This is a genomic window from Nocardia vermiculata NBRC 100427 (assembly GCF_001613265.1).
Lineage (GTDB): Bacteria > Actinomycetota > Actinomycetes > Mycobacteriales > Mycobacteriaceae > Nocardia > Nocardia vermiculata.
This window is the reverse complement of the sequence record NZ_BDCA01000028.1, coordinates 57,672-98,994: the sequence shown is the minus strand read 5'-3', so window position 1 is coordinate 98,994 and position 41,323 is coordinate 57,672. Positions and strand designations below refer to the sequence as shown.

General features: G+C 67.4%; 35 protein-coding genes (1 of these 35 running past the window's edge). 13 read left to right on the top strand and 22 right to left on the bottom strand.

The features are described 5' to 3' along the window. Positions 1-876: Rv0361 family membrane protein (locus NV2_RS31530; RefSeq protein WP_218019020.1), on the top strand; the 876-nt coding region annotated here is incomplete at its 5' end. A gap of 90 nt (positions 877-966) precedes the next feature. Further along, positions 967-2,010 carry a fused (3R)-hydroxyacyl-ACP dehydratase subunits HadA/HadB gene (locus NV2_RS24310; protein WP_067878918.1) on the top strand — a complete coding sequence of 348 codons (1,044 nt, stop codon included), beginning with the start codon at positions 967-969 and terminating at the stop codon, positions 2,008-2,010. An 18-nt stretch (positions 2,011-2,028) separates the two neighbouring features. On the opposite strand, the gene NV2_RS24305 is transcribed toward NV2_RS24310, so the two are convergent. The 3 genes from NV2_RS24305 to fbaA all read right to left on the bottom strand — a co-directional run bounded on the left by NV2_RS24305 (position 2,029) and on the right by fbaA (position 6,038). Continuing rightward, positions 2,029-3,519, bottom strand: coding sequence for a glycoside hydrolase family 183 protein (locus tag NV2_RS24305; RefSeq protein WP_067878915.1), 1,491 nt, complete (start codon positions 3,517-3,519; stop codon positions 2,029-2,031). 97 nt (positions 3,520-3,616) lie between these two features. After that, positions 3,617-4,777, bottom strand: a complete 1,161-nt coding sequence (locus NV2_RS24300) for a BTAD domain-containing putative transcriptional regulator (protein ID WP_067878912.1) — start codon at positions 4,775-4,777, stop codon at positions 3,617-3,619. A 223-nt stretch (positions 4,778-5,000) separates the two neighbouring features. Next, positions 5,001-6,038 carry a class II fructose-bisphosphate aldolase gene (gene fbaA, locus NV2_RS24295; RefSeq protein ID WP_067878909.1) on the bottom strand — a complete coding sequence of 346 codons (1,038 nt, stop codon included), beginning with the start codon at positions 6,036-6,038 and terminating at the stop codon, positions 5,001-5,003. A gap of 289 nt (positions 6,039-6,327) precedes the next feature. On the opposite strand from fbaA, the gene NV2_RS24290 reads away from it, so the two are divergent. Both NV2_RS24290 and NV2_RS24285 read left to right on the top strand, forming a co-directional pair. Beyond that, a complete protein-coding gene (locus tag NV2_RS24290) occupies positions 6,328-6,981 on the top strand; it encodes a DedA family protein (RefSeq protein WP_084475381.1) in 654 nt (217 codons plus the stop codon). A gap of 11 nt (positions 6,982-6,992) precedes the next feature. Continuing rightward, a complete protein-coding gene (locus NV2_RS24285; RefSeq protein WP_245662759.1) occupies positions 6,993-7,751 on the top strand; it encodes a DedA family protein in 759 nt (252 codons plus the stop codon). Between the two features lie 21 nt (positions 7,752-7,772). On the opposite strand, the gene NV2_RS24280 is transcribed toward NV2_RS24285, so the two are convergent. The 3 genes from NV2_RS24280 to NV2_RS24270 are packed head-to-tail and all read right to left on the bottom strand — an operon-like array spanning position 7,773 to position 10,009. Next, positions 7,773-8,969, bottom strand: coding sequence for a glycoside hydrolase family 76 protein (locus tag NV2_RS24280; protein ID WP_084475375.1), 1,197 nt, complete (start codon positions 8,967-8,969; stop codon positions 7,773-7,775). A 51-nt stretch (positions 8,970-9,020) separates the two neighbouring features. Beyond that, the gene (locus NV2_RS24275) at positions 9,021-9,686 is read right to left on the bottom strand and encodes a TrmH family RNA methyltransferase (protein ID WP_067878904.1); all 666 of its coding nucleotides are present in this window, start codon (positions 9,684-9,686) and stop codon (positions 9,021-9,023) included. Next, positions 9,683-10,009: a DUF4190 domain-containing protein gene (locus NV2_RS24270; protein WP_067878943.1), complete on the bottom strand. Its 327-nt coding sequence runs from the start codon at positions 10,007-10,009 to the stop codon at positions 9,683-9,685. Before NV2_RS24270 ends, NV2_RS24275 begins: the two co-directional genes overlap by 4 nt. A gap of 233 nt (positions 10,010-10,242) precedes the next feature. Here NV2_RS24270 and NV2_RS24265 point away from each other — a divergent pair, with 233 nt between their 5' ends. Next, positions 10,243-11,655, top strand: a complete 1,413-nt coding sequence (locus NV2_RS24265; RefSeq protein WP_084475374.1) for a sensor histidine kinase — start codon at positions 10,243-10,245, stop codon at positions 11,653-11,655. Beyond that, the gene (locus tag NV2_RS24260; RefSeq protein ID WP_067878898.1) at positions 11,652-12,323 is read left to right on the top strand and encodes a response regulator transcription factor; all 672 of its coding nucleotides are present in this window, start codon (positions 11,652-11,654) and stop codon (positions 12,321-12,323) included. The genes NV2_RS24265 and NV2_RS24260 overlap by 4 nt, the downstream gene beginning before the upstream one ends. A 40-nt stretch (positions 12,324-12,363) precedes the next feature. Here NV2_RS24260 and NV2_RS24255 read toward each other — a convergent pair whose 3' ends face one another. The 7 genes from NV2_RS24255 to clpB form a co-directional block, all read right to left on the bottom strand. Beyond that, entirely contained in the window at positions 12,364-13,158 is a 795-nt protein-coding gene (locus tag NV2_RS24255) for a lysoplasmalogenase family protein (RefSeq protein ID WP_067878895.1), read from the bottom strand. A 59-nt stretch (positions 13,159-13,217) separates the two neighbouring features. Beyond that, complete coding sequence (locus NV2_RS24250) at positions 13,218-14,276, bottom strand: beta-ketoacyl-ACP synthase III (RefSeq protein WP_067878893.1); 1,059 nt, start codon at positions 14,274-14,276, stop codon at positions 13,218-13,220. Between the two features lie 66 nt (positions 14,277-14,342). Further along, positions 14,343-14,888: an orotate phosphoribosyltransferase gene (gene pyrE / locus NV2_RS24245; protein ID WP_067878891.1), complete on the bottom strand. Its 546-nt coding sequence runs from the start codon at positions 14,886-14,888 to the stop codon at positions 14,343-14,345. A 6-nt stretch (positions 14,889-14,894) separates the two neighbouring features. Further along, positions 14,895-15,722, bottom strand: coding sequence for an SDR family NAD(P)-dependent oxidoreductase (locus NV2_RS24240; RefSeq protein ID WP_067878888.1), 828 nt, complete (start codon positions 15,720-15,722; stop codon positions 14,895-14,897). A 69-nt stretch (positions 15,723-15,791) separates the two neighbouring features. Then, positions 15,792-17,192, bottom strand: a complete 1,401-nt coding sequence (locus NV2_RS32400; RefSeq protein WP_067878885.1) for a TtfA family protein — start codon at positions 17,190-17,192, stop codon at positions 15,792-15,794. A 212-nt stretch (positions 17,193-17,404) separates the two neighbouring features. Then, complete coding sequence (locus NV2_RS24230) at positions 17,405-18,277, bottom strand: DUF5666 domain-containing protein (RefSeq protein ID WP_067878883.1); 873 nt, start codon at positions 18,275-18,277, stop codon at positions 17,405-17,407. Positions 18,278-18,418: 141 nt separating this feature from the next. After that, on the bottom strand, positions 18,419-20,986 hold the full coding sequence (clpB, locus tag NV2_RS24225; RefSeq protein WP_067878877.1) for an ATP-dependent chaperone ClpB: 2,568 nt from the start codon (positions 20,984-20,986) through the stop codon (positions 18,419-18,421). A 326-nt stretch (positions 20,987-21,312) separates the two neighbouring features. On the opposite strand from clpB, the gene NV2_RS24220 reads away from it, so the two are divergent. Both NV2_RS24220 and NV2_RS24215 read left to right on the top strand, forming a co-directional pair. Then, on the top strand, positions 21,313-22,470 hold the full coding sequence (locus tag NV2_RS24220) for an FAD-binding oxidoreductase (RefSeq protein ID WP_067878875.1): 1,158 nt from the start codon (positions 21,313-21,315) through the stop codon (positions 22,468-22,470). A 128-nt stretch (positions 22,471-22,598) separates the two neighbouring features. Next, a complete protein-coding gene (locus tag NV2_RS24215; protein ID WP_084475372.1) occupies positions 22,599-23,384 on the top strand; it encodes an FAD-binding oxidoreductase in 786 nt (261 codons plus the stop codon). Positions 23,385-23,467: 83 nt separating this feature from the next. On the opposite strand, the gene NV2_RS24210 is transcribed toward NV2_RS24215, so the two are convergent. The 6 genes from NV2_RS24210 to NV2_RS24185 form a co-directional block, all read right to left on the bottom strand. After that, positions 23,468-23,860: a heat shock protein transcriptional repressor HspR gene (locus NV2_RS24210; RefSeq protein WP_067878873.1), complete on the bottom strand. Its 393-nt coding sequence runs from the start codon at positions 23,858-23,860 to the stop codon at positions 23,468-23,470. Continuing rightward, on the bottom strand, positions 23,860-25,038 hold the full coding sequence (dnaJ, locus tag NV2_RS24205) for a molecular chaperone DnaJ (protein ID WP_067878871.1): 1,179 nt from the start codon (positions 25,036-25,038) through the stop codon (positions 23,860-23,862). Before dnaJ ends, NV2_RS24210 begins: the two co-directional genes overlap by 1 nt. 51 nt (positions 25,039-25,089) lie before the next feature. Beyond that, positions 25,090-25,725, bottom strand: a complete 636-nt coding sequence (grpE, locus tag NV2_RS24200) for a nucleotide exchange factor GrpE (RefSeq protein ID WP_067878869.1) — start codon at positions 25,723-25,725, stop codon at positions 25,090-25,092. Next, entirely contained in the window at positions 25,722-27,566 is a 1,845-nt protein-coding gene (dnaK, locus tag NV2_RS24195; RefSeq protein WP_067878867.1) for a molecular chaperone DnaK, read from the bottom strand. The genes grpE and dnaK overlap by 4 nt, the downstream gene beginning before the upstream one ends. Positions 27,567-27,865: 299 nt before the next feature. Beyond that, positions 27,866-28,516, bottom strand: coding sequence for an HhH-GDP family DNA glycosylase (locus NV2_RS24190; RefSeq protein ID WP_067878865.1), 651 nt, complete (start codon positions 28,514-28,516; stop codon positions 27,866-27,868). 131 nt (positions 28,517-28,647) lie between these two features. Further along, positions 28,648-29,718 (bottom strand): DUF1707 SHOCT-like domain-containing protein, encoded by a 1,071-nt coding sequence (locus NV2_RS24185; protein WP_067878863.1) that lies wholly within the window; start codon positions 29,716-29,718, stop codon positions 28,648-28,650. 285 nt (positions 29,719-30,003) lie between these two features. Between NV2_RS24185 and NV2_RS24180 the strand changes: the two genes are divergently transcribed. The 4 genes from NV2_RS24180 to NV2_RS24165 all read left to right on the top strand — a co-directional run bounded on the left by NV2_RS24180 (position 30,004) and on the right by NV2_RS24165 (position 35,130). After that, entirely contained in the window at positions 30,004-31,146 is a 1,143-nt protein-coding gene (locus NV2_RS24180; RefSeq protein ID WP_084475370.1) for a hypothetical protein, read from the top strand. 172 nt (positions 31,147-31,318) lie between these two features. Further along, positions 31,319-32,710 (top strand): S1 family peptidase, encoded by a 1,392-nt coding sequence (locus NV2_RS24175; RefSeq protein ID WP_084475368.1) that lies wholly within the window; start codon positions 31,319-31,321, stop codon positions 32,708-32,710. 79 nt (positions 32,711-32,789) lie between these two features. Next, a complete protein-coding gene (locus NV2_RS24170; RefSeq protein WP_067878860.1) occupies positions 32,790-34,127 on the top strand; it encodes a S1 family peptidase in 1,338 nt (445 codons plus the stop codon). A gap of 109 nt (positions 34,128-34,236) precedes the next feature. After that, positions 34,237-35,130, top strand: a complete 894-nt coding sequence (locus NV2_RS24165; RefSeq protein ID WP_067878857.1) for an NRDE family protein — start codon at positions 34,237-34,239, stop codon at positions 35,128-35,130. Between the two features lie 62 nt (positions 35,131-35,192). Here NV2_RS24165 and NV2_RS24160 read toward each other — a convergent pair whose 3' ends face one another. After that, positions 35,193-36,014 (bottom strand): DUF8020 domain-containing protein, encoded by an 822-nt coding sequence (locus tag NV2_RS24160; protein WP_067878937.1) that lies wholly within the window; start codon positions 36,012-36,014, stop codon positions 35,193-35,195. Between the two features lie 502 nt (positions 36,015-36,516). Between NV2_RS24160 and NV2_RS24155 the strand changes: the two genes are divergently transcribed. Next, positions 36,517-39,798 (top strand): (Fe-S)-binding protein, encoded by a 3,282-nt coding sequence (locus NV2_RS24155; RefSeq protein ID WP_067878934.1) that lies wholly within the window; start codon positions 36,517-36,519, stop codon positions 39,796-39,798. A gap of 162 nt (positions 39,799-39,960) precedes the next feature. On the opposite strand, the gene NV2_RS24150 is transcribed toward NV2_RS24155, so the two are convergent. Both NV2_RS24150 and fahA read right to left on the bottom strand, forming a co-directional pair. Further along, positions 39,961-40,677, bottom strand: a complete 717-nt coding sequence (locus NV2_RS24150; protein ID WP_067878854.1) for a DUF8020 domain-containing protein — start codon at positions 40,675-40,677, stop codon at positions 39,961-39,963. 63 nt (positions 40,678-40,740) lie between these two features. Further along, positions 40,741-41,323, bottom strand: partial view of a fumarylacetoacetase gene (gene fahA / locus NV2_RS24145; RefSeq protein ID WP_067878851.1) — the final stretch only. It continues 605 nt past the right edge of the window; only the last 583 of its 1,188 coding nucleotides appear in the window; its start codon lies beyond the right edge, outside the window; it ends in the stop codon at positions 40,741-40,743.

Here is a 41,323-nt window from a genome sequence, read left to right as displayed (position 1 = left end):
CCCGGCGGGCCCGGACAGGGAATGCGACAGCCCGGGTCGGGCAGCGGGCAGGGCCGGCAGGGGCCGGATGCCGCAGGAGCTAGAGGCCCGCAGCAGGCAGCCGGCCCCGGACAGGCCGGACCTGCCCAGCAGGGCCCGGGGGGTCCCGGACCGCAGGGCCCAGGTGGTCCCGGACAGGGCCAGGGTGGTCCCGGACAGAATCGGCAAGGCCCGATCGGCCCCGGTGGCCCGTCGGGCGGACCGGCGCCGCAGGGGCCCGGTCAGGGCACTCCCGCAGACGGCCCGCGTCCGGGCAGCGCACCGTCGCCCGCCGACACCAAGATGACTACCCCGGCGCCGCTGGCACCGGCGGGTGCGGACGACGCGACGCGCAAACTCGCGCAACCACAGCGTGTTCCGGCGGCCGAGGAGGCGGGCGCCGACGGCGGGCCCGCCCGCGACAAGCGCAAGCCGATACTGATCGGTGGTGCCATCGTGGTGGTCGTGGCCGTGATCGTGGCCGTGATCGCCCTGGTCTCCGGTGGTGGGGACGACTCACCGGAGGGCCAGGTCAAGCAGGCCGTCAACAGCTACGCCGATGCCTTGAAGACCGGAGATCTGTCCTCGCTGCAGGCCACCACCTGCGGTAAGTTGCACGATTTCTACCAGAACATCGCGCCCGATCAGTACGCCGGCGTGCACAAGCTGGCGGTGGACCAGAAGAAGGTCCTGAAGGTCGACAAGGTGGACGCGGTGGAGATCACCGGGGACAAGGCCGTCGCACAGGCCTACACCTACACCGATTCCGATCCCGGGCGTGCGTCCGCCCGGACCTTCGACCTGCAGCAGACCGACGGCAGTTGGAAGGTGTGTGATCCCGCGGGAGCAGCACAGTAACTTCCGAGACCTCCAGATCCGATCTCCGAGATCTTCGAGACGTCCGACACTGTCATTTACACGGTAAAACAACGAGCAGGGAGCAGGGACATGCCGGAGCTGGCACCCGATGGGGCGGCAGCAGCAGCACTGACCGGTCGCCACTATCGCGTTCGCGACCGCTACGAGGTGGGACGCGAGAAGGTCCGCGAATTCGCGCGAGCGGTGCAGAACCACCATCCTGCCCATCACTGTGAGGCCGATGCCGCCAAGCTGGGTTGGGATGCCATCGTGGCGCCGCCGACGTTCGCTTCCGTCATCGGTATGGCCACCACACAGGCACTGCTGGACAGCGTGCTCAGTGAATACGATCTGTCGCAGATCCTGCAGACCGATCAAACCTTCCGGATCCACCGCCCGATTCTGGCCGGAGACGTCCTGCACAGTGAGGCCGAGATCGAGTCGATCCGTCATCTGCGCGGCAACGATTTCATCTCGGTCAAGGCCACCGTCCTCGACGCCGAAGGCACTGTCGTCCAGGTAGGTTCGACCACTCTGGTGGCCCGGCTGGGCGCCGAGGTGGATGCCGATATCGTGCGCCTGGTCGAGGGGGTGGTGATGCGTCGCCGCGAGGTCGGCTCCGCCGCACCGGAGGTGCTCGTCCCGATTCCCGCGGAGCAGGCGACGCCCGAACCCGAGCGGGCACAGTCGCGTCGGGACCTCACCGTCGACACCGGTCCGCACTTCGAGGAACTCACCGTCGGCGACCAGCTCCCCGCGGCGACGATGCAACTGTCTCGCGGTGATCTGACCAACTACGCCGGTGTCGCGGGAGATCCCAATCCCATCCACTTCAGCGACCGGGCGGCCGAACTGGCCGGCCTACCCACCGTGGTCGCACACGGCATGCTGACTATGGGCTTGGGCGCCCGGTATCTCACCGAGTGGCTCGGCGATCCGGCCGCGGTCGAAACCTACAGCGTGCGGTTCTCCGGATTCGTTCCGGTGCAGGCTTTCTCGCCGGCCCAGATCGAGTTCACCGCCAAGGTCAAGGCCCTGCACCCGGAGCGGAAGGTCGCGACGATCCTGCTCACCGCGACCTCGGAGGGCAAGAAGCTGTTCGGTCGCGCCCTGGCCGAGGTCCAGCTGTCCTGACGCCGGTTGCCGCCGGATTCATTTCAGTTGTGCGTGCATCAGGTAGACGTTGTAGTCACTCCAGGTGCTGACGGTGAAGTAGAGATCGGATCCGGTGGACCACGGGTGCATGAAACCGCCGTAGAGCTCCGGATACTGCGCGGACACGTGCACGGTCGGGGTACTCGGCGACCAGTTCCCCTGTGGGGAATCCGATTCGCGCAGCACGATGGCGGCCTTGGCGGTGTCTAGGTAACTCATCTGCCAGACCTCGCGTTCGCTGTCGTAGCGCACCGACAGCTCACCGGCCGGTGCGTCCACGATGGGCGTAGCGGCAGCGGCCCCGCCCACCGGAGTCCAGTTGCCGTCCCGCCAGTACTGGTAGGCCGTGGTGTTGAGTACCTGATCCTGCGGCACCCGGGCGACACCGACCGATCCGAGCCTGGTGTTGGGAGTCCCGAACAGATACACGTAGCCGCCCTGCGGAACCATCGCCGACACCTGGAAGTTGGCGAGTCCGAAGATGTTGTCCCAGTGCGCGTGCGGGTCCTTGGTCCAGGTGCGGCCGTGGTCGTCGGAGTAGGCGATGCCGCCGTAGTTGGTGTAGAAGGTGCCAGGAATGCTGTTCCAGGTACGAATCGACATGTAGCTCAGGTACTGCCGCATACCGTCGGCCGAACCACGGTGGGGCAGCGCGAAACCCGAGGTGGGGATCGTGGTGATCTCGATATTGTCCTTCTTGCGGCTGGACAGTACCTCCGCGGCATGGCACCGGCTGTCGGTGACCATGCGATCGATGATCATGCCGCGATCCAGATCCCGATTCGTGCTGAACGCCAGCAGATTACTGCGCCAGTCCTCCCCCATCCCGCCCGGCGGATGGAAACCGTGGCCGACGGTGTCACCGAACGCCGTCGCGATCTCCCCCGGCGCGCTCTCCCACATGATGCCCAGATCGGTGCCGTCGACCTGCCAGCGCTTATCGGTGCGGTTCACCGAATTCGCGCCGGTCTCCTTGGCGACCTCGCGTACCGCACCGATCTTCGGCGCGGGCCGCACGTCGGCCTGCGGCGCCGGTTGGGTCGGTGGCTGCATCCGCGGCGGCGGGGGCGTGCCCGGATCGGGCGAGGGGCCCGGCGGCAGCGCGAAATAGAACGGCTTCGGCTTCACCTGCACCTCCGGCACACCCAGCTGCTGCAGCGGTCCGGGCGGGGGTGTGGGGCCGTCGGTGAGATCGGGGCACGGGTTCGTGCACGGGTCCGCCGGAAGTTCCATATCGGTGCGCACCGGGGCCTGCGGGGGCGGCGGCTGGTCCACGGTGACCACCGGATACGGGACCGGCACCTCCAGGGTGTCCGGGACCACCGATTCGTGCACCGGTACCGGGTCGGTCGCGCACGGTCCGGTACCGGGTACCGTTGCCGCGGAACCTCTTCCGGGGTCGGCAACGGCCGACGTACCCGGCAGGCCGACCAGCAGCCCGGCACCCAGCACCACCACACCGACGGAAGCCGGCACACGCACACCCATACACAACCCCTCGCGGACCGATCGGATCTGGTCTACCCGCGCGCCCTGCGGGCAGCATCGGCGCAGACCATACCTGCCGCGAGCCCGGAGTCGGTGTCTATTCGGCGCCGGCCTCGAAACTCATCAGTGTCGAACCGATCCGAATCCGTTCGCCGCCGACAAGTACGGTGCCGCCGTCGACGAATTGGTCGTCGACATAGATGCCGTTGGCCGAGGCGAGATCCTTGACGAGCATCCCGGCGCGGCTGGGCATGAGGTGTGCGTGATAGCGGCTGACCTTGGGATCGTCGAGAATCAGATCGTTATCGGTCATGCGGCCGATCTTCAACCCACTCGAGGCGATCGGGATCATCCGGCCGTCGGCCATGCGCAATCTGCCCGACCGTGCACTCCGCGGTGTCTCGGTGACGGTTTCGGTCATCGCCTTCGCCATTCGCTCCACCTGAGCGATGGCCATGGTGTTGAGCGGTTCCTGCCGCAGTACCCGTTTCTCCAGTTCGGCCAGGGCCGGTCCGGGATCGATGCCGAGTTCCTCGGCCAACACCGCGCGCACCCGGCGGCATGCGTCCAGAGCGTCGGCCTGACGCCCCGACAGGTACAGCGCGGTGATCAACTGCACCCACAGCGGTTCCCGCATCGGATGGGCGTCGGTCATCGACACCAGTTCGCCCACTACCGAAGAAGCGCGCCCACAGGCGATTTCGGCGTCGATCCGAGCCGAGGCGACGAGCAGTCGTTCTTCGCCCATCGCAGTGGCGAAGGTGTCGGCGAACCGGGCCCCGGACAGATCGTCGAGTGCCGGGCCGCTCCACTGTTCGAGCGCCGCGGCGAACAGGCGCGACGCGGTCTCGTGATCACCCGCGGCGGTAGCCTCCGCCGCGGACTTGCGGATGGATTCGAATCGGCCCAGATCGCATTCGTCGTCGGTCGCTTCCAGCCGATAGCCGGACGACTCGGTGCGCAGCACCGCTACCGGATCCACACCCGAATTTCGCAGCGCCTTACGGATATTGGAGACGAACACCTGCAAACTGGCCTGGTAGGAATCCGGCGGATCCTCGTCCCAGACGATATCGGCGAGAGCCTGTGAGGACACCGCGCGCCGCCGGTTGACCGCCAGCGCGGCGAGCAGGGCCCGCGGCTTGGGCCCGCCGACCGCGACCGATTCACCGCCGACCAGCAGTCGCACCGGGCCCAGCACGCGGACGTCGAGGCCGGGCGAACCTGGAAGGAGTTGGGGGCCGGTCGGATTGCTCACCGAATCCGCGCCTCACGCCGGCCGGAGTGCCGGTGGTTCCGATCGGTTGCCCTGGTGTTCACGGCAACGATCATCTCGCGCCCCACCGCCCGGGACAACCGGAGACGAGCATCCGGGCCGGTGATCTTCGCGATGCGGGACATCCGCGCTCACTTTCCCCGGATACACCGAGGGTGCACCGACCGGCGGCCGATGCACCCTGCTCGCGTATCCGATTCGCGGACTACTTCGCGCTGACCGACTTACCGGCCGAACGCAGGTCGTTGCACGCCTCGACGACACGCTCGGACATCGAGGTCTCGGCCTTCTTCAGGTAGCTGCGCGGATCGTAGGTCTTCTTGTTGCCGACCTCGCCGTCGATCTTCAGCACACCGTCGTAGTTGGCGAACATGTGTCCGGCGATCGGACGGGTGAACGCGTACTGGGTGTCGGTGTCGACGTTCATCTTCACCACGCCGTACTTCAGCGAGTCGTCGATCTCGGACTTCAGCGAGCCCGAACCGCCGTGGAAGACGAAATCGAACGGCTTGGCGCCGTCGCCCAGGCCCAGCTTGGCCGCGGCCACCCGCTGCCCGTCGGCCAGCACCTCGGGACGCAGCTTCACATTGCCCGGCTTGTACACACCGTGCACATTGCCGAAGGTGGCGGCGAGCAGGTACTTGCCGTTCTCGCCCGCACCCAGCGCGTCGATGGTCTTCTCGAAGTCCGCCGACGAGGTGTAGAGCTTCTCGTTGATGGCGTTCTCGACGCCGTCCTCTTCACCGCCGACGACACCGATCTCGACCTCGAGAATGATGTTCGCCGCAGCCGACTGCTTCAGCAGTTCCTTCGCGATCTCGAGATTCTCGTCGATGGGTACCGCCGAACCGTCCCACATGTGCGACTGGAACAGCGGGTTCTGCCCGGCCTTGACCCGCTCGGCGGAGATGGCCAGCAGCGGGCGGACGAAGCCGTCCAGCTTGTCCTTGGGGCAGTGGTCGGTGTGCAGTGCGACGGTCACGTCGTACTTGGCGGCCACCACATGGGCGAACTCCGCCAGCGCCACCGCACCGGTGACCATATCCTTCACACCCAGACCGGAACCGAACTCGGCACCACCGGTGGAGAACTGGATGATGCCGTCGCTACCGGCCTCGGCGAACCCGCGGATGGCCGCGTTGATGGTCTCCGAGGAGGTGCAGTTGATGGCAGGAAAGGCGAAGGAGTTCTCTTTGGCCCGACCGAGCATCTCGGCGTAGACCTCCGGAGTCGCGATGGGCACTGAGTGACCTCCGTAGTGTGCTGCGAACAACAATCTGTCGGCACCAGCCTAGTTCCGGGACTGTTGTCGCAAAAGCCGGGATCTGCTCGGCGGGATTCGACCCGTTGTTTCCGGTCGGCCGGCGCCTGGCGGAAACCCGAAACCGGGCCCCGAAAAACACCGGCACCTGAGAGGTTGCCGTGAGGTTCGGTGTGATCGCCTCGTGACCGGTACTGTGGGGCCCGTGACCTTGCTGGCCATCACCGACACTCTCGCCGACGGATTCTCTGTCAAACACCTGCTCGACCCCATGTACCTGCTGCAGGAGACATGGCTGCGCAATGCGGTGTTGCCGGCGATCCTGGTCATCGTCTTCATCGAGACCGGTCTGCTGTTCCCGATCCTGCCCGGCGATTCCCTGCTGTTCACCGGCGGTCTGCTGGCCGCCACCGAGCATCCGCCGGTATCGATCTGGGTGCTGTTGCCCGCAGTGGCGCTCACCGCGATCGCCGGTGATCAGTGCGCCTACTGGATCGGGCGGGCCATCGGGCCGGCCCTGTTCCACAAGGAAGACGGGCGCTTTTTCAAACAGCGATACATCACCGAGACGCACGCGTTCTTCGAGAAGCACGGCCCCAAGACCATCATCCTGGCGCGGTTCGTGCCGATCGTGCGTACCTTCATGCCGGTGCTCGCGGGTGTGTCGAAGATGGACTACCGCAAATTCCTGACCTTCGACATCCTCGGCGGCATCCTGTGGGGTGGCGGGGTGACGATCCTCGGCTACTTCCTCGGCAACGTGGCCTTCATCCGCGACCACATCGAAGCCATCTTCCTGCTGATCGTGTTCGTCTCGATCCTGCCGGCGATCATCTCGGTGGCGAAGAAGCTCCGTAATCACGAGCCGGTGCTCGAGGTCGACGAGGCGGAGATGGCCGTGCCGACGAACGAGCCCACCCGCTGACGCCGTTGCCTGTGTCACCGTTACCCCTCGCGTTGGGCGGATTCGATCCGCTGCATTCCGCCGGCCCGGCACTCGTGTGGACCGTGGTCCTGGTCTTCGTCTTTCTCGAGTGCGCGGTGATCATCGGCCTGTTCCTGCCCGGCGATTCGATGCTGCTCACCGCGGGCATCATCTTCGCCTCGCATCAGACCGGTCATGTCCAGATCTGGGGGCTGGTGATCGGCACCATGGTCGCCGCTATCGCGGGCAACCAGGTGGGTTATGTCATCGGCTCCCGAACCGGTCACAACCTGGTCGCTCGGAAGAACGGCAGATATATCAACACCGAGAATCTGGACCGTGTCTCGGATCTGCTCCAGCGCCACGGATTCGTGGCGGTGCTCATCGCCCGCTGGATCCCGTGGGTACGCACGCTGTGCCCGATGGTCGCCGGAGCCGCGGGAATGGACCATCGCCGCTACACCATCGCCAGTTCGATCGGCGCGGTGATCTGGGCGCCGATTCTGCTGCTGCTCGGCTTCTACACCGGTGGATACCTGAAGAAGGTGTCGTGGCTGATGCCGATGGTCACCGGTTCGCTCGTCGTCGTGCTCCTCGTCGGGACCGTGATCGGGATCCGGCAGTACCGCGCCGAGATGTCGAAACCGGCCGAGGAGTTCGACATCGATGACTTCCCGACCGAGGACTACGCGGATACGGTGCCGTTGCGCACCGTCCGCCGGCCCGCACGGGTGAGCACCCGCATCGTGTGGACCGACCCACGGCACTGACCACCGCAGCACGGGTATCCACTAGAGTCCGGCGGCCGCCACCACCTGCGCTGCTTCCATCAGCATCCACCCCGACAGCTGCACCGAGAGGTCCCGCTCGGGGGTGCGCGACGCGCTGACCGATCCGCCCCCGGTGGGACGGCCGGCGCCGGCGGTTCCGCTGGGCAACCGTGCCGGTTGCGACCAGTCGGGTCCGAACAACGGTTCGCCCTCCACCTGGAGCCGATGGTGCCAGGCGGCGCGCGCCGAGGCCGTCACGAGCGAGGCGGCGCGGGTGCGGGTCCGCTGCCGCGCTGTCTCCTCCCCCGGCAACATGACCGCGACCAGCGCCAGATAGCGGGCCAGAATGCCGTTGAACAGGCCACCGTCTCCGCCACCACCGCCGGCGATCACACCGCCGACGGTCATCTGCTCCTCGACGGCCGCCAGCAGCTTCACCACCCGGTCGGCATGACGAGCGTCCCCGCTGTGCACGGCCAACTCGGTCTCCAGCCCGAGTACCACCCCCTGGCAATAGGTGAACGTCGGCCGCTCGATCCGGCGCGAGGGCAGATGGATGCCGTCGAGGATCAGTCCGGTCTCCGGATCACGCAGGGTGGCATCGATCCAATCCGCGATCCCCGCCGCACGGTCGACATGCCCCAACCGCGCGAGCGCGACAGCGGTGGGGCCGTTGGCGGGGGCGTTGAAGTAGTCGTCGTCTTTACGCCAGGGCACCGCACCGATCTCCGGCTGCCACCCCGACATGAGCTGCTGCTCCAGCGCGATCAGGCCACCACGGACATCGGTGAGCCCCTGGGTACGCTCCGCCCGCTCGAGCGCGAGCGCCAGCCAGGCCATGTCGTCGTAATAGTTGTTGGTCCAGCCGGTGAGGTTGCGGAGCCGATGGGTGCGGGCGATGATCTCGATCCGGCCGGTGCGGTCACGGCTGGGCGCCCGGCTGGCGGCATCGATCGCACAATCGATCAGATGGGCCTGCCACCAGTAGTTCCAGGTGAAGAACAACCGCTCCGGGAGGCTCGCGGGCCAGCCGACCACCCCCAGACCGGTCCGGGGCAGCAGCCACAGCCGCTGCAGATGCCTGGACACCACGGCAGATTCGGCCGCATCCGCACGCAATGCCCAGACTTCGGCGCTCGGATCGGCAGCGGAATCGACTCGTGCGCGCCCCCGCCGCAGATGCGAACGTGGTTCCACGTCGTCGCTCCGCGAGTTCATGGGTACATGGTGCCAGGTCGAACCACGATTTCGCGCCCGATTTGTTATGTGTTACCAGGCTCGGCTCAGGTCGGCGTGCTGAGTTATCCAGGCGTGCATGGCGATCCCCGCCGCGACCCCGGCATTGATACTGCGGGTCGAACCGAACTGCGCGATCGACACCGTCATGACCGCCGCCTGCTTCGCCGCCTCGGTCACGCCCGGGCCTTCCTGACCGAACAGCAACAGGCAATCACGGGGCAGCACAGCGGTTTCCAGCGGAACCGAACCCGGCACGTTGTCGACGGCCACCACGGTCAGATTCTCACGTTCGGCGTAATCCAGCAGTTCACCGACATCGTTGTGATGGACCAGGTGCTGGTAGCGGTCGGTCACCATGGCGCCCCGGCGATTCCAGCGGCGGCGCCCGACGATGTGTACGGCCGCGGCGGCGAAGGCATTCGCGGTGCGGACCACGGTGCCGATATTCGCGTCGTGCCCGAAGTTCTCGATCGCGATATGCAGCGGATGGCGGCGGCTATCGATATCGGCGACGATCGCCTCGCGGGTCCAATACCGGTAGGCATCGACCACATTGCGGCGATCGCCCGTGGCGAGCAGTTCCGGATCCAGCCGCGGGTCCTGCGGCGGTTCGGTCCCGTACTCCGCGACCCACGGACCCAGGCCGTGCGGATGCTCACCCCATTCGGTGGGCCCGGACGGGTGTTCCTCGCTCATGACGCTGCCGCCACACCGAGGACGATCGCCAGGACGAACCAGAACACCACCAGCACCAGCGACACCGCGGTCAGCAGCGTGGTGACGATGCCGATGATGTAGCCCACCTGCACCTGGGACCGACCACCTACCATCCCGTTCGAAGCATCGATCTCGCGCAGCGCCCGCCGCCCCATCACCCAGGCCACCGGACCGACCACAGCGCAGAAGAAGCTGAGAATGCCGAGCACCAGGACGGTGTTGGTCTGCGGGTGGTCCGGCGCGCGATACGGCGCGTAGCCGTAGCCGTAGCCGTAGCCGGGCGGCGGGGGCGGGTAATTCACGCGGGCCATCGTATCCGCGCCGCGAAACCGAGGTGCCGCGCCGTGAGCCCGGCGTCCGCCGCGCCTGCCCTGGGGAGTCGCGCCGCCGCATCGGCGCGACGGCACCGCGGAGCTGCGCACCCGCGATATCGGTGGGCACAGGTAATCTCGGCCCGAAGGTGGTGCTGTCCACACCATGAATTCGCCGGTCTGCTCCCTCGTCCGGCCCCTCCACGCCGACCACCATGGAACCTATGACCGAGACCTACGCTGAACCGACCCTCAGCATGGAACGTCCCGACTCCCGTCCGCCCGGTGTGCTCACGGGTGTCCTGGCCTTCCTCAGAGCGCCGTTCGAGGCCCGAACCTGGCGGGAGTTCGCCTTCCTGATCGCGGCCGGCATCCTCGGCGGCCTCGCGATGACCTATCTGTACATCGGGTACGGAGTGGGCCTGTTCGGCGTGATCGTGCTACTGCTGGGCGTTCCGCTGCTGGCCGGAGTCCTGCTCGGCGGCCGGATCTGGGGCAGCGTCTACCGCGCGGTGGGATCGGCGCTGCTGCACCTGGAGCTGCCCGCGCCGCCGCCGTTTCGGCCACGGCCCGGATTCCTCGGCTGGCTGCGCAGCGCCTTCACCGACCGGACCTCCTGGCGGGCCCTGGTCTTTCTCGTCGCCGAGCTGGTGCTCGGGGTCTTCGTCGGCTACTGGGTGCTGCTCGCCGTCGCGATGACGGTATTCGTCGCGATCTCCCCCATCCCCTGGGCCCTGTTCCATCCGACGAACGTGGACGAGATGGGCCGCGAACGGCATTCGATGGTCCAGTTCGACGACTATTACATCGACACCTGGCCGCGGGTACTCGGATTCGCGGCGATCGGCATCGTCGGAGTCTTCGTGTTGCCGTGGATCGTGCGCGCGGTGTGCTGGGCCCACGGGGCTCTGATGAGTGCACTGCTGACGCCGACCACCCGGGACCGGCAGCTGGTGGAACTGCGGGAGAGCCGGCGAGCGGCCGTCGAGGATTCCACGGCGACGCTGCGACGGCTGGAACGGGATCTGCACGACGGCACCCAGGCCCGGCTGGTGAGTATCGCGATGACGCTGGGGCGCGCCGAGGAACGCATGGTGCACGGCGGCGATGCGAACGAGCTGATCGCCGACGCCCGCGACTCGTCGAAGGAAGCGCTGACCGAACTACGCGAACTGGTGCGCGGGATCCACCCTCCCGCATTGGAACTCGGATTGGAGCCCGCGCTGGAAACCCTCACCGCCCGCTGCGCGATACCGGTCGAACTGCGGGTGCACCTGCCGCAGCGACCCCATCCGGCGATCGAGGCCATCGCCTATTTCTCGGTCGCCGAACTGCTCACCAACGTGGTCAAACATTCGGGTGCGAGCACCGCGTGGGTATCGGTCGCTCCGACGGGGGGCTCGACCATCGCGGTGACCGTGCGCGACAACGGCCACGGCGGGGTGCGCGAGCCGGTCCTGCCCGTTTCCACACCTGCCTCGATCGACCGCGAAGCACCCACCGAACGCCTGGTCGGCGGCGGACTCACCGGCCTGGCCGCACGCGCCCGCGCCGTGGACGGCGCGCTGACGGTGGACAGCCCGGTCGGCGGCCCCACGGTGGTCACCATGACATTGCCGACGGCGGGCCCGCAATGAGCGCGCCGGGCGAGTCCGCCCCGACGCTGCGCATTGTGATCGCCGAGGACAACGCGATCCTGCGCGACGGTCTGGCCGGGCTGCTCACCGATCGCGGGCACGAGATCGTGGCGATGGTCGGCGATGCGATCCGGCTCGAGGAGATCATCGCCGAGACCCGGCCCGATGTGGCGGTCGTCGACGTCCGGATGCCGCCGTCGTTCACCGACGAAGGGCTACTGGCCGCGATCGAACTGCGGCGTAAATTTCCCGAGGTCGGCGTGCTGGTCTTTTCCCAATGGGTCGAAACCCGGTACGCCACCGAACTTCTCGCCGGCGGGGCAGGCGGTGTCGGCTACCTGCTCAAGGATCGGGTGGCCGACGTCCGCGAATTCGCCGACGCCCTGGTGCGGGTCGCCACCGGCGGCACCGCCCTCGACCCCGAGGTGGTGAGCCAGTTGTTCGGCGCTGCACGACAACAGGATTCGCTGGCCCGACTCACCCCGCGCGAACGCGAGGTGCTCGAACTGATGGCTCAGGGCCTGACCAACGCCGCCATTGCCGGGGCCCTCACGGTGACCGAACGGGCGGTGGAAAAGCACATCGGCAACATCTTCGCGAAGTTGGATCTGCCACCGTCGGAAACCCATCACCGCAGAGTCATGGCGGTGCTCAGACTGCGCGGGTGAACGAACGCGCACGAGACCTAGTGTCCTGGGCCCGCCGGGCTCAGGGCCGGTCGAAGCGGGCGGGATCGGTGAGCAGGTACTGCGCCCCCGCGTAGGTCGCGAGGATGACCGCCTCGGTGGCACGACGCGAGCGGGTCGTGGGGGCGAACAGCCTGCGCAGCACGATCAGGCCGTCGGACATGGTGAACAGCAGCGCACCCAGTGCCAGGCGGCTACGCGGATCGCGTCCCGGAACTACCGTTCCGGCAACGACTTTCGCCTCGGGAGCCAGCGCAGGATCCGCGGCGAGGGTGGCGGCGGTGGCCAGCGTCGCACCGTAGGCGGTCAGCGGAACCGCGATGCGAGGTGCACGCAGCCCCAGCAGCGCCCCGGCGCCCAGCCAGGCGAGGATGCGCGGAACGGCGACCGATATCCGTGGCCGGCCGCCGCGGCGCCACCACAGCACGGAATATCCGGTCTGCATCACCGCGAACGCGGACGCACCCGCGACCAGTCGCCGATCGTCGTCGGGATCGATCAGCAGCACATCACCGACGGTCGCGGCAGTCAGCGCACCGAACAACAGCCGCCGGTCCGGACCGGACAGCGCCTCGCTCCCAGCTGCGCCGCCGTCCCGGCGTCCACATGCGGCCGTGTCCGCCGTAGCGACACCACTGTCGCCCGCAGCTGCGCCGCAATCACGGCCGGCAGCGCGATCGCGGTGCACCGCATCCGCCATCAGCAACGGCATCAGCAGTGGCTTGGCGACCCATTGCCAACGGTCCCGCCCGGTCGCCGCACCCGCGACTGTGACCAGGGCAGCTCCGGCGAACGCGGCCCGAAACGGTCGTGCCATCTCAACTCCTCGGGCGGCCGGTTCAGCGCAGACCGCCGGTGTCCGGCCGTACTCTCGGCTCAGAAACTGGGTTCGAGCGGCTTGGGCGGCAGCGTGACGACCTGTCCGGCGTAGCTCAGGCCGGCACCGAAACCGAGCAGCAGTGCCAGCTGACCACCCTTGGCCTTACCGGTCACCAGCATCTCCTCCATCGCGAGCGGGATCGACGCGGCCGATGTGTTCCCTGTGTTTTCGATGTCGTTGGCCATCGGAATGTCCTCGGCCAGGCCCAGGTTCTTCTTCATCAATTCGTTGATGCGGGCATTGGCCTGATGCGGGACGAATACCTCGATCTCGTCCTTGGCCACCCCGGACACCTCGAGTGCGGTGGACAGGGCACGCGGCAGCGTGACCGCGGCCCAGCGGAACACCCGCGGGCCCTCCATGCGCAGCGACATCCGGCCCACGGGTTCCACCTCGGGATCGGTGCCCTGCAGCGCCTGCGCCTTGTTCATGAACTCGAGGAAGTCGACGTCCTGAGAGATCGCCTCGGCGCTCTCGCCGTCGCTGCCCCACACCGTCGGTGAGATGCCGTTGTGCTCACTCGGGCCGACCACGACCGCACCGGCACCGTCGCCGAAGATCATCGCGGTGCCGCGGTCCTTGGGATCGAGGCCGACGGTCATCGTCTCCGCACCGATCACCAGGACGTATTCCGAGGAGCCGGCGCGGATCAGATCCGCGGCCACCCCGAGTGCGTAGCCGAAGCCGCCGCAGCCGGAGGTCAGGTCGAATGCGGAGATACCGTTCATCCCCAGGTCGTAGGCCACCGACGGGGCGCCGTGCGGGGTGAGCTTGAGCCAGCTGGAGGTGGCCAGGATCAGCGTGGTGATCTTGGAGCTGTCGATGCCGCTGCTGGCGATCGCGCGTTCACCGGCGGCCACGGCCATGGTGCGCAGGGTCTCGTCACCGCTGATCCAGCGCCGACTGTGAATACCCGTACGCTCGAAGATCCACTCCGGCGTGGAATCCAGGACCTCACACACCTCGGCGTTGCTGACTACGCGCTGGGGGCGGTACGCGCCGATGCCGAGCATCGCGACGTTCCTGCGACCCTCATTGATTGCAATGCTCACCACTGGTGACTCACTCGACCCTTCACACTTCCGACACAACCGGCGTCCAGGCTAACCCAGGGGCAGATATCACCCCAGAGCCAGATCCTTCAGCCCGAGGATCGAGCGATATTCCAGGCCCTCGGCGGCAATCACCTGGTCGGCACCGGTCTCGCGGTCCACGACCGTGGCGACCCCGGCCACCGTGGCTCCCGCCTCGCGCAGCGCCCGCACCGCGGTGAGCGGCGAGTTTCCGGTCGTAGTCGTGTCCTCGACGACCAGCACTCGCTTGCCGACGATGTCTGGGCCCTCGATCTGCCGCTGCATCCCGTGCGTCTTGGCGGCCTTGCGGACGACGAACGCGTCCAGCGGACGCCCCGGCGCGTGCAGCATCGCCAGCGCCACCGGATCGGCACCCATGGTGAGACCGCCGACAGCGTCGAACTCCCAGTCCGACACCAGTTCCCGCAGCAGCGTGCCGATCAGCGGCGCCGCCTGATGATGCAGGGTCGCTCGGCGCAGATCGACGTAGTAGTCGGCCTCCTTACCGGAGGACAGTGTCACCCGGCCGTGCACGACGGCGAGCTTCCTGACCAGCTCTGCCAATCTGTCGCGATCGGTGGTGGTTGCGATCATGTGGGTTCATGTCCTTCCCCGTGCGTTGAACAAGCCTCGATTGATCCGGGTCACCAGGCTGCGCGGAATGAATCCGGCGGCGGCGGTGAGTGCCTTGTACTGCAGTCCGGGCACACTGATCACCCGGTCGGACTCCAGATCCGCCAGCGAGCCGGAGACCACCTGATCCACATCGAGCCACAGGGGCTTCGGCAGTGACGACATCGAGATTCCGGCGCGCTCGTGAAATTCCGTTCGTACGAATCCGGGACACAGCGCCTGCATCCGGACCCCGGTTCCGACCAGACCACCGGCCAGACCCTCGGTCAAGGATATGACGTAAGCCTTGGACGCCGAATAGGTCGATCCGCGTCCCGGAACCAGTCCGGCCACGCTGGCGACATTGACCACCGATCCCTTGGCGGCGGCGATCATCGGCGGCAGCGCGGCACGGGTCAATTGCAGCACCGAGGTGACATTGACGTCGAGTTGGGCCTGCAACGCCTGCGGTTCCACCGTCCAGAATTCGCCGGTGAGACCGAAGCCGGCGTTGTTGACCAGGAAATCCACCCCCTCCGACAGCCGATCGGCAATCGTCTCGCGGGCGGCGGACTGGGCCAGGTCGGCGGGCATCACCTCGGCGTTCGCGCCGAATCGCCGGTGCAGATCGTCGGCGAGAGCCCGCAACCGCACCTCGTCGCGGGCCACCAGCACCAGGTCGTAGCCGAGGGAGGCCAGCCGGTGCGCGTACCCCTTGCCGATACCCGAGGTGGGGCCGGTCACCAGCGCTACCGGACGGGTGGCGCCGGGCAGCCGGGCGGTAATCGGGTCCTCGGGGCGCGGGCTATCGGCCATGGGTCGTCAACCACCTGATGTCGGGCTGGCAATTCCGGCGCCCGGACACCGGTTCGCGAACCGGACCGGTCACCGCGGTGCGGGGCCCTGATAAGGGCGGAATCCCGGATGGAACGGACCACCCGGGCGTTGGGGTGTCTCGTCCTCGTCACGGGGTCGATCGAGGTCGTCCGCGACGGCTTCGGGTTCGTCGTCCTCGACGTACTCCTCGGCGGGCGGCCAGTTGCGGCGGACCCGATTACGCGGGTCCGGAACGACCGCCAGCGCCGGGCGGCGCGACGGCTTCGGTTCGGGCTCACCCGCGATATCGCTGACCAGCGAACCACCGATCACGCCCGATTCCCGGTCCGTGGTATCGGCAGCTCGCGCAGTGTCGGGACCCCGGCCGTCGTCGTCGCGGTCCGGGCGGTCGGACAGCTCCCGGTCATCGTGGACATCGGGGCCGGTGGGGTCGTCGGCCCGGCGGGCGTCGTCACCGAATGCGGGCTCGAAGTCGTCGTCCTCGAAACGGGGGCTCTCGCGGTGGTCGTCGTCGAAACGGACACCGTCGAAGCGGGCGTCGTCCTCGAAACGGTTGCCGCCTTCGAAGTCGTCGTCGAAACGGTCGTCGTCGAAACGGTCGTCCTCGAAGCGGTCGTCCTGGAAACGGGCATCGAAATCGTCGGCTCCGCGGTCGTCGCGGAAATCGTCGGCACGGCGGTCGTCACGGACGTCGGAGGCACCGAAGGCGAAGTCGTCACCGTCGTCGAAACGCTCACGTACCGGCTCCCGGTCGTCGAAACGCGGGTCGTCGTCGTAGCGGTCACCCTCGTCGCGGCGCACCGGAACGGAAGTCTCGTCCAGGAAGCGTTCCCCGCCGGTGATGGGCGGCAGCACGTGCAGCAGACCCGACAGCCGGAGCACGGCGTCGATCGCGGTCTCCCACTCCTTGGCGGTGGTACCGACCGGCAGCAGACCCAAGGTCCAGTTGCCCTCACTCCACAGCTGCTGCACGGTATGCGGCAGCGTTTCGATGAAGTGCACCATGCGCTGGTCCACCGCATGGCGGGCGATATCCGGATTGGTCGCGAAGACCACGCGGTCGCCGATGGCGCCGAGCAGTTCCAGATCGACATCCTTGGGCGGGGCCGCGGTCTTGAGCCGGAGATCGATATCGATATCGGAGCCGATCTGGCGGCGCACCGCCACCAGCGTCGCGGCATCCTCCAGATCGAACAGAACGAATTTCTCGCCCTTGCGATTACCGGACACCACATCGATCGCGGACAGATACCCCAGCTTGGCCATCGCCCCACGCCGCCACGTCGATGCCAGCGACGGTTCGACCGAAACGTAGGTATACCCCTGGGATTTGGCCCAGACCTGCCGTACGTGTCCGGTCCGCTGCCGCTGCACGCGATCGAAATACAGCAGTACGATCGCACCCACCAGTGCGATCGCCGCGAGGCCGAACCAGATTGCTGCTGTCATCACCCCCGAGTCTAGATGGTGTGGTCGCAATTGCCCGCGCCCGCACAGTCAGCGTTTCTGTATTATCTGCCTCCGCTCCGCTGCGGCGGGGTAGGAGCACTCTCGAGTAGGTGTGCTTCGCGGTGGGCCTTCGCTCGGTTCGGGGAGGAGGAAATTGGGGGCGAAGTCCGGCGCGTGGTGAACCAAGCGCCTGTTACTCGGATAGTCGGGTGTTATCGCGGTAGCTGGGTGGCGATGATGATCTTGGCCAGGATCGAGCCGTCGGGGGACTTGTCGCCCTGGATCACGACCATGTCGCCGGATCTCAGGTCGGCGACCTGACCCGATCCCATGGAGATGACCTCGGTGTCGCCGTCGGTGCGCACGGTGACCGAGTCGCCCATCAGGGACTGGACCACGAGGGTGGTGCCGTCGTTGGTGCTCACGGTGCCCATGGTGGCGCCGATGCCATCGATTCCGCCGAGGCCGGGCATTTCAGGCGTGCCGGGTTGCGGGCCGCTGCCCTCGGGCGGGACCACCGGAATCGGGGGCGCCGAGGGACCGGTGGCCGCGGTGGTGGAGTCGCTGTTGTTGCCGGCGAGCATCAGCCCGGCGGCGATGCCGCCCAGCACGACCACCAGAAAGGCCACGGCGGTGAGGCCGAGCCACAGACCGGTGCGGCTGCGGCGGGGTTCCTCCACCGGCAGTCCGGTGGGACCGAGAGCATCACCGGGCCCGCCGGGACCACCGGGCTCGGCGCCGTACGGGTAGCCGCCGGGTGCACCGTGGCCGGACTCGTAGGCGCCCCACTGGCTGTCGTAGGGCGGCAGTTCGCGGGTGGCGTTGGGGCCGGGTGGCTGATCGAAATAGCCGCCCTGATATTCGGGATGCGCGGGGAATTCATAGGGCGAGGTCTGCTCGTACGGGCCGGGGTGACCGTAGGGCCGCGTGCTCTCGTACGGGTCGGGGTGCTCGCCGTAGGCTTCCGAGTATTCCGTCGTGTGCGTCGGCGTCTCGCCCGGATCTCGGCCCGTCGCCCCGAGTTTTTCGGTCGGCGTATCGGGTGAATCCGGTCGCTGCGCCCACGGGTCGCTCGGATTCGTCATGCGCTCCAGAGTAGGTGCAGATGGGCTCCCGTTCACGAAATGCGGAGAACGGGGAGCACAGCCGTACCGAGGCCCGCACCTGCCCACACGGCAACGCGGCCGGTGAGCTGTCGGCTCACCCGCCGCGTACGCCGGTTCACATCACCGTCCGACGATCAGTCCGTCCCCGTCGGCGGCGACGTTGACCTTCACCAGGTCACCGTCGGCGACCTCGCCGGCCAGCAATTCCTTGGCGAGCGAATCACCGATGGCCTGCTGGATCAGCCGCCGTAGCGGGCGGGCGCCGTAGACGGGGTCGTACCCGCGCACCGCCAGCCAGAACCGTGCCGAATCGCTGACGTCCAGCTTCAGCCGGCGCTGCGACAACCGCTTCTGCAGCTGCGCCAGCTGGATGTCGACGATGTGCTCGAGCTGTGCCTCGTCGAGCGGGGCGAACATCACCACGTCGTCGAGCCGGTTGAGGAATTCCGGCTTGAACGCCGAGCGCACGGCGTTCATCACCAGTTCCTTGTCACCGCCCGCCCCCAGGTTGGAGGTCAGGATGAGGATGGTGTTGCGGAAGTCCACCGTGCGGCCCTGGCCGTCGGTGAGCCGCCCCTCGTCGAGGACCTGCAGCAGGATGTCGAAGACATCCGGATGGGCCTTCTCGATCTCGTCGAACAGCACCACCGTGTACGGGCGTCGCCGCACCGCCTCGGTGAGCTGCCCGCCCTGGTCGTAGCCGACGTATCCGGGCGGAGCACCGACCAGGCGAGCCACCGCATGCTTCTCGGAGTACTCGCTCATATCGATGCGGGTCATGGCGCGTTCGTCGTCGAACAGGAAGTCCGCCAGCGCCTTCGCCAGCTCCGTCTTACCGACACCGGTCGGTCCGACGAACATGAACGAGCCGGTGGGCCGGTTGGGGTCGGCCACCCCGGCACGGGCACGGCGCACCGCATCCGATACGGCCGCAACCGCCTCGCGCTGGCCGACCACGCGCCGGCCGAGCTCCTCCTCCATCCGCAGCAGCTTCTGCGTTTCGCCCTCGAGCATGCGGCCGACCGGGATCCCGGTCCACGCCGACACCACTTCCGCGATGTCGTCCGGGCCGACCTCCTCCTTCAGCATGACCTCGTCCTCGATGCCGCCGCTGCCGGACTTACCGGCCTGCTTCTCGGCCTCGGCGAGCTGCTTCTCCAGCTGCGGGATGCGGCCGTAGCGCAGTTCGGCGGCCTTACCCAGATCGCCGTCGCGTTCGGCGCGCTCGGATTCGCCGCGCAGCGTCTCGAGTTCCTCCTTGACGGTGCGCACCGAGTCGATGGCCTGTTTCTCGTTCTGCCAGCGGGCCATCAGCTGGTTGAGCTTCTCGCGGTCGTCGGCGAGTTCCTGACGCAACTTCTCCAAGCGCTGCTTGGACGCCTCGTCGGTCTCCTTCGCCAGTGCGACCTCTTCGATCTCGAGCCTGCGCACCGCACGTTCGACCTCGTCGATCTCCACCGGCCGCGAGTCGATCTCCATGCGCAGCCGGGACGCCGATTCGTCGACCAGGTCGATCGCCTTGTCGGGCAGGAACCGGGAGGTGATGTAGCGGTCGCTGAGGGTGGCCGCCGACACCAGGGCGGAGTCGGTGATCCGCACGCCGTGGTGGACCTCGTAGCGTTCCTTCAGTCCGCGCAGGATGCCGATGGTGTCCTCCACCGTCGGCTCCCCGACCAGCACCTGCTGGAACCGCCGCTCCAGGGCGGCGTCCTTCTCGATGTGCTGCCGGTACTCGTCGAGTGTGGTGGCACCGACCAGGCGCAGTTCACCGCGCGCCAGCATCGGCTTGATCATGTTGCCGGCGTCCATCGCCGATTCGCCGGTCGCGCCGGCGCCCACGATGGTGTGCAACTCGTCGATGAACGTGATGATCTGCCCGGCACTGGACTTGATCTCCTCCAGCACCGCCTTGAGACGCTCCTCGAATTCGCCGCGATACTTCGCCCCGGCCACCATGGCGCCGAGGTCGAGGGAGACCAGTGTCTTCCCGCGCAGCGATTCGGGCACATCTCCGGCGATGATGCGTTGGGCAAGACCCTCCACGATGGCGGTCTTACCGACGCCGGGCTCACCGATCAGCACCGGGTTGTTCTTGGTGCGCCGGCTCAAGACCTGCACCACGCGCCGGATCTCGGTGTCGCGGCCGATGACCGGATCGAGTTTGCCGTCGCGGGCGGCGGCGGTCAGGTCGGTGGAGTACTTCTCCAGCGCCTGATAGGTGCCCTCGGGGTCGGCCGAGGTCACCCGGGTGTTGCCACGGACGGCAGTGAACGCCTCGCGCAGCGCGTCGGCGGTCGCACCGTATTTCAGCAACAGCTGGGACATGTCGGAGTCGCCCTCGGCCAGCCCCACCACCACATGTTCGGTGGAGACGTACTCGTCGCCGAGTTCGGTGGCCAGGCGTTGGGCGGCGGTGATCGCGGCCAGGGCTTCGCGGCCCAGCTGGGGCTGGGTGGTCGCACCGGATGCGCGGGGCAACCGTTCGACGACGTCCTGGGCTTCGCCGCGCACCGCGGCCGGATCGACACCGACGGCCTTCAACAGCGGGCCGGCGATGCCGTCGGTCTGATCCAGCAGCGCCACCAGCAGGTGAGCCGGCCGGATCTCCGGATTCCCGGCGGCCGAGGCCGCCTGCAGTGCCGCCGTCAGGGCGGCCTGGGTCTTGGTGGTGGGGTTGAACGAGTCCACAATCACCTTCCTACGTGTCGTGTCGCGTGAGTGTCGGTCAGATCCGGGCGGTCACCGCTCGTACTCTTCTTGACAGTTCAACGCGGTAGGAGTTGAGTCTGTTCCGCTCAAGTTCGGCAATTCTCGAGATTTTCACCAGGCGATCACAACGCTACGCGCGCGGACATCCCAGTGGATGAGGTTGACACGTTTCGCCGACAACAAGGCTGGGTAAAGTCGGCCCGCCCGGGTCGGAGCCACCACCGGTTTTCGTGGATACTGGTTCGCGGGGCCGATCGCGCATATCGCCGGTCGGGTAGTTCACACAGGAAAGGAAGCTCGACGTCGTGGATGCGCGTTCGGCTGCGCTGGTCCGCGCCAACTTCCGGTCGATCCTCGAGGCTCCTCACGGATCCGGACGATTGATCAGCGCGTTTTACAGTCATCTCTTCGCTGAGGCTCCCGGGCTGCGCGAGCTGTTCCCGCCCAGCATGGAGCTGCAGCACGAACGGATGGTCAGCGCCATCCAGTACGTGCTCGACCATCTGGAACGCTGGGACCAGGCGCAAGGGTTCCTCGAACAGTTGGCGGTCGACCATCGCAAGTACGGCGTCGAGGCGAGCCATTTCGATATCGCCGGCCGGGCACTACTCGCCGCCTTCCATACCTACAACGGCCCGCTGTGGACCCGGGATCTGGAGGAGGGCTGGCGCGATATCGCCATCCTGATCTCCGCCTCGATGGCGATCGGTGCCAATTCCGACAGCTCGCAACCCTATTGGGAAGCCAAGGTGGTCGGCCACCGGCGCGTGCTGGACGATCTGGCGATCGTGCGGCTGCAATCCGAGGAACCCATCCCGTATCTGGCCGGCCAGTACGTGCCGGTCTGCGTCCCGCAGCGCCCCAAGATGTGGCGGTATCTGTCTCCCGCGATCCCCACCAATCCGTACGGCGAGATCGAATTCCACATCCGCGGAGTGCGTGACGGCGCGGTGAGTCCCGGCATGGTCGCGGAGACCCAGGTGGGCGATATCTGGCGGATCGCCGGACCGCTGGGGGCTCTACACGTCGACACGACCTCGCGCCGCGATGTGCTGATGATCGGCTCCGGTACCGGAATCGCCCCGCTGCGTGCGCAATTGATCGATATGGGCCGGCGCGGCGATAACCCTCGCGTGCACTTCTTCATCGGCGGTCGCTATCCGTGCGACCTCTACGACGTGGAGAACATGTGGCAGCTCTCGCTGAGCAATCCGTGGCTCACCGTGGTTCCGGTGTGCGAGAGCGAATCCAATCCGTACTGGCATCCCCATCCCCCCGCCGATCCGCCGTTCGGCATGCATCGGCGGCTGATCGGGAACCTGGGCGCGGTGGTGGCGAGCTTCGGCTCGTGGGCGGACCGCCAGATCCAGATCGCCGGGTCGGCCCAGATGATCAGCGACACCACCCGCGCCCTGCTCGCCGTCGGCACACCGGACTACGTGATCAGCTCGGACCCGGTGTGAAGGTAGCGTGGTGATTCGGGTGCGGGTGCGGGTGTCCCGCAAACTTCAGGAGGCACGGTGAGCGACAATCGCGCAGCGGCTCACCGGGCCGACCGGGTGCGGGTGTCCCGCAAACTTCAGGAGGCACGGTGACTTTGGGTCCGGACGAGACCGGTGAGATTCGCCTGGATGGGCAGACCGAATGGTCCTCCACGGTGGTCGGGCACCACCGCCTGCGCCACGATCTCGCGGTGATCCGGTTGATCGGCGAGTTCGTCCCGTTCGAGGCGGGCCAGTCGGTGGAGATCCGAACCGCGCATCATCCCGGCATGCGGCGGCGGTTGTCGCCGGCGTTGCCGCCGTCACTGGACGGCAAGCTCGAATTCCACGTGCGCACGGTCCCCGGCGGGTGGTGCAGTGGAACGCTGGTCAACGACACCGTGCCTGGCGACGAATGGCTGATCAGCGCACCGGCGGGCTGGCTGAAGGTCGACTACGACACCACCGATCTGGTGATGATCGCGGGCGGAACGGGTTTGGCGCCGATGCGTTCCCTGCTGCTGGATCTGTCCCGCCGCCCACAGCCGCCGCAGACCCATCTGTTCATCGGCGGACGCAGCCCGCGCGATCTGTACGCCTCGGACATGCTCTATCTGCTGGCCGGTGAACTCCCCTGGCTCACAGTCGTTCCGGTGGTGGAAAATGCCGCCGACCCGCACTGGCCCGACCCCTACCACGAGAATTCCCGGGTGGACATCGGATTCGATGTCGACGAGATGCTGGAGGGCACCCTCGCCGATGTGGTCGGCGATATGGGTCCACTGCTGCACCACCAGGTTCTGGTCTGCGGGTCGCCGGGGATGACCCAGGCGACGCTGGAACGTCTGGTCGCCACCGGAACCCCGCCGGAAGCCATCCGTTTCGACGGGCTCTGAGCGGGCGGTACTCCAGCGCAGACGCGAACAGCGCCCCCACCCGGGAGCGCTGTTCGCAGTAGGCAGTTCACACCGGCCGGTAGCTACCGCCGCTTGTTGCGCGGCTGCCACACCACCAGTGCAGTGCTGCGCTGCGGAGCGAGATCGGGACGATGCCCGGCTCGCAGGTTGTCCACCTCGGCGGTCAATTCGCCGACCCGCTGCTGTAATACCTCGACCTGATTGGTCAATTCGATGATCCGTTTGATGCCGGCCAGATTGACGCCCTCGTCCTGCGACAACCGCTGCACCTCGCGCAGCAGTTCCACATCGCGGGAGGAGTAGCGCCGCCCACCGCCCGAAGTACGGTGCGGTGTGACCAATCCCAGCCGGTCGTAGGTACGCAGTGTCTGCGCATGCATACCCGCCAGCTGCGCCGCCACCGAGATCAGGAAATACTCGGTGCCGGTAGGCCGATTCGTCGGATCACCGTTCATTACGCACCTGCCCAGCCGGCCCGCGGGTCGAACCCCGCGGCCTTCTCCGCCTCCGCGTAGCTTCGCAGCGCCTCGGCGGCTTCGTCGTCCAGCTTCTGCGGAACCGCGACCTTGACAGTGACCAGCAGGTCGCCGCCACCGCCGTCGCGCTTGGGCACTCCGCGCCCGCGCACTCGCAACGTCCGGCCGTCGGCGGTGCCGGGTGGCACCTTCACTCCGACTCTACCCTCCAGGGTAGGGACGGAAACCGTTGTCCCGAGTACCAATTCGCTGTAGCTCACCGGAAGCACCAGGGTCAGGTCGTCGCCGTTGCGGCCGAAGACCTTGTCCTGACTGACGTGTACGACCACGAACAGGTCGCCCGACGGGGCACCGCGCAGTCCGGCCTCGCCCTGTCCGGCCAGCCGGATCCGCTGACCGTCACGCACCCCGGGTGGGATACGCACGGTGATGGTGCGGGTGCGGTTCTGCACGCCGGTACCGCGGCAATCCACACACGGATCGTCGATGATCGAACCGGTGCCACGGCAGTCCTCGCAGGGTTCACTGAACCCGAAGGCGCCCTGGTTCCGGCTGACCACACCGGATCCGTTGCAGTGCGGACACACTCGCGGGCTGGTACCCGGCTTGGCGCCGCTGCCGTGACAGGTGGTGCACGGCGACGGGCTGGTCATCCGCAGCGGAACGGTGGCTCCCTGTGCGGCCTCCCGGAACCCGAGAGTCGTCTCGGTTTCCACATCGCTACCGCGGCGCGGCCGGGAGGCGGTCCGGGGAGCACCGCCGCCCCGGTTGAACAGACCGCCGAGAATATCGCCGAGTCCGCCGTCGCCGGCACCGGCCGCGGCACCACCGAAGATGTCACCCAGGTTGAATTCGTTCGAGAATCCGCCCCCGCCGGTGTACCCGCCGCCCGGCGCATAGCCACCGCGGCCGAAACCGCCGCTGGTGAACAGGCGCCGAGCCTCGTCGTACTCCTTGCGCTTCTCCGGGTCGGCGAGCACGGTATGTGCCTCGCTGACCGTTTTGAAGCGCTCCTCAGCCTTGGTATCTCCCGGATTCTTGTCCGGATGCAGATCCCGGGCCAGTTTGCGGTAGGCCTTCTTGATCTCGTCCTGGGTCGCGCTGGAGGAAACGCCCAGCTCCTTGTAGAAGTCCTTTTCCAACCACTCCCGATTCACCGGGCATTCCCTCCTTCCGTCACGTCGCGCACAGCGGCCGGCGGCCGTGTGTTACTCGGCACCGTCGCCATCGCGGGCGGTATTCGTATCATCCGGCGCCGACGCCGATTCCGCTACCGCATCGGTCACACCGACCATCGCGTGCCGCAGCACGCGGTCGCCGAGGCGGTAACCCTTACGCATCACCAAACCGATCACCGGGTTGTGTCCTTCGCCCTCGTGCTGCACGGCCTCGTGCAGTGTCGGGTCGAACGGTTCCCCCTCGGCGCCGAACTCCTCGAGGCCCTGCTTCTGCAGTGCGTCGGTGAGCTTGTCGGCCACCGACTTCAGCGGCCCGGCCTCGAGATCGCCGTGCGAGCGAGCACGATCCAGATCGTCGAGCACACCGAGCAGCTCGGTGACCACCGTCGCCTTGGCGGCATCGGTGGCGGCCTTGCGGTCGCGCTCCGCGCGGCGGCGGTAGTTCGCGTATTCCGCGGTCAGCCGCTGCAGATCCGCGGTGCGTTCGGCCAATTCGGACTGCACACCTTCGCCGGTGTCCGCGCCCGGGCCCGCGGCGGCGGATTCCTCGGATTCCGCAGCCGCCGCGGCCTCGTTCACCTCACCCTTGGCGGCTTCGCCGTTGGGATCGATCTTGCGGTTGTCGACGATGGTGACCGGTTCCTCTTGTGGGTTCTTTTCGGTCACTTCTTCTCCGGCTCCTCGACGACCTCGGCGTCGACGACGGTGTCATCGGTGGACTGGCCGTCGCCCGGTGCGCCCTCGCCGGCGGCACCGCCCTCGGCCGCGGAGGCCTCGTAGATCGCCTGGCCCAGGGCCTGCGATTCGGTGGCCAGCTTCTCGACCGCGGACTTCACCGCGGCGATATCGGTGCCCTTCAGCGCCTCCTTGGCCTCGGAGACGGCCGCTTCGACCTTCTCCTTGGTGTCGGCGGGCACCTTCTCGGCGTTGTCGGCGATGAACTTCTCGGTCTGGTGGACCAGCGACTCCGCCTGGTTGCGGGTCTCGGCCTCCTCGCGGCGGGCCTTGTCCTCGGCGGCGTGCGCCTCGGCGTCCTTGACCATCCGATCGATCTCTTCCTTGGAGAGGCCGGAGCCCTCCTGGATCTTGATCGTGTTCTCCTTGCCGGTGCCCTTGTCCTTCGCGGTGACGTGGACGATGCCGTTGGCGTCGATGTCGAAGGTGACCTCGATCTGCGGCACGCCACGCGGAGCCGGCGGGATACCGGTCAGCTCGAAGGAGCCGAGCAGCTTGTTGTGCGAGGCGATCTCGCGCTCACCCTGGAAGACCTGGATCTGCACCGACGGCTGGTTGTCGTCGGCGGTGGTGAAGGTCTCCGACCGCTTGGTGGGGATGGTGGTGTTGCGCTCGATGAGCTTGGTCATCACGCCACCCTTGGTCTCGATACCCAGCGACAGCGGGGTGACATCGAGCAGCAGGACGTCCTTGACCTCACCGCGCAGCACACCGGCCTGCAGGGCGGCGCCGACGGCGACAACCTCGTCCGGGTTCACGCCCTTGTTGGGCTCCTGACCACCGGTCAGCTCCTTGACCAGTTCGGTCACGGCGGGCATACGGGTGGAACCACCGACGAGCACGACGTGGTCGATGTCCTTGACCGAGATGCCGGCGTCCTTGATCACCGACTGGAACGGCTGCCGGGTGCGGTCCAGCAGATCGGAGGTGATCTTCTGGAATTCCGAGCGGGTCAGCTGCTCGTCGAGGAACAGCGGGTTCTTCTCCGAGTCCACGGTGATGTAGGGCAGGTTGATCGAGGTCGACTGGCTCGACGACAGCTCGATCTTCGCCTTCTCGGCGGCTTCACGCAGCCGCTGCAGGGCCATCTTGTCCTTGGTCAGGTCGATGCCCGTGCTGGACTTGAACTTGTCGACCAGCCAGGTGACGATCCGGTTGTCCCAGTCGTCGCCACCGAGGTGGTTGTCACCGGAGGTCGCGCGGACCTCGACGACACCCTCGCCGATTTCCAGCAGCGACACGTCGAAGGTGCCGCCACCGAGGTCGAAGACCAGGATGGTCTGCTCTTTGTCGCCCTTGTCCAAGCCGTACGCCAGCGCGGCCGCGGTGGGCTCGTTGACGATGCGCAGCACGTTCAGACCTGCGATCTGACCGGCCTCCTTGGTGGCCTGGCGCTGCGCGTCCTCGAAGTACGCGGGCACGGTGATCACCGCGTCGGTGATCTCCTCACCCAGGTAGGACTCGGCGTCGCGCTTCAGCTTCATGAGCGTGCGCGCGCTGATCTCCTGCGGGGTGTACTTCTTGCCGTCGATCTCGACGTTCCAGTCTTCGCCCATATGCCGCTTGACGGACTTGATGGTGCGGTCGACGTTGGTGACGGCCTGGTTCTTGGCGGGCTGGCCGACCAGAACTTCGCCGTTCTTCGCAAATGCGACGACCGACGGGGTAGTGCGCGATCCCTCGGAGTTGGCGACGACGACCGGCTCACCGCCTTCGAGAACGGCGATGACCGAGTTCGTGGTCCCGAGGTCGATACCGACCGCACGAGCCATAGTGATTCCTCCTAGGTGATGAAACTGATGGAACTGTGGATGACGCAGGGACTCGCCCCTGACACCTCACGGAGCACTGCCCTCAGCAACACTGAGCGTGGTCGGCTCAATCCTGCACTCCGATCGCATCGGAGTCAACCGGGGACTTGAGCCATGTTCACTCAACCTTGCTTCTATCGGCTCAACGAGCGGGTGCTGAGGTTCATTCCCGCCCGACGGAAAAATCTTCGGCGCGCACCCGTCGGTGCCGTTCGATCCTCGGCAGCCGGTGTTTTCCAGCCCACCACAGCCCGTGCTGTTCAGTGCGCGGCAGCCAGTACCCGGTCGGCGAGCTCACGGTCGCGGCCGACCCGCACCAATGCCGCTGCCAGCTCGGCATCGTGCCCCGAGCGGCTCAGCTCGTCCAGGTGACCGGGATCGGTGGGCAGATGCAGCAGCTTCGCACCATGTCGCGCTCGGTCGTCGAACCGCGGCCGCAGCCAGGTCCACACATCCTGGACCTCACGTAGGAAGATCTCGGCGCCCGTCGGGCCGATCCCCTTGAACTCCTGCAGCAGATCGGCCGTGCGGCGCGGATCGTGCCCGGCCTCGTCGGCTAGCCGACGGAGATCACCGCGGTAGCGATCCAGCAGCATCCGCGCGTTCTCGCCGAGCCGGGTCGCCGTCGATTCGTCGTAGCGCCGGTAGTGGCCGCGGCCCAGCGCATCGACCAGGTCCTGCCAATCCGCATCGGCCACCCGCTGCGGGGTCCGGAACCCGCCGGCCACCAGCTCCTTCGCCGCGGACACCGCGATCTCGGCCGAGATCCTGGTACTCAGCAACTGTGCCAGCATCAGCAGCTGGAACAGCGGCGCGGGTTTGTCGGCGAGGGAGATCCCCGCTTCCCGGGCATAGGTGGTGCCGGCGCATTCGAGCAGTTCGCGCGCGACCCGCTTCTCACCAGCGCTCATACCGGCCTCGCTCTCCCAAGTCTGGTTCGGCCCTGTTCCCGGCCGGATTCGTCCCGCCACGGGAGGTCAGGGCCCCGTGGTGTTCGTCTTACCCGCAGCACACCGGTGAAACCACGGTGATCTGCGCCGCGTCAGGACCCGAAGCTCGAGACATACACCGACTCTCCGGCGGTGGTGACCATCCAGAATCCACCGGATGCGGGATAGATCACGAACAGCGGCTCCCGGTCGCGCGACAGGGGCGACCGCTCGAGAATCACGTGGCTCAGCGTCGTCCCCGGTGCGCCGACGGTCCGTGGGGCGTCGGCCAGCATGGTGCCCAGCGTCGCGATATCGATGACTCCGAGATCGATCGGGGCCAGCTCCGGATCGCGGTCGTCCGGATTCGACCAGGTATCGAACTCACCGTCGTAGGAATACCGTTCGGCCTGTGCCGGGTCACCGGCCACCGCCCGCACGATCGACACGTGCGTCGGATGGAAGGTCACCTCGTCGGCGAGCAGATCCCCGAAATGCTCCCGATAGGCACCGAGGAACGAGTCGACACCCGCGGCAGTCGTCATATCCGGCAGTTCCGGTCGCGCGGACGTCTCGTCGGCGGCGAACGGATTCGTAGCGATCACCCAGACCCCCACGATCGCGATCAGCACGGCCACCACCACACCGACAGGACCACGTACCCACGACGCCCGCCCCTCGGACGTACCGTCCGACCGCACAGGCACGGGGTCCGCGACGGACGCAGCGGATTCCGCTCGCGCACCCTCACCGACGGGCTCACCACGGCCGCTCGTTGTCGGCTCACCGCTGGACGTACCGGCTTCCCCGCGGCCACTCGGCGTGGAGCCGGCGGTGGCCGACACGGCCGAAGCAGGGGCAGCCGCCACCGACCAGGGGGTGGACGAGCCGGCGCTCGGTCCGAGTTCGGTGGGCTGGACACCGGAGGGGCTCGGTCGGCCGGTGGGCGGTGGCCCGGGCGGGCGGACGGGGCGCTCGGCCTCGTCGGCCGCGCGCGCATCGCGCAAGTCGCTGGTCAGGGCCCGCAGGTCGCCGATCGTGCGCACCCGGGTCGCGCGAGCGGTGCGGGCGGCGTGGTCGGTCTCGCTCAGCCGTCCTGCGTCCCGCGCGGCGTCGAGCCGGAGGCGGGTGGCGAGCCGTTCCGCGGCGCGTGGCCGGCGCCCCTTGTTCGCAGATTTATCCACGAGCTGCTCGCATACCAGGCATTTCAGACCATCGCGCGCGCATCTCCGGATGGTAGCGACACCGGACGGCCGGTGCGGCACCGTCCGCTCGCCACCGGAGGGGAGCCTCCGGAATCGGACGGACCTCTGTACAACCGTCCGCAGACAATGGAGCATCGTCTGGCGCGGTTCCCGGCATCGAATCGAAGGACCCGGCACGAGCAGAGTTATTGTCGAACTTTGCGTCACCGGGACACATCGCTGCTCGCGCGGTCCCGTCCGAAACACCGAAGCGAGGTATCGAAAATGGCCACAGGGGTGGGCCTGCAGATCACCGAGGACGAATGCGTCGCGGCGATCGTCACCGACGGCGGGGACGCCGACACATCAGCCGAACCCCTGTACATCACACGTGAGTCGGTCCTGCACATGTCCGACGACGGCGACACCGCGCTGGGCGGTACCGCGCCGCCGGGCCATACCCATTCGATCACCGGGTTCGTCGGTGCGGTGGGCGATCCGGCCGGTATCACCGTCGACGCGGGCGAGGCCTACCGCGCCGAAGATCTGGTGGCCACGGCGATCTTCTGCCTGATCAACCTGGCCGCCGACCACCTGAACGGCCCGGCCGAGTTCTATGCCACCCACCCCGGCGACTGGCCCGCCGACCATGTGCGCGGATTGCGCGAGGCACTGGACTATCTGGGTCTGCGCTCGGTCAATCTGGTCAGCGAAGCCGATCTGCCTGCGACCGACGACCCCGGTGTCGCCGCCGATGCCCGCGGCCCGGCCCGCCATGCGGCCCGAGCCGCCCTGGCGTCGGTGCTGTCCACCCCCGCGGGGTCGACCCCACCGGACTCGGCCGGCGCCGAGAACTCGCTGGAGTCCACCGATGTGCTGCCCGCACTGCCCGCTGCCTCCGAGGCTGCCCAGGCGTACTCCGCGGCCATCCCGGTGGCCGGACCGGAGCCCGGGCCCGCGCCCGCGACGCCGACCAAGGTGGCACCGGCGGTGCCACCCGAGGAACCGAAGCGCAGCCGGCGGACCCCGCTACTGATCGCCGCGGGAGCTGCCCTCGCCGGAGTGGTGATCGGTGGGATCGTCGCGGCGATTCTGCTCGGCAACGACACCTCCCCTCCGGAACCGGCGTCGGAGAGCGGCCAGGCCGATGCCCGCACCACGTCGGCGACAACCCCACCGCCCAGCACCGAAATCCCGGAACCACCCGTGCAGCAGTACACCGAGGTTCCGGAGGAAACGACGACCACCGCTCCCGCACCCCCTCCACAGCCGGCCGAGAGCGCCCCGCCGACACCGACGGCCACGACGGAGGAATCGACCACACCACCGGCGCCCACACGGACGACGGCGCCCACCACGACCGAGCGTCCCAAATTGGGACCGGTGCCCGGTTTGCAGATCCCCACGGACTCGGACTTCGGCTGGTGATCAACTTCGTGACGGTTTCGTAGCGAAACTCACGCCGCTGTGGCCTAAAGTGATGCGCTGACCGGTCGTCGCGGTTTCACCCGATGTCCGGCTCGATGGTCGAGGGCGTTGCCACCCAATGGTTTCCGCCCACGGGTGGCCGGCACGTATTCGTGCCCGACGAAGGGACTCCATGCGCAAGTTGGCGGCGCGTCGCGCCATGATCGGACGCGCGTCGGTGGCGCGCGCATCGGTGAAAGCAGCTGCTGTCGCTTGCGCTTCGGCCGTCCTGATCGGCCCGTGGGTCACCACCGCGCCCGCGGTCGCCGATCCGGCGCCGGTTCAGCTCGCCTCCGATCAGCTGCCCCCGGGCCTCGTCGAGGCGATCGGCCGCGATCTGAAGATGTCGCCGGCGGAGTATCTCGAACGCGCGGCCGACGCGCAGCGGTTGCGCAACTACGCCAGCGATTTCCGTGCCGAACATCCGCAGGGCTTCGCCGGCGCCTGGATGGGCGCCGACGGTAAGCCGATCATGGCGGTCACCTCGCTCGATGCCGCGAAGATCGCCAACTCGGCCGGCTATCAGACCCGGTTGGCGCCGATTTCGGCCGACAATCTGGAAAGTTCGCTCGATCAGCTGATGACCTGGATCAGCGGACTGCCGTCGGATCTGTCCAATGCGGTCAACTCGGTCGCGATCGACTTCCTCAACAGCCAGTTGGTGCTGAGCGTGGCCAACACTCCGGCCGGGCACCTGCTGAATCTGCCCACCCTCATCGCCAACATCAAGGTCGTGCTCTCGCCGGACGGCGGCGGCCCGGTCGAGCATCGTCCGATGGGCGGTGACACCTACATCAGCGCGCCCACCTCGCTCGACAACTCCGCACTCAAGTCGGTGGACGTGTGCTCGTTCGGTTTCAACAGCGTCGACGCGGCGGGCAACGCGCTGAATATCAGTGCCGGACATTGCGATCCGAACCTGGAGAAGGGGAACGGCGAGGCCGGGGTCTACCTCCCGGATGTGCGCAATCTGAAGGCCAGCCCGCAGCTGGGTACCTTCGTGAAGGCGAATCTGGGCGGTGCCACCGGACTGGACTATTCGGTGATCAAGCTCAACGACCGCGCGGTCCACGCCGGGATGGATCAGCCCTCGGTGCGCGGCGCCAACGGCACCACGCTCACGCTGACCGGTACCGCCCAGCCCATCACCGGCGCCCCGGTCTGCAAGTCGGGTCAATCGTCCACCTTCACCTGCGGTTTCGTGGTGGCGGATCGGGTCGAGACGCAGTTGTTCACCTCCGAGGGCGAGTCCAAGACGGTGCGCGGTTTCGCCAGCTCGGCGTGCACGCTGGGCGGTGACAGTGGTGGCGCGATCGTGTCCGGCACGCTCGCTCTGGGCATCACCAGTGGCTCCAACGCCGCCGATGCGCCCGACTGCAAGGCCGCCAATACTGATCTCGCCGCCTTCGGTGGCACCGCTTCGCTGGGTATCCCGATCCGGGAAATCCTGAGCGCCGTGGACGCCTCCTCCGGTGGTGGACTCGGCTCCGGAATCACCGTCCGCACCCGCCCGAACCTCGGCTGAGGTCCGCTATGTCGGGTGTGAGTCCGGCCAAACTCCGCGACAAGTAGGCATAGCCGTGCAAACCCCATATAGTCGCCTCATGCTCCTGCCACGCATCCGCCGTTCCTCCGGCGCGGGACGTGCCCCGCGCACTCGCCTCCGCGGCGCGGCCATCGCCGCCTCGGCGGCGATCCTGACCCTCGGTCCGCTTGCTGCGGTCTCCTCCGCCGACCCGGCCCCGGCCGCTCCGGAGCTGCCCGCCGAACTGGCCGCCGCGGTGCAGCGGGATCTGCACATCTCGCCGGACGAATACGTGCATCGCGCGGATGTGGCGCAGCAGCTGGCGGGTTTCGCGACCACCGCACAGCGGCAGTTCCCCCAGGTGTTCGCGGGCGCGTGGCTCGACGACGCCGGTAAGGCCGTCGTGGCGCTGGCCCCCGGCAAGGGCATGGACGAGGCGAAGACGGCCGTCACCGACGCGGGATTCGGCGTCCGGGACGTGGCCAAGAGCCAGAGCGTGCTGCGCAGTGAGAAGAACGCTTTCCAGCAGTGGCTGTCGGGGCAGCCGGACCCGGTCGTGCAGGCGGTGCGCGGCGTGGTCATCGATACCGTGAACAACAGCATCGCGGTCCGGGTGGACAAGGCGGGCGTGCCGATGCCGGGCTTCGTCGACCCGGCGCATGTCATCGTCATGGCCGCACCCCCGGTCGGCCCGCCGGAGTCCGATGCGCAGTCCATCGCGGGTGAGCAGCCGAACGCGCCGCGCGCGGCCGGTGATTCCTACGCGTCCGTGGCCGGCAAGATGCAGCTGGTCTGCTCCTCCGGTTTCAACGGTGAGGACCGCAACGGCAACGCGGTGAACATCACTGCGGGGCATTGCAATCCGAATCTCGCGGCGGCAGGCACCGCGAATGCTCCGGGCATGTTCGAACTGCTGCCGGGCAATCACCTCGGTAACCAGCTGGGCTCCTTCGAGAAGTCCGTGCTCGGTAATCAGGACTACTCGATCGTGGCCATCGATCAGGGCAGCCGTGACCGCTTCGCCAACAACCTGGTGCGGGTGCCGGGCGCTGCCCCGATCGCGATCACCGGGGTGGCGAACCCGGTGGTCGGCGCTCCGGTGTGCAAGTCGGGTTCGCGCACCGGTTTCAGCTGTGGTGTGGTCAACGCGGTGGACCAGACCGTGCAGGTCGGCGATCGTGAGCTGACCCAGTCGTTCTCCGCGAACATCTGCGCGCTGCCGGGCGATTCGGGTGGCCCGATCGTCACCGGCACCATGGCCCTGGGTATCTCCAGCGCCTCCTCGGTGGCCGATTATCCGATCTGCGTGATTCCCGATCTGATCGGCGCGCTGACCGGCGATGCACCGCAGCTGTTCGCGCAGCCGGTGAACCAGGTGCTCTCGGACAATCCGGGCCTGCGGGTACGCACCAGCTGAGTGGATTTCCCCTTGTGGTGAGGGCCCGGCGGACATCCGCCGGGCCCTCACGCATTTCCGGGTCCGGGCCCGGCGGTGCCCCCGGCTCCCGCGGGTGCATCCTTGAGTCATGTGTCTGGTGTTGATCGGGTGGCGCGCGCATCCGAAATATCGGCTGATCGTGGCCGCCAATCGGGACGAGTACTACACCCGGCCGACCGCACCGATCGAGTGGTGGCCGGAGCGCCCCGGACTGCTCGCCGGACGTGATCTGGGCTCGGTGAACGGCGTTCCGGGGACCTGGCTGGGTCTGCTCCCGGCAGCAGGTCGCTTTGCGACCGTCACCAATGTGCGGGGTCCCGACGAGGCACGGCCGGATGCCCGCTCCCGTGGTGCGCTGCTGATGGACTACCTGACCGGATCCACGGCGCCGGAACCGTTCGTCCGGACCGTCGCCGGCCGGAGCGACGACTACAACGGCTACAACCTGGTGGTCTCGGATCTGGAATCGCTGTGGTGGCAGAGCAATCGCACCACCGCCACGCCAATGGAGCTATCGCCCGGGCTGCACGGGCTGTCCAATGCGGCGCTGCTCGGCTCGGCATCGCCGGGCGCCGCGGGTCTCGACGCGGCCGGTGCCCGGCGGCTGGAACCGGTCGGTTCGGGGCGCCACGGCCCGGTGGAGGACGTGGTCACCGATACGGGGGCAGCCGCCTGGCCCAAGGTTCGTGAAGGGGTGCGGGCCCTTGCTGCGGTCGCCGGATCGGCCGAGATCGACGACTATTTCGATGTGTTGGCCGACCGGACCGTGGCACCGGATATCGAACTTCCGCAGACCGGGCTTCCGTTCGACCAGGAGCGGGCGGTCTCGTCCCGTTTCGTCGCCAACGATTGGCACGGAACGCGGTGCAGCACAGTTCTGTTGATCGGCGAGGATGGTGGCTACATGATTGCCGAGCGTTCCTTCGCGGAGTTCGGCGAACCACTCGGTGAGGTGCGTTTCACAGGTACCCTCGGCGACTGATCGAGAACAGACGAACGGCCCGCCTCCGAGGAAGGCGGGCCGTTCGGTTATGCGTCGCGTATTTACTTCGGCTGGTCCGCAGCCGGCTGCTGCGCCTGGCCGCTGGCCGCCGCCATGGCCGCATCCGACCACTGGGTGGTGCCATCGGCCGCCTGCATGGTGTTGACGAGCTCGACGCCCGCCGCCACCAGGGCCGGACCGCCCGCCGCGACGGTGCCGACGATGCCGCCGACGCCGGCGCCGGTGACCAGGCCGGGGATGCAACCCGCCACGATGGTGACCGCGCAGCCGATGGCCGCGCCGATCGCGGTGCCGACGAATCCGCCGATCGCGGTCGCCAGGCCGAACTTGGTGGCGAAGTCGCTCATCGCACGCTGATCTTCGATCGGCGAGGCGACATCCTTGAGCAGGACCGGCTTACCGGCCTCGATCGGCGTCTTCTGGTCGGCCTTGGTGTCCTCGACCGCCGCTACGGGCGCCGCGGCGACCGGCTTGGTCAGATCGACATCCTTCGGGACCTCGGGGGTCAGCTTCAGAACGGTGCCGGCCTCCTCCAGCACCGGTTTGATCGGGATCTGCACACCCGCGATGCTGAAGTCGATCGGCATCTCCAGGGCGACATTGCCGGCCTGGTCTTTGACGTCGATGACCTGTTGCTTCACATCCGGCGTGGCGCCGAGCTTCTCGACAAGCTCGAACGTCCCGTTCTTGAGCTTGGTGACCACCGTCTTGTCGACCAGCTTGGCCGAGTAGTCGATACCCGGCTGTGCAGCCTCGGCTTCGGGGGCCGGAGCCGGAGCAGGGTCGGCATGAGCGGTACCCAGTGCCGCGGTCATCGCGCCGATGACCATAGCGGCGACCGCAGTACCTCTGCGGAGCTTCATTCGGTTTTCCAATCCGTCATCAGGTTTTGCCGCACGCAACTTCTCCGCGAGAGCCCACGCATCCATCAGGCCATGTATCCCGATTTCAAACCCGACAGACCTCCCCGAGCAGTGTGAAGGTGCACACAGCAAGCAGGACGCCGTGAGCTTAGTCGAATTCCCCGACAGAAAGCGAGAATTGTTATGTGTCCTAACAATTCGCGAGAAGTTTCCTGCCGAGTCATCCCGCGTTCGAGTAAGCCTGTCCTGGGTTCAGCTCCGGATTTGCCGGGATTTACCGTGTCAAGCGACTCCGCCCACACCAAAGATGCAGCACAATGCGTGAGTCCGGTCACACTGTAGCCGCGATCGACGCCCCTCGAGCAGGAAAGCACCGGTCGCGATCATACGGTGGACAGATAAGTTACCGGCGGGTAACTTACTGCCCGTTACGATACGAGCAACCAACGGTGACATCAGGACCGTCACCGAAATGCTCGTGGAACCGAAGGAAGGTCGCGACATGAATGCCCTGACAGTGACACTGGGCACGATTGGAGCGCTGCTCAGCGTAGTCGCCTGGGTCGCGTTCATCAGCGGCGCGTGGAAGATCATAAGCGCGATCCGGGTCGGCCAGTCCGCACCGGATCGCTGGCGGCCGTTCTTCCCGCGCTTCAAACAGATGCTGATCGAGTTCATCGCTCATACCCGCATGAACAAGTTCCGGACCGTCGGCTGGGCGCACTGGCTGGTGATGATCGGCTTCCTCGCAGGCATGCAGTTCTGGTTCGAGGCTTACGGTCAGACATTCAAACCGACCTTCGCCTGGCCGATCATCGGTAATACCTGGTGGTTCCACCTCGGCGACGAGATCCTCGGTATCGCGACCGTGGTCGGCATCGTCGCCCTGATCATCATTCGCCAGCTCAACCACCCGCGCGTTCCGCAGCGGCTCTCCCGGTTCAGCGGCTCCAAGTTCGCGCCGGCCTACGTCATCGAGGCCATCGTGATCATGGAGGGCATCGGCATGATCATGGTCAAGGCCGGTGTGCTGGCGCTCGAAGGCGAATACCACTGGACCGACTTCCTCACCGGACCGATCTCCACGCTGCTGCCCGCCAACGTGACCATGGTCTCGATCTTCGCGTTCGTGAAGCTCGTTTCCGGTATGGCCTTCTTGTACTTCGTCGGCCGCAACATCACCTGGGGTGTGGCCTGGCACCGGCTCTCCGCATTCTTCAACATCTACTTCAAGCGTGAGGACGACGGTGGTGTCGCCCTGGGTGCGGCCAAGCCGATGATGTCCAAGGGGCGCGCCCTGGATATGGAGAACGTCGATCCCGACACCGACACCCTGGGTGCCGGCCGGATCGAGGACTTCTCCTGGAAGGGCTGGCTGGACTTCACCACCTGCACCGAATGTGGTCGCTGCCAGAGCCAGTGCCCGGCCTGGAACACCGGTAAGCCGCTGTCGCCGAAGCTGCTGATCATGTCGCTGCGCGACCACGGTGCGGCCAAGGCGCCGTATCTGCTGGCCGGTGGCCGCAAGGATATGGGTGGCGACGAGTACGGCCTGGTCGATGCCGAGGGTAAGCCCGACGAGGGCGCGCTCGCGAAGATCTCCGAGGCGGCCCGCGCCGAGGCCGAGCGCCCGCTGGTCGGCGGCCCCGGCGACGGCGACAGCCTGGGTGGTGTGATCGACCCCGAGGTGCTGTGGTCGTGCACCAGCTGTGGTGCGTGTGTCGAGCAGTGCCCGGTGGATATCGAGCACGTCGACCACATCATCGATATGCGCCGTTATCAGGTGCTGATCGAATCGGAGTTCCCGTCCGAGCTGGCCGGTCTGTTCAAGAATCTGGAGAACAAGGGCAATCCCTGGGGTCAGAATGCCAAGGATCGCCTGAACTGGATGTCCGAGCTGGACTTCGATATTCCGGTATTCGGTCAGGATGCGGAAACTTTCGAAGGCTACGAATACCTGTTCTGGGTCGGCTGCGCCGGTGCCTACGAGGATCGCGCGAAGAAGACCACCAAGGCGGTCGCGGAGTTGCTGGCCACCGCGGGCGTGAAGTTCATGGTGCTGGGTGCGGAGGAAACCTGCACCGGTGATTCGGCTCGCCGCGCAGGCAACGAATTCCTGTTCCAGCAGTTGGCGATGCAGAACATCGAAACCCTGAATTCGGTATTCGAGGGTGTCGAGCAGTCGAAGAAGAAGATCGTCGTCACCTGTGCGCACTGCTTCAATGCGCTCAACAACGAATACCCCCAGGTGGGTGGCAACTACGAGGTGGTCCACCACACTCAGCTGCTGAATCGCCTGGTGCGCGGCAAACAGCTGGTCCGGGTGAAGCCGGTGACGGAGAACGTCACCTACCACGACCCCTGCTTCCTGGGGCGGCACAACAAGGTCTACAACGCGCCGCGTGAGCTGATGGCAGCCTCCGGTGCGAAGGTCACCGAGATGCCGCGCCACGGTGAGCGGTCCATGTGCTGTGGTGCCGGTGGTGCCCGCATGTGGATGGAGGAGCAACTCGGCAAGCGAGTCAACCTGGACCGGACCGATGAGGCGCTGGCGACACTCGGCGGCGGTAACGAACCGTCCATGATCGCGACCGGTTGCCCGTTCTGCCGCGTCATGCTCACCGACGGTGTGACCGCACGCAAGGACTCCGGTGAGGTCGGCCAGGGTGTCGAGGTCGTCGATGTGGCGCAGCTGATGCTGAACTCGATCGAGCGGGTCGAGCCGGCCACGCTGTCGGAGAACCTGAAGGTCGTCCAGGCGCCCAAGCAGGCTCCGGAGCCGGTCGCGGCGACCCCGGAAGCCCCGGAAGCGTCCACCGCCACCGAAGCGGCCGCACCGGCCGCCGAGGAGCCCGCGAAGGCCGCACCTGCCGGTAAGGGGCTGGCCATGAAGGGCGGCGGCAAGGCGCCCGGCGGCGGTAAAGCACCCGGCGGTGGCGGTCTGGCCATGAAGGGTGGCGGTAAGGCACCCGGCGGCGGCGGTCTGGCGATGAAGGGCGGCGCGAAGGCGCCCGGCGCCAAGGCGGATGCGGCACCCGCGGACGCCGAGGAGACGGAGTCGGCTCCCGAAGCACCCACGGCCAAGGCCGGCGGCCTGGCGATGAAGGGTGGCGGTAAGGCACCCGGCGGCAAGGGCCTGGCCATGAAGGGTGCGGCGAAGGCACCGGGCGCCAAGGCGACGCCGAAGCCTGCCGAGGATGCCGCCGCGACCGAATCGGCCGAGACCACAGCTGCCGACTCGGCCGGCACCCCGGCCGCGCCGACCGCCAAGCCCGGCGGTCTCGCGATGAAGGGTGGCGGTAAGGCACCCGGCGGCAAGGGCCTGGCCATGAAGGGCAAGGCGAAGGCACCGGGCGCGAAGCCGGAAGCAGCCGCTCCGGCCGAGACCGCTGCCGCAGCACCGGAGACCGAGGCTCCGGCCGCGGAAAGCGGTGCGGCGGAATCGGCTCCGGCTGCGGGCCCGACCGAGACCAAGCCGACCGTGGCGCCGAAGGGTCTGGCGATGAAGTCGGGCTTCAAGCGTCCCGGCCCGAAGGCTCCGGGCGCTGCCAAGCCGGCCGCGCCCGCGCCGGAGGCGGAATCGGCCCCAACGCCCGAGACCCCGGCGCCCGAGACCCCGGAGGAGACCGGGAACGGTGCGGCGAACGGAGCCGCGGAGTCCACCGAGGCATCCGCAGCCGAGGCACCGGCGACCGAAGGTAACGGCGCAGTGCAACCCCCGAGCGCCAAGCCCGGCGGGCTGGGCTTCAAGTCCGGAGCCAAGGCACCGGGCCGCAAGAAGTAACGAGGACTACTACCTCGCGGCGAAGGCCGGTTGTTCGAATCGAACAACCGGCCTTCGTCATATCCGGACCCGGTCGGCGATCAGATCGCCGGAAGCTCGGTGCTGCCGACCCACGGTGGCGCCCGAGCTCGCACCGCATCGCTGCGGACCGCGAAACGGCACCTACTTGTCGTACTTCTTGTCGTCCTTGTCGTCGGCCCACTTGGTGGTGCCCGGCGCGGCCGACAGCGTGCCGATCACATCGAAAGCGGTGATGGCCAAGGCGGGACCACCGACGAGAATGGTGCCCAGCACACCACCGATGCCGGCGCCCGCGACCGCGGCCGGTAGGCAGGTCACACCGAAGATCGGCAAACCCAGCAGGCAGCCGGTGATACCGCCGGCGATCACACCGACCACGGTGCCGAGGAAGGTGCCGATGGCGGTGGCGATACCGAAGTTGGTCTTGAAGTCCGACAACGCCCGAGCGTTTTCCATCGCCGAGGCCACCGGCTTCACGGCGATCGGCTCACCGGCCGCCGCCTGGACCGCTGCGGCTCGGTCCGCCTCGTCGAAGGTGCGCTCGGGCGTCAGCTTCAGCATCGCGCCGTCGTGCTCGATCGCCGAGGTCAGCGGTATCTTCACCCCGGCGAATTCGAATTCGGCCGGGAGCGAGACCACGGTCGCACCGCGCGAATCGGCGATGTCGTAGGACTTGTGATCGTCCGACAGCCGGAAGGTGCCACCTTGCAGGTTGGTCACCACGGTCTTGTCGACGAGTTTCACGGAATATCGGATCGGCGCGGGAGCGGCGGCCGGATCGGCATGGACGACGGTCATACCGGCGGTCATCGCACCGATGACCAGTGCGGATACGGCGGCGAGACGCTGGAACTTCATCCCGCAATCTTAAACAGTCGCGTGTCACAAATGCGCCTGAATTTGAAGATCGATCGTTCCGAATCATGGTTCGCCGGTTGCGGGCAGGATCCGGGTGCGGACCTCACCGAAACCGATCCGGGTGCCGTGTGGTCCGGGGGCGGTCGCCGAGATCGCGATCTCGTCACCGTCTTCGACAAAGGTACGGTGTGCGTCTCCGATCCGGACCGGTTTCGCGCCACCCCAGGTCATTTCGATGAAGGCGCCGCGCTGCCGCACCCCCGGCCCGGAGACAGTGCCCGAGCCCAGCAGGTCCCCGGTGCGGGTCGCGGCGCCGTTCACGGTGAGGTGGGCGAGCATTTGCGCCGGTGACCAGTACATCTGCGCGTACGGCGGCCGGCTCACGAGCTGACCGTTCCACTCCACCTCGAGCTCGATGTCCAGGCCCCACTGCTGCTCGCCCCGCAGATACGGCAATGGTTCGGGGCACTGGAGCGGCGTGGCGATGCGGGCGGCGTCGAGCGCGGCGAGTGGTACGACCCAGGGGGAAACGGAGGTGGCGAAGGACTTGCCGAGGTTCGGGCCGAGCGGCACATACTCCCATGCCTGGATGTCGCGGGCGGACCAGTCGTTGAGGACAACCGCACCGAAGCAGTGGTCGGCGAAT

What these genes read in the sequence shown, in the direction of transcription:
- NV2_RS24310 (WP_067878918.1), top strand. Translation starts at nt 967, where the DNA reads ATGCCGGAGCTGGCACCCGATGGGGCGGCAGCAGCAGCACTGACCGGT.
- NV2_RS24305 (WP_067878915.1), bottom strand. Translation starts at nt 3,519, where the DNA reads ATGGGTGTGCGTGTGCCGGCTTCCGTCGGTGTGGTGGTGCTGGGTGCC.
- NV2_RS24290 (WP_084475381.1), top strand. Translation starts at nt 6,328, where the DNA reads ATGTACCTGCTGCAGGAGACATGGCTGCGCAATGCGGTGTTGCCGGCG.
- NV2_RS24280 (WP_084475375.1), bottom strand. Translation starts at nt 8,969, where the DNA reads ATGAACTCGCGGAGCGACGACGTGGAACCACGTTCGCATCTGCGGCGG.
- NV2_RS24275 (WP_067878904.1), bottom strand. Translation starts at nt 9,686, where the DNA reads ATGAGCGAGGAACACCCGTCCGGGCCCACCGAATGGGGTGAGCATCCG.
- NV2_RS24265 (WP_084475374.1), top strand. Translation starts at nt 10,243, where the DNA reads ATGACCGAGACCTACGCTGAACCGACCCTCAGCATGGAACGTCCCGAC.
- NV2_RS24260 (WP_067878898.1), top strand. Translation starts at nt 11,652, where the DNA reads ATGAGCGCGCCGGGCGAGTCCGCCCCGACGCTGCGCATTGTGATCGCC.
- NV2_RS24255 (WP_067878895.1), bottom strand. Translation starts at nt 13,158, where the DNA reads ATGGCACGACCGTTTCGGGCCGCGTTCGCCGGAGCTGCCCTGGTCACA.
- pyrE (WP_067878891.1), bottom strand. Translation starts at nt 14,888, where the DNA reads ATGATCGCAACCACCACCGATCGCGACAGATTGGCAGAGCTGGTCAGG.
- NV2_RS24240 (WP_067878888.1), bottom strand. Translation starts at nt 15,722, where the DNA reads ATGGCCGATAGCCCGCGCCCCGAGGACCCGATTACCGCCCGGCTGCCC.
- NV2_RS32400 (WP_067878885.1), bottom strand. Translation starts at nt 17,192, where the DNA reads ATGACAGCAGCAATCTGGTTCGGCCTCGCGGCGATCGCACTGGTGGGT.
- NV2_RS24230 (WP_067878883.1), bottom strand. Translation starts at nt 18,277, where the DNA reads ATGACGAATCCGAGCGACCCGTGGGCGCAGCGACCGGATTCACCCGAT.
- NV2_RS24210 (WP_067878873.1), bottom strand. Translation starts at nt 23,860, where the DNA reads ATGAACGGTGATCCGACGAATCGGCCTACCGGCACCGAGTATTTCCTG.
- dnaK (WP_067878867.1), bottom strand. Translation starts at nt 27,566, where the DNA reads ATGGCTCGTGCGGTCGGTATCGACCTCGGGACCACGAACTCGGTCATC.
- NV2_RS24190 (WP_067878865.1), bottom strand. Translation starts at nt 28,516, where the DNA reads ATGAGCGCTGGTGAGAAGCGGGTCGCGCGCGAACTGCTCGAATGCGCC.
- NV2_RS24180 (WP_084475370.1), top strand. Translation starts at nt 30,004, where the DNA reads ATGGCCACAGGGGTGGGCCTGCAGATCACCGAGGACGAATGCGTCGCG.
- NV2_RS24175 (WP_084475368.1), top strand. Translation starts at nt 31,319, where the DNA reads ATGCGCAAGTTGGCGGCGCGTCGCGCCATGATCGGACGCGCGTCGGTG.
- NV2_RS24170 (WP_067878860.1), top strand. Translation starts at nt 32,790, where the DNA reads ATGCTCCTGCCACGCATCCGCCGTTCCTCCGGCGCGGGACGTGCCCCG.
- NV2_RS24165 (WP_067878857.1), top strand. Translation starts at nt 34,237, where the DNA reads ATGTGTCTGGTGTTGATCGGGTGGCGCGCGCATCCGAAATATCGGCTG.
- NV2_RS24160 (WP_067878937.1), bottom strand. Translation starts at nt 36,014, where the DNA reads ATGAAGCTCCGCAGAGGTACTGCGGTCGCCGCTATGGTCATCGGCGCG.
- NV2_RS24155 (WP_067878934.1), top strand. Translation starts at nt 36,517, where the DNA reads ATGAATGCCCTGACAGTGACACTGGGCACGATTGGAGCGCTGCTCAGC.
- NV2_RS24150 (WP_067878854.1), bottom strand. Translation starts at nt 40,677, where the DNA reads ATGAAGTTCCAGCGTCTCGCCGCCGTATCCGCACTGGTCATCGGTGCG.